The organism is Flavobacterium gelidicaeli, assembly GCF_013294005.1.
Classification (GTDB): Bacteria; Bacteroidota; Bacteroidia; order Flavobacteriales; family Flavobacteriaceae; genus Flavobacterium.
This window is the reverse complement of sequence record NZ_JABSNK010000019.1, coordinates 1-50,137: the sequence shown is the minus strand read 5'-3', so window position 1 is coordinate 50,137 and position 50,137 is coordinate 1. Positions and strand designations below refer to the sequence as shown.

General features: G+C 33.3%; 37 protein-coding genes. 16 read left to right on the top strand and 21 right to left on the bottom strand.

The genetic code is table 11. The features are described 5' to 3' along the window. Positions 1-762: 762 nt before the first annotated feature. From thrS to HNP99_RS16975, 6 genes are all read left to right on the top strand, one after another. Positions 763-2,709, top strand: coding sequence for a threonine--tRNA ligase (thrS, locus tag HNP99_RS17000; RefSeq protein WP_173854649.1), 1,947 nt, complete (start codon positions 763-765; stop codon positions 2,707-2,709). A gap of 16 nt (positions 2,710-2,725) precedes the next feature. Next, entirely contained in the window at positions 2,726-3,283 is a 558-nt protein-coding gene (gene infC, locus HNP99_RS16995; protein ID WP_370566944.1) for a translation initiation factor IF-3, read from the top strand. Between the two features lie 124 nt (positions 3,284-3,407). Beyond that, positions 3,408-3,605 carry a 50S ribosomal protein L35 gene (gene rpmI / locus HNP99_RS16990; protein ID WP_022827375.1) on the top strand — a complete coding sequence of 66 codons (198 nt, stop codon included), beginning with the start codon at positions 3,408-3,410 and terminating at the stop codon, positions 3,603-3,605. Between the two features lie 173 nt (positions 3,606-3,778). Then, the gene (gene rplT, locus HNP99_RS16985) at positions 3,779-4,123 is read left to right on the top strand and encodes a 50S ribosomal protein L20 (RefSeq protein ID WP_173854648.1); all 345 of its coding nucleotides are present in this window, start codon (positions 3,779-3,781) and stop codon (positions 4,121-4,123) included. Between the two features lie 151 nt (positions 4,124-4,274). Beyond that, on the top strand, positions 4,275-6,014 hold the full coding sequence (locus HNP99_RS16980; protein WP_173854647.1) for a tetratricopeptide repeat-containing sensor histidine kinase: 1,740 nt from the start codon (positions 4,275-4,277) through the stop codon (positions 6,012-6,014). Between the two features lie 208 nt (positions 6,015-6,222). Continuing rightward, positions 6,223-6,891: a response regulator transcription factor gene (locus HNP99_RS16975; RefSeq protein ID WP_173854646.1), complete on the top strand. Its 669-nt coding sequence runs from the start codon at positions 6,223-6,225 to the stop codon at positions 6,889-6,891. Between the two features lie 492 nt (positions 6,892-7,383). Here the strand turns inward: HNP99_RS16975 and secDF are convergent, their stop codons facing one another. The 9 genes from secDF to HNP99_RS16930 all read right to left on the bottom strand — a co-directional run bounded on the left by secDF (position 7,384) and on the right by HNP99_RS16930 (position 23,787). Beyond that, positions 7,384-10,356 carry a protein translocase subunit SecDF gene (gene secDF, locus HNP99_RS16970; RefSeq protein WP_173854645.1) on the bottom strand — a complete coding sequence of 991 codons (2,973 nt, stop codon included), beginning with the start codon at positions 10,354-10,356 and terminating at the stop codon, positions 7,384-7,386. Between the two features lie 226 nt (positions 10,357-10,582). After that, positions 10,583-11,518 (bottom strand): malate dehydrogenase, encoded by a 936-nt coding sequence (gene mdh / locus HNP99_RS16965; protein ID WP_173854644.1) that lies wholly within the window; start codon positions 11,516-11,518, stop codon positions 10,583-10,585. 85 nt (positions 11,519-11,603) lie between these two features. Next, positions 11,604-13,547 carry a DNA topoisomerase (ATP-hydrolyzing) subunit B gene (gene gyrB, locus HNP99_RS16960; RefSeq protein ID WP_173854643.1) on the bottom strand — a complete coding sequence of 648 codons (1,944 nt, stop codon included), beginning with the start codon at positions 13,545-13,547 and terminating at the stop codon, positions 11,604-11,606. Positions 13,548-14,324: 777 nt separating this feature from the next. Further along, positions 14,325-16,619, bottom strand: coding sequence for an FdhF/YdeP family oxidoreductase (locus HNP99_RS16955; RefSeq protein ID WP_173854642.1), 2,295 nt, complete (start codon positions 16,617-16,619; stop codon positions 14,325-14,327). A gap of 42 nt (positions 16,620-16,661) precedes the next feature. Then, positions 16,662-17,441, bottom strand: a complete 780-nt coding sequence (gene fdhD, locus HNP99_RS16950) for a formate dehydrogenase accessory sulfurtransferase FdhD (RefSeq protein ID WP_173854641.1) — start codon at positions 17,439-17,441, stop codon at positions 16,662-16,664. A 428-nt stretch (positions 17,442-17,869) separates the two neighbouring features. Continuing rightward, the gene (gene asnB, locus HNP99_RS16945) at positions 17,870-19,477 is read right to left on the bottom strand and encodes an asparagine synthase B (RefSeq protein WP_173854640.1); all 1,608 of its coding nucleotides are present in this window, start codon (positions 19,475-19,477) and stop codon (positions 17,870-17,872) included. Between the two features lie 192 nt (positions 19,478-19,669). Then, complete coding sequence (locus HNP99_RS16940; protein WP_173854639.1) at positions 19,670-21,295, bottom strand: amidohydrolase; 1,626 nt, start codon at positions 21,293-21,295, stop codon at positions 19,670-19,672. A gap of 162 nt (positions 21,296-21,457) precedes the next feature. Continuing rightward, positions 21,458-23,134, bottom strand: a complete 1,677-nt coding sequence (gene asnB, locus HNP99_RS16935; protein ID WP_173854638.1) for an asparagine synthase B — start codon at positions 23,132-23,134, stop codon at positions 21,458-21,460. Between the two features lie 203 nt (positions 23,135-23,337). Continuing rightward, entirely contained in the window at positions 23,338-23,787 is a 450-nt protein-coding gene (locus HNP99_RS16930; protein ID WP_173854637.1) for a hypothetical protein, read from the bottom strand. A gap of 182 nt (positions 23,788-23,969) precedes the next feature. Between HNP99_RS16930 and HNP99_RS16925 the strand changes: the two genes are divergently transcribed. Next, entirely contained in the window at positions 23,970-24,515 is a 546-nt protein-coding gene (locus tag HNP99_RS16925; protein ID WP_173854636.1) for a DUF2911 domain-containing protein, read from the top strand. Positions 24,516-24,603: 88 nt separating this feature from the next. Here HNP99_RS16925 and HNP99_RS16920 read toward each other — a convergent pair whose 3' ends face one another. The 3 genes from HNP99_RS16920 to HNP99_RS16910 form a co-directional block, all read right to left on the bottom strand. After that, complete coding sequence (locus HNP99_RS16920) at positions 24,604-26,355, bottom strand: TonB-dependent receptor (protein WP_173854635.1); 1,752 nt, start codon at positions 26,353-26,355, stop codon at positions 24,604-24,606. A gap of 105 nt (positions 26,356-26,460) precedes the next feature. Next, positions 26,461-27,327, bottom strand: coding sequence for a PhzF family phenazine biosynthesis protein (locus tag HNP99_RS16915; RefSeq protein ID WP_173854634.1), 867 nt, complete (start codon positions 27,325-27,327; stop codon positions 26,461-26,463). A 28-nt stretch (positions 27,328-27,355) separates the two neighbouring features. Then, entirely contained in the window at positions 27,356-30,370 is a 3,015-nt protein-coding gene (locus HNP99_RS16910; RefSeq protein WP_173854633.1) for a tetratricopeptide repeat protein, read from the bottom strand. Positions 30,371-30,611: 241 nt separating this feature from the next. Between HNP99_RS16910 and HNP99_RS16905 the strand changes: the two genes are divergently transcribed. After that, on the top strand, positions 30,612-31,295 hold the full coding sequence (locus tag HNP99_RS16905) for a cell division ATP-binding protein FtsE (protein ID WP_173854632.1): 684 nt from the start codon (positions 30,612-30,614) through the stop codon (positions 31,293-31,295). Positions 31,296-31,311: 16 nt separating this feature from the next. Here the strand turns inward: HNP99_RS16905 and HNP99_RS16900 are convergent, their stop codons facing one another. Further along, the gene (locus HNP99_RS16900; RefSeq protein WP_173854631.1) at positions 31,312-32,040 is read right to left on the bottom strand and encodes a class I SAM-dependent methyltransferase; all 729 of its coding nucleotides are present in this window, start codon (positions 32,038-32,040) and stop codon (positions 31,312-31,314) included. A gap of 220 nt (positions 32,041-32,260) precedes the next feature. Between HNP99_RS16900 and HNP99_RS16895 the strand changes: the two genes are divergently transcribed. Beyond that, positions 32,261-33,169 carry a glycosyltransferase family 2 protein gene (locus HNP99_RS16895; RefSeq protein ID WP_173854630.1) on the top strand — a complete coding sequence of 303 codons (909 nt, stop codon included), beginning with the start codon at positions 32,261-32,263 and terminating at the stop codon, positions 33,167-33,169. On the opposite strand, the gene HNP99_RS16890 is transcribed toward HNP99_RS16895, so the two are convergent. From HNP99_RS16890 to HNP99_RS16880, 3 genes are read right to left on the bottom strand one after another with little or no spacing between them, the layout of a single operon-like run. Continuing rightward, positions 33,152-34,249 (bottom strand): glycosyltransferase family 4 protein, encoded by a 1,098-nt coding sequence (locus HNP99_RS16890; RefSeq protein WP_173854629.1) that lies wholly within the window; start codon positions 34,247-34,249, stop codon positions 33,152-33,154. The two genes, HNP99_RS16895 and HNP99_RS16890, sit on opposite strands and share 18 nt — an antisense overlap. Next, the gene (locus HNP99_RS16885) at positions 34,246-34,650 is read right to left on the bottom strand and encodes a sugar 3,4-ketoisomerase (protein ID WP_173854628.1); all 405 of its coding nucleotides are present in this window, start codon (positions 34,648-34,650) and stop codon (positions 34,246-34,248) included. The genes HNP99_RS16890 and HNP99_RS16885 overlap by 4 nt, the downstream gene beginning before the upstream one ends. Before the next feature lie 4 nt (positions 34,651-34,654). Beyond that, the gene (locus tag HNP99_RS16880) at positions 34,655-35,758 is read right to left on the bottom strand and encodes a glycosyltransferase (protein WP_173854627.1); all 1,104 of its coding nucleotides are present in this window, start codon (positions 35,756-35,758) and stop codon (positions 34,655-34,657) included. A gap of 48 nt (positions 35,759-35,806) precedes the next feature. Between HNP99_RS16880 and HNP99_RS16875 the strand changes: the two genes are divergently transcribed. Continuing rightward, positions 35,807-36,691, top strand: a complete 885-nt coding sequence (locus tag HNP99_RS16875; protein WP_173854626.1) for a glycosyltransferase — start codon at positions 35,807-35,809, stop codon at positions 36,689-36,691. Positions 36,692-36,695: 4 nt separating this feature from the next. Here HNP99_RS16875 and HNP99_RS16870 read toward each other — a convergent pair whose 3' ends face one another. From HNP99_RS16870 to HNP99_RS16850, 5 genes are read right to left on the bottom strand one after another with little or no spacing between them, the layout of a single operon-like run. Then, entirely contained in the window at positions 36,696-37,433 is a 738-nt protein-coding gene (locus HNP99_RS16870; RefSeq protein WP_173854625.1) for an acyltransferase, read from the bottom strand. Next, complete coding sequence (locus HNP99_RS16865) at positions 37,423-38,910, bottom strand: oligosaccharide flippase family protein (RefSeq protein WP_173854624.1); 1,488 nt, start codon at positions 38,908-38,910, stop codon at positions 37,423-37,425. Before HNP99_RS16865 ends, HNP99_RS16870 begins: the two co-directional genes overlap by 11 nt. Positions 38,911-38,913: 3 nt before the next feature. After that, the gene (locus HNP99_RS16860; protein ID WP_173854623.1) at positions 38,914-40,017 is read right to left on the bottom strand and encodes a DegT/DnrJ/EryC1/StrS family aminotransferase; all 1,104 of its coding nucleotides are present in this window, start codon (positions 40,015-40,017) and stop codon (positions 38,914-38,916) included. Further along, complete coding sequence (locus HNP99_RS17870) at positions 40,014-40,964, bottom strand: GNAT family N-acetyltransferase (protein WP_371742371.1); 951 nt, start codon at positions 40,962-40,964, stop codon at positions 40,014-40,016. Before HNP99_RS17870 ends, HNP99_RS16860 begins: the two co-directional genes overlap by 4 nt. A 33-nt stretch (positions 40,965-40,997) precedes the next feature. Next, positions 40,998-41,600 carry a trimeric intracellular cation channel family protein gene (locus HNP99_RS16850; RefSeq protein WP_173854621.1) on the bottom strand — a complete coding sequence of 201 codons (603 nt, stop codon included), beginning with the start codon at positions 41,598-41,600 and terminating at the stop codon, positions 40,998-41,000. Between the two features lie 206 nt (positions 41,601-41,806). Between HNP99_RS16850 and HNP99_RS16845 the strand changes: the two genes are divergently transcribed. The 6 genes from HNP99_RS16845 (at position 41,807) to nudK (ending at position 49,146) form a co-directional block, all read left to right on the top strand. Further along, the gene (locus HNP99_RS16845) at positions 41,807-42,592 is read left to right on the top strand and encodes a TrmH family RNA methyltransferase (RefSeq protein WP_173854620.1); all 786 of its coding nucleotides are present in this window, start codon (positions 41,807-41,809) and stop codon (positions 42,590-42,592) included. Between the two features lie 15 nt (positions 42,593-42,607). After that, positions 42,608-44,158 (top strand): serine hydrolase, encoded by a 1,551-nt coding sequence (locus HNP99_RS16840; protein ID WP_173854619.1) that lies wholly within the window; start codon positions 42,608-42,610, stop codon positions 44,156-44,158. 100 nt (positions 44,159-44,258) lie between these two features. Continuing rightward, positions 44,259-46,478, top strand: a complete 2,220-nt coding sequence (locus tag HNP99_RS16835; RefSeq protein WP_173854618.1) for a RelA/SpoT family protein — start codon at positions 44,259-44,261, stop codon at positions 46,476-46,478. 158 nt (positions 46,479-46,636) lie between these two features. Next, positions 46,637-47,140, top strand: coding sequence for a Fur family transcriptional regulator (locus tag HNP99_RS16830; RefSeq protein ID WP_173854617.1), 504 nt, complete (start codon positions 46,637-46,639; stop codon positions 47,138-47,140). 93 nt (positions 47,141-47,233) lie between these two features. Further along, entirely contained in the window at positions 47,234-48,505 is a 1,272-nt protein-coding gene (locus HNP99_RS16825) for an adenylosuccinate synthase (protein WP_173854616.1), read from the top strand. Positions 48,506-48,564: 59 nt separating this feature from the next. Beyond that, on the top strand, positions 48,565-49,146 hold the full coding sequence (nudK, locus tag HNP99_RS16820) for a GDP-mannose pyrophosphatase NudK (protein ID WP_173854615.1): 582 nt from the start codon (positions 48,565-48,567) through the stop codon (positions 49,144-49,146). Positions 49,147-50,137 lie beyond the last annotated feature (991 nt).

The window sequence follows — 50,137 nt, the reverse complement described above, 5'->3', positions numbered from 1 at the left end:
TTTTTTTAACCTCGTTTTCATGTTAAACATGTTTCCCGAAGCGGGTGCAAAAGTAATAAACTCTTTTATTTCTCACAAGCTTTTTTTAAAATAATTTGAAAATAAATTCTCAACTTATTTCGTTTTGCTTGTCATAATGTAAAGAACTTATTCGCTGTTGCGGGTGCAAAAGTAACTCCTTTATACCGTTAAACAATACTTTTAAATCACTTATTTTTGACATTTGTTCAACCCTAGCTTTAACTCACTGGAAATGCAAACTTTGCGAATTACTCTTTTTTAAAGTTTTTAATAATTGTAGGAATTGTCGATATTATTAGCGCTCCATTTATTCTGTACCCGCCGTCTTCAGCGCTTTTATTAAATGTATTTGCTCGTAAAAGCTTTTTCTATAACTGCTCTTGGATTAGGAGCGCCATATAAAGTTACCCAACTCCTTAAACAATGGAATTTCTTCGATTTGTAAATGAAAAAGTATGGATCAATCCCTTACTCCTTATATATAGGTATCAAAATCACATCTCCTACTCTACTGCATTAGCCCTGATAGCAGCGGCATCCTCTAGTGGCGGGGTTCGCCACTAGAGATACAGCGGAGAGCAGGAAATAGCTCCTGAAATTTATTATTGAACTATCCTTATATATAGGTACGGATTAATTTACTCTTTATGGACTAAGCTAAATAATAATGAAACAATCCTAACATATATATTGGATGTGCTTTTGTAATGGTTTATATTTGCATTCTTAAATTAACAAACAATGATTAAGATTACTTTGCCCGATGGGTCAGTTAGAGAGTACGCACAAGACGTTACTCCGATGGATGTTGCTAAAAGTATTAGCGAAGGTTTTGCTAGAAATGTAATTTCGGCATCATTTAACGGGACGACCGTTGAAACAAGCACTCCTTTGACAACGGATGGTAGTCTTATATTATTTACATGGAATGACGAAGGTGGTAAGAAAGCTTTTTGGCATTCAACTTCGCACGTCATGGCACAAGTTCTTGAGGAAATGTACCCTGGTGTTAAATTAACTCTTGGACCTGCAATTGCTAATGGATTTTATTACGATGTAGATTTTGAAGATCATAAAATTACAGAAGCAGACTTTAAGAAAATTGAAGACCGCGTTCTTGAAATATCAAGAGGAAAGCATGAATTTAAATTACGCCCTGTAACTAAGGCAGAAGCTTTAGAATTATACAAAGACAATGTTTACAAAACTGAGATGATTACTAATCTTGAAGACGGAACGATTACGTTTTGCGATCACGATACTTTTACTGATTTATGTCGCGGTGGACATATTCCGAATACAGGGATCATTAAAGCCATGAAAGTAATGAGCGTTGCTGGTGCTTACTGGAGAGGCGATGAAAAAAACAAGCAATTGACTCGTGTTTACGGAACATCATTCCCTAAACAGAAAGACTTAACTGAATATTTACTTTTGCTGGAAGAGGCAAAACGTAGAGACCATAGAAAATTAGGTAAGGAATTAGAATTGTTTGCTTTTTCTCAAAAAGTTGGAGCAGGCTTACCATTATGGTTACCAAAAGGAGCCGCATTGAGAGAGCGCTTAGAGCAATTCTTGAAGAAAGCGCAAAAAAAAGCAGGTTACGAGCAAGTTGTTACTCCACATATAGGTCACAAGGAACTTTATGTTACTTCTGGTCATTATGCTAAGTATGGAGCTGATAGTTTCCAGCCTATATCTACTCCTAACGAAGGTGAAGAGTTTTTATTGAAACCGATGAACTGCCCTCATCACTGTGAAATTTATAATGTAAGACCCTGGTCATACAAGGATTTACCAAAGCGTTACGCTGAATTTGGTACTGTTTACCGTTACGAACAAAGTGGAGAACTACACGGCTTAACTCGTGTTCGTGGCTTTACTCAGGATGACGCTCATATTTTTTGTACTCCAGAGCAACTGGATGAAGAGTTTAAAAAAGTTATTGACCTTGTACTTTATGTATTTGGCTCCTTAGGTTTTGAAAACTTTACAGCTCAAATCTCATTGAGAGATAAGGAAGACAGAGAAAAATACATAGGAAGTGATGAAAACTGGGAGAAAGCCGAGAACGCTATTATCAATGCTGCTGCAGACAAGGGTTTAAAAACCGTAATAGAGTATGGAGAAGCTGCATTTTACGGTCCTAAATTAGATTTCATGGTTAAAGATGCCCTGGGAAGACAATGGCAACTGGGAACAATTCAGGTGGATTACAATTTACCTGAACGTTTTGATTTGACATACAAAGGATCAGACAATGAATTACACAGACCTGTAATGATCCACAGAGCACCATTTGGATCTATGGAGCGATTTATAGCTATCTTACTAGAGCATACTGCAGGAAATTTCCCGCTATGGCTAATGCCAGAACAGGCTATAATCTTGTCTTTAAGTGAGAAATATGAAATATATGCCAAAAAAGTTTTAGATTTGCTAGAAAATCACGAAATTCGCGCAATCGTAGACAACCGAAACGAAACAATTGGTAAAAAAATCAGAGATGCAGAAATGCAAAAAATTCCTTTTATGCTAATTGTAGGTGAGGAAGAAGAGAAAAACGGTACGATTTCTATACGCCGTCATGGACAAGAAGGAAAAGGAAATAGTACCATTACAATAGAAGAATTTGCTGCAATTATTGATGCAGAAATCAAAAAAACATTAAAAGTATTTACAGTTTAACTTAAATTATAAAGTCATAGCAATAAGAAGCAACAGAGGTTACCAACCTCGCGTAGAAAAAAAGGATGCCCACAGAATAAATAATCATATTCGTGGTATACAAGAGGTACGTCTTGTAGGTGAAAACATAGAGCCTGGAGTTTTTAAACTTTCAGAAGCTTTGCGTTTAGCGGATCAATTTGAACTAGATTTAGTTGAAATTTCACCCAATGCTGAGCCGCCAGTGTGTAAGATTATGGATTACAAGAAATTTGTTTACGAACAAAAGAAACGTGATAAAGTCTTAAAAGCAAAATCTACACAGGTAACTGTGAAGGAAATTCGTTTTGGTCCTCAAACAGATGAGCACGATTATGAATTTAAGAGAAAGAATGCTGAAAAGTTCTTAAAAGAAGGTGCTAAATTAAAAGCATTTGTATTCTTTAAAGGACGTTCTATTATCTATAAAGATCAAGGTCAAATCTTACTATTAAGATTAGCTACAGATCTAGAGGAGTTTGGTAAAGTGGAAGCAATGCCTGTTCTTGAAGGAAAGAGAATGATTATGTTCATTGCTCCTAAGAAGAAGAAATAATCCCCCTAACCCCCGAAGGGGGAATGAAGTGGATAGCAATATACTTTTCTACTCCCTCCTCGTCGGGAAGGATTAGAGAAGGAAAAGATAAGTAAGTAAGAATAAATTAAAACACTAGGAAAAAATGCCTAAAATGAAAACCAAATCTAGCGCCAAGAAACGTTTTAAAGTTACTGGTTCTGGAAAGATTAAAAGAAAGCATGCTTTTAAAAGTCATATCTTGACTAAAAAATCTAAAAAACGTAAATTAGCTTTGACACACTCAGCGCTAGTTCACAAAACAGATATGAAAAGTATCAAACAACAATTAAGAATTATCTAGTAGACAATTAGTTATTAGTTACTAGTCAATAGTTATAAAACTTTTGCCTAATGTCTAATTCCTTTTGCACAGATTAATCTTTCGGTTAAAACAATTTAAAATAACCTTGGAGTATGGCCAATAAGTGCTTTTGATTAAATTCAGGCCGCCTGCTACAAAAACACATAAAAATTATGCCAAGAGCGGTAAATTCAGTTGCTAAAAGAGCAAGAAGAAAAAAAATAATGAAGCAAGCCAAAGGTTTCTTTGGTAGACGTAAAAACGTTTGGACAGTTGCTAAGAATGCGGTAGAGAAAGCAATGTGCTACGCTTACCGTGACAGAAAAGTGAATAAAAGAAATTTCCGTGCTTTATGGATTCAACGTATTAACGCTGGAGCTAGATTGGAAGGAATGTCTTATTCTCAATTCATGGGTAAAGTGAAAAAGAACAATATCGAATTGAACCGTAAAGTTCTTGCAGATTTGGCTATGAACCACCCAGTAGCTTTCAAAGCAATACTTAATAAAGTAAAATAAACGTTTTATCAACTCAATTTAAGACTACTTACTTATATAGAAGCCCTAATCTTTCGATTAGGGCTTTTTTATGTTTAAAACATGTAAATAAATATAAACAAACGATAATTTATTTAGTTTAGGAGTACATTAAAAATAGTAATCTCGCTGTATGCCACAAAAGAAACTACAATACCACCCTATTAATATCTTACTACTAACTTTATTAGTTCTGCAAATTTCATGTAACCGTAATAAACCTGAAAACAAGATAGCAATTATAACGAGAGACCTAACAGCAATAAACAAATTGTTAGATAAAGGACAAGAACTTTATACAAGACAAAAATTTGATAGTTCATTCTATTATTACAACAAAGCAAAAAACGCTGCTCAAATAGCACAAGATACATCTAGAATTATTCATGCACTTGCATGGATGGCAGGAATACAAACAAATCAAGGTGACTACAATGGCAGTGAAAATAACTGTGTAGAAGCACTACCTTATCTAGGTAATAAAAAAAAATTCTTATATGGTGAATCCAATGTCTACACTAACCTTGCTAATAATTACTTAAGAATAAACGAATATAAAAATGCAATCTATTATTTTAAAAAAGCAATTAATCGCAAAACAGATTTAATAGAAAAAGCAAACATGGATAATAACATCGCATTTACATTAATACAGATGGGTAAAACTGATGAAGCAATAGCCATGTATAAAATATTATTAACAAAGAAAGAAGTATTAAATAATACAAGTAGCTATACCAGAGTACTAAGTAACATTGGGTATTGTTATGCATTAAAAAATAATATTAAAGCACTTCCGTATTTACAGAGAGCTCTTAAAATTAGACTCCATACAAAAGACAATTGGGGATTACTTTCCACATATAGTGCATTAACAGATTATTATAAAGAAAAAAATAAAGAGTTAGCAAAAAAATACGCCTTAATATCATATCAAAGTGCTAGTAAAATGAATTCAATTGATACTCGTTTAGAATCGTTAAAACAATTAATTTATCTCTCTACTGGCACTCCACTAAAAAAATACTCAAAACTATTTATAAATCTTAACGATAGTATAATTAAAGAGCGTTTTCGTTCTAAAAAAATATTTACAAAAATAAAATACGATTCAAAAAAAGAGAAAGAAGAAAATATAAAACTTAAAAAACAAGAAATTAAAAACTCATTAAAATTAGAAATACAAAAAAATAAAACACAAGTTTTATACCTCATAATACTAATAATTTTAATTACAACCGCATTTATATACTATTATTTAAAAGCAAAAAGTAACAGAGAGAAGATACAAGCATCGTATAAAACCGAAACTCAAATAGCAAAGAAACTTCACGATGAACTTGCTAACGACGTATACCAAATGATGAAATTTGCTGAAACAAAAAATCTATCTACTCCCAAAAACAAAGAAATATTACTAAAAAGTCTCGATACTGTTTATGATCGTACGCGAAATATATCGAAAGAAAACAGTAATATCCATACTGATGAACAATTTACTGCACAATTAAAAATGATGTTACTAGATTTCAATACTCCTAAAATATCCCTAATAATTAATGGTCTAGAATCAATAGAATGGTCATTAATTGAAGACACCAAAAAAATAACCTTATACCGTATCCTACAAGAGCTCTTAGTCAATATGAAAAAACATAGTCAATGCAGTATTGTTGTAATTGTATTGAAAAGAGAAAAGAAAAAACTACAACTTAGCTATACTGATAACGGAATTGGTTTCAATAATAAAAAAGACAGACACAGTAATGGCCTTAAAAATATTAAAAATAGAATAGAATCTATAAAAGGAACTATTACTTTTAATACTATTTTAGAAAAAGGAACTAAAATTAACATTCAGTTTCCTGTATAAAATGAATAACTATTATACAACGTATCAAATCAATCTAATATCTCAAAACAGCAAAGAAACCAAATAATGTACGTTTTTTTAGATCCAAAAAAAAAAAATACCCGAATGTGGAAAACCGTACTCAAGCTAGTAATAGAAGCTTTACTTTTGTTTTTAAAATCAATAAGGATTTCTAAGCAAAAATTACATTTCCAAAATAACACAACATATGTTTACAAAAGTTTTGATCGTTGACGATATAGATTTTAATGACGCCGGAGCCAAGCATGTACTAACAGAACTAGGCGTACCTGAAATTGAGTTTGCAAAATATTGTGACGAAGCTTTATTAAAAATAAAAAAAGCTGCTAATGATGGTCAACCTTATGAATTACTTATTAGTGATTTATCATTTAAAGATGATCATAGAGATGAAAAAATTAAATCAGGCGAAGAATTAATTGCCATTGTAAAACAATTATACCCAGAAATTAAGGTTATTGCTTTTTCAATTGAAGACAAGTCCTATCCAATTAAATTTTTATTTGAAAAATTCGATATAAATGGCTATGTCATTAAAGGCCGAAATACAATGTTTGAATTAAACAAAGCTATTTTACAAGTCAATAGTTCAGAAGAAAAATTTGTTTCTCCAGAGTTAACACATATATTTCAAGATAAAACCATTAACGAAATTGACAACTATGACATTCAGCTTATTAAATACCTCTCAATAGGAATTACACAAGAAAACATGGAGTTTAAGTTTAAAGAACTAGGAATCACTCCTAATAGTAAAAGTACAATTGAAAAGCGTGTGAATAAGCTTAAAATATATTTTAAAGCAAACAATCCTACACATCTAGTAGCAATTGCTAAAGACCTAGGATTGATTTAGTAAAAAAAACATCGTTTAAATAACAAAACAGCAAACCTTAATCGTTAATTAGGTCGCTGTTTTTTTTATGAAAAAAAATATTAAAAATAATTAAGCACTACTTAAAATACTTTATTGAACTATTTTAAACACTAAGCTTAAGTTTAAATATAACATCAAATAATGAAACTAATTTCAATATTACTATTACTCATAATAACAACTATGAGTAATTTAGATACTAATGTTTACATCTGTGGTCCTACGGGCGCAAAAAAGTATCATTTTACTAACTCTTGTCGCGGTCTTAGCAATTGTAAACATGAATTAAAAAAAGTATCTCTGAAACAAGCTCATGATTATGGACTTACTCTTTGCGGCTGGGAAGATTAAAAGCATAAAATTATTTCGTAAAACAGTACAAACTCTTAATTTAATTGAAAGATTCGTTTGGTTTTAAAGCAAAAAAAAGACCCAATTTTCATTGGGTCTTTTATATCAATATTTAAAATATTAGATTTCTTCATGTGATTTCTCAACGCGCTCTTTATCCGTTTTAGAAATAGTATCCACTAGTACTGGCGTTGCAATAAATAGTGAAGAGTAAGTTCCTACAACAATACCCACAAGCATCGCAAAGATAAATCCTCTAATTGACTCTCCTCCAAAAATAAACATGATTAATAAAACCACGATCATTGTTAACGAAGTATTAATTGTTCTTGACATAGTAGTATTAATCGATTGATTTACAATCTCAGTAAAATTCCCTTTAGTTTTACCTGCTAAGAACTCACGAACTCTATCAAATACAATTACAGTATCATTCATTGAATATCCAATAACAGTAAGAATCGCAGCTATAAAGTGTTGATCAATCTCCATACCAAATGGCATGAATTTGTAACATAAAGAGTATATTCCTAATACAAAAATAACATCATGCGCTACAGCAGCAATCGCTCCTAAACTATATTGCCATTTTCTAAAACTAATCATTAGGTATAAAAACACTAATAACATCGCTCCTAATACAGCCCAATAAGCATTTGTTTTAATATCTTCCGCAACAGATGGACCTACTTTAGAAGCTTGAAGTATTCCTACTTTTTTACCATCATAAGCATTTACAAATTTATCGTAAGTAATTTCAGGACCGTAATAACGTTTTAATGTTTCAAACATTAATTTATTAACTTCTTGATCGGCTTGAATACCATGCTCCTTAACTTTATATTTTGTAGTTATTTTTAATTGATTATTACTACCAAATACTTTTACTTCAGCGCTTCCGTCAAAAACTTTTGCCAATTCTGCTTTTACAACATCTGTTTCAATTGGTTTTTCAAAACGTACTTGAAAAGTTCTTCCTCCAACAAAATCTACACCTTCATCAAGTCCGTTTGTTGATAATGATATAATACTCACTACAATTACAATACTTGAGAATAAATACGTCCATTTCTTCATACCTAAGAAATCAAAATGGAAGTTATTAAATATCTTTTTAGAGAAGCTTGTAACAAAAGTTAAGTCATTTTTAGTTTTTAAATTTCTATCCAAAAATATTCTTGCAATAAAAATAGAAGTAAATAACGAAGTCGCAATACCAATTAATAATGTAGTAGCAAATCCTTTAATTGGTCCTGAACCAAAAATAAACAATACCGCTCCAGTAAGAACGTGAGTCACGTTAGCATCTGTAATAGATGACATTGCACCTCTCCAACTGTAAGACGTTTTAATTGCCTCTTCTAGTGTTTTACCAGCACGTAACTCCTCTTTTGCTCTTTCATATATAATGATATTTGCATCAACAGCAGTACCCATTGTTAATACGATACCCGCAATACCAGGCAATGTAAGTACAGCACCTAAACTAGCTAATATTCCAAAAAGGAAAAGTAAGTTAACCGCTAATGCAATGTTAGAATACCAACCTGCTTTACCGTAATAAACCATCATCCAAAGTGATACAATAAGCAAACCTACAATAGCAGAGTTTGTTCCGTTATCAATAGCTTCTTGACCTAAGGATGGCCCAACAACTTCTGACTGTACAATATCTGCAGTAGCAGGAAGTTTACCCGCTCTTAATACATTTGCTAAATCTTTAGTTTCTGTAACGTCAAAAGAACCTGAAATTTCAGATCTTCCTCCAGCAATAGGACCACTTGATACACCAGGAGCTGAATATACGATATCGTCAAGAACGATAGCAATATTACTCTTTTGAGTATAAGCCTTCCCTGTTAATTCTTCCCAAGCTTTAGCTCCTTGTCCGTTCATTTGCATTGACACAGCAGGTTTTCCTGATTGATCAAATGAATCTTTAGCATCAGTAATCACACCACCGCTCATAGCAGCAACATTATCTCTATTCCCTTTTAAAGCGTATAATTCAACTGCTTCAATATCTTTATCTTTTGCATCTTTGATAGTAGTTTCTTTACCCCAAACAAACTTAACATAACGTTGTTCTGCAGGCAATAAGATTTTAATATCTGATCTTTTCAAATAACCGTTGATTACTGCAGTATCTTTTGGAGAGAATAACCCTAAAACTGGTCCTCCACCTTGAGCAATAATTTTATCAAATAAAGGATTGTTTCCTTTTTTAGCAGCAGATGAATCTTTAGAATCTGTTAACAAAGCGCTTAAAGAGTCTTTAACAACTACTTTAGTTTCTACCTTATTAATTTCAGTTTTCTTTAATGCTTCATTAGCAGCAACTAAAAAGTTACCCATTTCATCAATCTTGTACGTTTCCCAAAACTCTAATTGGGCAGTACTTTGTAATAATTTCTTGATTCTATCAACATCTTTAGCTCCTGGAAGTTCAACAAGAATTTGTCCAGATTCTCCTAATTTTTGAATATTAGGTTGTGTTACCCCAAATTTATCAATACGTTTTCTAAGTACACCAAAAGCACTTTCAACTGACTCATTAACTTTTCTTTTAATGATTTTTTGAACTTCTGAATCGGTCATTTGATAATCAATACCACCTTCACCTTGCATACTTCTGTTTGCAAAAATATCAGGAGATGCTAATTTCACAGTTCCTTTAGAGTTTGCTTCAAAAGCTTCAAAAAACTTGTCTAAATAAGGTTTGTTACCTTCTAAATTAGCCGTAGCGTCAACAAGTGATTTGTTAAAAACAGGGTTTTTAGAATTATTAGATAATCCTTTCAAAATGTCTTTAACAGAAATTTGAAGAATTACGTTAATTCCTCCTTCTAAGTCAAGACCCTTGTTGATTTGTTTATCACTAACTTCATTGAAAGTAAAATCAGTAAATCCTAGGTTGAAAACTTTTTCTTTACCAATAGAATCTAAATACTTAGCTTCTTTGTCAGGGTTACCTCCTGCAAATGCCTTAGCATCGTCTTTTACTTTGCTTGCGACAAAAGTGAATGATAGTTGGTAAATACTTACCAATGCAAATAGAATTGCGAAAAATTTAATGAGTCCTTTATTCTGCATTATTACTAAAAATTAATTATTTTATATTTATTTATTCTTGTTTTAACCCTTTATCTATACCCTCTGCTTATATCTTTACACCCGTAAAAAAGCGCAAAATAAGCATACTATTTTTTATAAACCGAGCAAATATATAATTAAGGTTAAGATTAACCAATTTATTTATCGATTAATCTCAAAAAAAAGACTGCAAAAGTGCAGTCTTCTCTATTATATAACACTTATACTAAGCTAAAATTGATTTTAAAGCATCATTCATTTGCCTAACAGCATCTGCACTTTTAGCAAACAAAGCTTTTTCGGTATCATTTAATTCAATTTCAACAATTTCTTCTACTCCATTTTTACCAATGATACAAGGAACACCAATACAAATATCGTTTTGACCATATTCTCCTTCAACAAAAACAGAACAAGCAATCATTTTCTTTTGGTCATTTAATATACTGTCTACTAAAAAGGCTACAGAAGCTCCTGGAGCATACCAAGCCGAAGTTCCTAATAATCCAGTTAATGTAGCTCCTCCAACCATTGTACTCGCAGCTACATTTTGCAATGCTTCTTGAGACAAAAATTGAGAAACTGGTATACCATTATAAGAAGCCAAACGAGTTAACGGAATCATAGTAGTATCACCATGTCCTCCAATAACCATTGCCGAAATATCGTTAGCTGGTTTATCTAAAGCCATTGATAAATAGGTTCTAAAACGAGAACTATCTAAAGCACCACCCATACCTATAATTCTATTTTTTGGTAAACCTGTAGCTTTCAATGCTAAATAAGTCATGGTATCCATTGGGTTAGAAACAACAACGATTACCGCTTCTGGAGAAAATTTCAATACGCTCTCTGCAACACTTTTTACAATTCCTGCATTAATACCTATTAACTCTTCTCTTGTCATTCCTGGTTTTCTAGGAATCCCTGAAGTAATAACGACTACATCGCTATTAGCAGTTTTAGAATAATCATTAGTAACTCCTGAAACTTTAGTATTAAAACCTGTATTCGTAGCACACTGCATTATATCAAGAGCCTTACCTTCAGCAAAACCTTCTTTAATATCTAATAACACTACCTCACTTGCAATTCCTCTATAAGAAATAACATCCGCACAAGTGGCTCCTACATTTCCTGCTCCTACAATAGTAACTTTCATAATTTTGAGTTTATTTCGGTTATTCGTTAATTTGGTTATTTTTTATTATTTGGTGATCGTATTCATATAAATCACCGTATCTTAATTATGCATCAATATTTGCATAAACTGCATTTTTTTCAATAAATTCTCTTCTTGGAGGCACTTCGTCTCCCATTAACATAGAGAAAACTCGATCAGCTTCAGCTAAACTATCAATTGTTACTTGACGTAAAGTTCTAAAACTTGGATCCATTGTAGTTTCCCACAATTGCTCTGCATTCATCTCTCCAAGACCTTTATAACGTTGTATCGCTGCACTACCACCCATTCTTTCATTAGCTTGATCACGTTGAACATCATTCCAAGCATACTCTTTCTTTTGACCTTTTTTAACCAAATATAAAGGAGGTGCAGCAATATAAATATGTCCTTGCTCAATCAATTCTTTCATAAATCTAAAAAAGAACGTTAAGATTAAAGTTGAAATGTGGCTACCGTCGACATCGGCATCACACATAATTATTACTTTATGGTAACGTAATTTAGAAATATTCAAAGCTTTACTATCATCCTCAGTACCTACGGTAACTCCAAGTGCAGTAAATATATTTCGAATTTCTTCGTTTTCAAAAACTTTATGGTGCATTGCTTTTTCAACATTCAAAATCTTACCACGTAATGGTAAAATAGCTTGAAATGCTCTATCACGACCTTGTTTTGCCGTTCCTCCAGCCGAATCTCCCTCGACAAGGTACACTTCACATTTTGCAGGATCTTGTTCTGAACAGTCTGATAATTTTCCTGGCAATCCACCACCGCCCATTACGGTTTTACGCTGCACCATTTCACGCGCCTTTTTAGCTGCGTGACGTGCTTGAGCAGCAAGTATCACTTTTTGAACAATAATTCTAGCGTCATTTGGATTTTCTTCCAAATAATTCTCAATCATCTCACTTACCGCTTGACTTACTGGCGAAACTACTTCTCTATTTCCTAATTTTGTTTTAGTTTGCCCCTCAAATTGCGGCTCAGCTACTTTTACAGAAATAATTGCTGTTAATCCCTCACGAAAGTCATCTCCCGAAATATCAAATTTCAGTTTATCTAACATTCCTGAACTATCAGCATACTTTTTTAAGGAACGCGTAAGACCCGATCTAAATCCCTGTAAGTGTGTTCCTCCTTCATGTGTATTAATATTATTCACATAAGAAAAAATATTTTCAGTATAACTAGTGTTATAAATCAATGCAACCTCAACCGGAATTTCTCCTTTATCGTGATCCATAGAAATTACATGAGCAATAATAGGCTCACGGTTTCCATCTAAATAACGAATGTATTCTTTCAGTCCTTCATTAGAATGAAAAACCTCCGAAACAAAGTTTCCGTCTTTATCTAATTCTCTTTTGTCAGTAAAAGTAATTGTAATTCCTTTATTCAAGAATGACAATTCACGCATACGTGCTGATAAAGTATCGTAAGAATACTCAATTGTTTGCGTAAAAATTGTTGGATCAGGATAAAAAGTAACTATTGTACCTCTTTTTGTTGTTTCTCCAATTTGTTTTACTGGATAAAGCGCCTTACCTTTTTCATATTCTTGCTCGTAAACCTTACCATCACTACTGTGAACCGTAGCTCTCAAGTGATTAGAAAGTGCATTTACAACAGAAACTCCAACACCGTGTAAACCCCCAGAGACTTTATAAGAATCCTTGTCAAATTTACCACCAGCACCAATTTTAGTCATTACCACTTCCAGTGCCGAAACACCTTCTTTTTTATGAATACCAACCGGAATACCACGACCATTATCCTCTACAGAAATAGATCCATCTTCATTAATATCAACTATAATAGTATCACAGTGACCACCCATAGCTTCATCGATAGAGTTATCTACCACTTCATAAACTAAATGGTGAAGACCTCTCACACCCACATCTCCAATATACATCGATGGACGCATTCTTACGTGCTCCATTCCTTCTAATGCCTGAATACTATCCGCTGAATAATTGCTCTTATTGATTTCTTCGCTCATATGTTTTATTCTAAAATGTAATTTTGTCTAACACGCAAATATATAAAAACGTAAACTATTTGACCGTTAAAATACCACTTTAAGCGGTTAAGTTATTAACATATTGTTGATTTAACACCAAAAAAAACGCTTCTAGAAAAGAGAGTACCTTCTTTTAGTTACATTTTCTCTTTTTAAAGCACTAATTCTGTTTTTAAGCCAAAGACTATATTTAAAATTTCATCTTAAACAAAGCTACACTCGTAACTATTCAACAATTTCAAGGATCTTTAAAAAAATGTTTGAAATCGATTCATACAATCCATATATTAAAGAGCTATTCCTCCCATAAATTTTAATCTTTTTAACTTAAATCTCTTTTTCTAACTACAAGCAGAAGCTTGTGGTATTCGCTCTGCCAGCAGAAAAAAAAGTAGTTTCCGTTTGCAAAGGCTTATCATTAATAACAAGTCTTAGATCTTTGACTTAGATTGAATAATACGAAAATGCATCTTTGAAAGATAAGAATTGATAATCAATTGAGCTTATTCCGAGCACTAGTTATAACTACGTAAGTTTAAAAAAAATTGATATTAGAGTGCGATTGTAATGGCTTACAAAAAGAATCGGTTAACCCGAATTACTCGCCCCAGATAGTAGCGGTAGCCCCGACTGAAAAAACGCTATTTTTTACGGGAGTAGCAGAGCGACCAAAGGAAGCTCCTGCTGTGACCTAGTAAAAAAAGCGTTTTAAAAGAAGGCTATAGCGAATAGCTGGAATAGGCGCATCATAATCCCCTACTCCCTTTTTCGCACAGTTATCACCACCGTTTTAGAAGTGGGTTGATTACTTATTCTGGCCTTACTTTGCAAAGGCACCAAAACATTAGTTTCGGGAAAATAAGTTGCGGTGCAATTACGTGGAATGCTATACGGAATGACGATAAATTTTTCGGCTAGGCGCTCTTGTCCTTCAAAGTGGCTTATCAAATCGACCAAATCGTCTTTTTTTAACCCAGCTTCATCTATATCTTGTTGGTTCATAAAAACCACGCGGCGTTCGTTTAGAATACCGCGATAACGGTCGTTTAAACCGTAAATTGTAGTATTGTATTGATCGTGTGTACGTATAGTCATCATTAGATACTGCTCTTTTTCAAGAACAATATCTGATAGTTCGTTGATTGTAAAATTAGCTTTTCCGGTGTGGGTACTACTAAAGTCGTTTTCACGTGCATTGTTAGGCAAATAAAATCCGCCAGGAATACGCACGCGTTCATTATACTGATCAAATCCTGGAATGGTAGCTTCGACTGCGTTGCGAATCAAATCGTAATTCCCTGCCATGGCATCCCAGTCCACTTTAGAATTCTTTACGGTAGCTTTTGCCATTCCGGCGACAATAGCGGTTTCACTTTTTAGAAATTCAGACAATGGTTCTAAATTCCCTACTGATTTAGCAATTACACCCATTGAATTCTCTGTAGTTACAAACTGTTCTCCACTTGCTTGATAATCAATTTCTGTACGTCCTAAACAAGGCAAAATCAACGCTTCTTTACCGTGAACCAAATGAGACCGATTGATTTTGGTCGAAATATGCACTGTCAAATCGCAATTGCGCAATGCTTGAGCTGTAAACTCGGTATCTGGAGTGGCTGAATTAAAATTTCCACCCATTCCAAGAAAGAAGCGTGACTCTTTTTTATGCATGGCATCAATAGCTTTAACAACATCATAACCATGCTTACGAGGTGATTTAAAATCAAAATAGGCATCTAAATTATCTAAGAATTCTTCGGGCATTTTTTCCCAAATTCCCATTGTACGATCACCTTGCACGTTAGAATGTCCACGCACGGGACAAGTTCCTGCACCTGGTTTCCCAATACTTCCTTTGAGCAATAATAAATTCACCACTTCACGGATGTTATCTACCCCGTTTTTATGTTGTGTTAAGCCCATTGCCCAACAGACAATAATTTTTTTGTTATCGGCAATCATTTCAGCCGCTTCAACTACTTCTTTGTGTGTTAATCCTGTTTGCGCAATTAATTCTGGAATTTTATATTTCTCCAAGTCGGTTATAAAAGCGTCATATCCTTGAGTTTGTTTTGCTATGAATTCTTGATCGAATACAGTTCCAGGATTGGCTTTTTCTTTTTGGAGCAGCAATAACACTATCGCTTTTAGGAGGGCAACGTCTCCGTTGATTTTGACTTGTAAGAATAAATCAGATAAATCAGTACCGCTTCCCAACCATTTTAAGGGGTTTTGTGGTTCGATGAAGTTTTTCAAACCTACTTCTGGCAATGGGTTTACACTGATGATTTTTCCGCCGTTATGTTTTGTTTCACCCAAAGCCGTTAACATTCTAGGATGATTGGTCCCTGGATTTTGCCCCATGACAATAACCAAATCAGCATGTTTAAAATCATCTAAAGTCACAGAACCTTTACCTATTCCTACCGTTTCACTTAAAGCGGATCCGCTTGATTCATGACACATATTAGAACAATCAGGTAAGTTATTAGTCCCAAATTGACGGACAAACAATTGGTACAAATAAGCCGCTTCATTACTGGTGCGTCCCGAAGTATAAAAAATAGCCTCATCTGGGGAATCCAAACCGTTTAGTGTTTTCCCTATTAGCTCAAATGCATCCTCCCAACTAATCTCTTCATAATGTGTCCCGCCTTCGCGCAAATACATGGGATGCGTTAACCTCCCTTTTTTTCCTAATTCGTAATCTGATAATTGTCCTAATTCATTCACACTATGCAAAGCAAAAAACATAGGAGACACCCGATTTTTAGTCGCCTCTTCTGCCACTGCTTTAGCACCATTTTCACAATACTCAGCTAAAAAAGAACGTTTTTCATCTGGATCTGGCCATGCACAACCGGGACAATCAAAACCATCTTTCTGGTTTAACTTTGCCAACAAACCAATACCTTTTACAATTCCTACCTCATCCTTAATGTACGTCAAAGCCGATTTAATTGCTTTAAACCCTACGGCAGAATGCGGAACTTCAACTTCTTCGATTCCTGTTAGTTTTTCTGGCGGTTGTGCTATTGTTCTTTTTATCATTGTGATAGTGTTTTTTATTTTGAAAGTTGATCTGACTAGTCGTTATGGATTGGAATAAATGGTTGCTTTGTTTTCTCTAGAGAATCCAATCAAACAGATTCCGAATTCCTTAGCGTAATCTACCGCCAAAGAAGAACAGGCCGAAACAGCTACAATTGTACCTATTTTAGCAAAGAAAGCCTTTGTTATAATTTCATAAGAAACCCGACCACTTACTAGTAGAAACGTTCCTTTTTTTAATTGTTGAGATTGAATTAATGCGCCCACACATTTATCAACTGCATTGTGCCTACCAATATCTTCCTTGAGCGTTAGCATTTGATAATTAGCATCAAAAACAGTTGCTGCATGAGAACCACCCGTTAAACTAAAAGTTTTTTGGTTGGCAGTCATTAAGGCAAACATTTCTGGTAGTTTATTTAAGTTGAGCGATAGTTGTTTTGCTAGTTTGGTTTTTGGGCTATCAAAATCTTCTAGCTGCTGCTTACCGCAAATGCCGCACGATGAAACCGATAATAATGATCGTTTATTGAGGTAACCTATTCCTATTTGATCTTCTGGAATACTCACTTCAATTTTAGTGAAGCCGTTTGTTGTTTCGGAAATGATTTCCATCAAAAGTTCCCCCGTATTTCTATAAATATCTTCAACGTAGAGTAATCCTCGAATGAGGTCAAAATCATTTCCTGGCGTACGCATAACAACTGTAAACGGACTTTGATTGATGCTTATTTCTAAGGGTGCTTCAACCACTAAAAAATCAGTAATCAGCTCCCTAGATTCAGCATTTTTTTTAATCCCTTCGTATGTGACGGTTTGCATTTATAATATCTTTAATACTTGTAAATTTAGTTAAAAAAGATAGAAATCATTGGTACGCAATTACTAAATAAAGCATAAATATAGTTTTGCTTTTGAATTTTTTTAAGAAGCAAAAGCCTTAAAGGTTGTTATGACAATAAATAATTTGCATTTATAAACCAAACTCTTCCACTTGAGATTCTTAGTGGAATTAAAAATCTGGAATTGTATAACCGATTAATGTATAGGAGTATTTTTATGCCTCTTATAAAACTAAAACAACCTTTTTAGCCCTGATCATAGCGGCATCCTTTGTGTTTTTTCTTTAAAAACACAAAGATATAGCGTAGAGCAGGACGACTGTTTCTTAAAAGTATAAATCGTCCTGCTACTAAACCCATAAAAATCAAGAAGGCTTAGTGCTATAAGATATTTTTTAAAATTAAATTTTAATCCAACTTGGCCATTTGAAAGCCTGGTTTTAAATGGGCATCATTTGCTCTTCCGCTTGGATCTAGGTTTTCTTGCCATTTCGGGATCCATTTTCTTACTGTTTGAGCAGCGCTTAATTGAGGATAATGTTTTTGAAAAATAGAACGGTACAAATAGGCCTCTTTTGTAGTTGGGGAATTGTATGGAAATTCGGTTACTGCTCCTTCTAATTGCGCATCAGTAACTTGTGTTGCGCAATAATCGATCAACTGATCAATCCAGTTGTACCCCACTCCATCAGAGAACTGCTCCTTTTGTCTCCATAAAACCTCATCAGGCAAATAAGGATCGTTTGGGGTATCAAATGCTTTCCTTAAGATATACTTTTCTTTTCCTTCGTAATTTTTAGGCTGTTTTTCATGTGGCTTGATGCGTACTGCAACATTTAAAAATTCTTTATCTAAAAATGGAACTCTTGCTTCTAAACCGTGTGACATTGTGGATTTATCTGCGCGAAGTAAATCAGCAGTGAATAATTTTTGTACTCTCTCGATCGTTTCTTTTTGAAACTCTTCGGCATTAGGTGCGTTTCTAAAATACAAATAACCCCCAAAAATCTCATCGGCACCTTCTCCTGACAACACTACTTTTACTCCTGTGTCTGTTATTTTTTTTGAAAGGAAATACATTGGCACACTTGCTCGTACTGAGGTTACATCGTAGGTTTCTATTTGCCAAATTAATTGGTCTAATATTGCTACCCCTTCTTCTACAGAAAAATAAACTTCGTGATGCTCTGCTCCCAAAAAATCAGCTACTTTTTTTGCAGCCACAACATCTGGCGCATTAGCATCTAAACCAATTGAAAACGAATGTAACTTTTGACCTTTTGCTTTAAGCAAACGAGAAGCGATTGAAGAGGTTAAAGAAGAATCTAATCCTCCTGAAAGCAATACACCAATAGGTACATCAGCCATTAATCTTTTACTTGTCGCTTCAGTAAGCGTATTGCGAATCAATTCTAAATCTAAATCTTGATCTGCCTTAGCGTAATATTCATATTCTGGTTTGTAATATTTTACAAATCCAGTTTTTGCAGTATAATAATGTCCCGGAGGAAAAGTCGAAAATGTTTTGCACTGGTCCGCTATTGCTTTCATCTCTGACGAAAAATAAATCCGCCCCCTTTCATCAAGACCATAATACAACGGTTTTACTCCTAGTGGATCTCTCGCCGCCATATAATCATCTCCGTCGATCACTACAAAAGCAAAATCACCATCTATTTTATCACAGAAATCGTAACCAAATTCTTCATACAAATGCACGATAACTTCTGAATCAGATTTGGTTCTAAAAGTGTGCTCTTTTAATAGTCCATTTCTAAGTTCTTCATGGTTATATACTTCTCCATTATGAACCATATATGCTGTAGCCGTACCCTGGATAGGTTGTTTACCTGAATGTAAATCGACTATAGAAAGGCGTTCATGACTTAAGAAATGTCCTTTTTCAGTCATGTACAAATCATTTTCATCAGGTCCGCGATGTGCCATTCTTTTAGAAAGCTCCCTCACTAACTGCTCCTCTTTTCCTTTACCGATAATAGCTAATATTCCGCACATAATTATTGATTTTATTTATTCTCTTCCTTTTGTACTGCAAATATGCAATATCAGTTACATTCTTAAAACGAGAAATCCCTTTTTAATTATAAAATATTCTAAAAAGCTATTTTAAACTTTAAATATGGAACACAATATAACCTAAGCAGTTTTAATTTATTACTTTTTCAATGATACGCTTATCGTTTTCTATTATTTTACTTTAGCCCCTTTTAAATAAGTACTTGAAGGTTTCACATCTAGAATTTCGCTTTCTCTTATTTTCATAATGTCTTTATCGAAAATAACAAAGTCAGCCCACTTGCCTACTTCTAAACTTCCTTTTTCTTTTTCCTCAAAATTAGAATAAGCCGCCCAAATTGTCATGCCCCGTAATGTTTCTTCTCGCGTTAACGCATTTTCCATTTGGAAACCGCCACTAGGATATCCTTTACTATCCTTTCTAGCCACTGCAGCATGAAAAGTAAGCATTGGGTTTACTTGCTCTACCGGAAAATCAGTTCCTAGAGCAACCATACCCCCTTTTTTTAATAATTTTTTATAGGCATACGCATTTTTTAATCTTTCTTTTCCTAAACGATCACCAGCCCAATACATATCTGAGGTTGCATGTGTGGGTTGGATAGAAGGAATAATTCCCGTCTTGAAGTAATCAAAATCTTGCTCCCTTAATATTTGCGCATGTTCTATTTTCCACCTATGGTCTTTCTTCCCGGCTAAAGCTTCGGTATAAATTTTTAATAGAACGGTATTTGCAGAATCACCGATAGCGTGAGAGTTTAATTGAAATTCAGACTTTGCTATTTGTTGCGCGACTGACTTTAAATGTTCCGGAGATGATAATAAAGCGCCAAATTGTTTTGGCATATCTGAGTATTCTTTGTGTAAACAAGCTCCACGCGAACCCAAAGCTCCGTCACCATACATTTTAAAAGAACGAACATCTAAATTATCGGTTTTGTAAATGCCTTTTTTTAGATACAAATCAATATTTTTTTGACTGGCAGTAACCATTGCGTAAATATTTAATCGCAAGGCTTTTGCTTGTTGTAAACTATCCATTAAATTAATAACATCAGGATCTAATCCCGCATCATTTATAGTGGTTAACCCATAATCAAACATTACTTTCTCAGCATCTAATAAAGCGGCAATTTGTGTCTTTCTACTTGGTTTTGGAATAATCTTAAAAACTAATTCCATAGGATTATCTACTAAAATCCCTGTTGGTTCTCCGTTCTTAACTTCTATTTGACCACCAACAGCTTTAGTATCTTTTGTTATTCCAGCTAAAGCCAAAACTTTACTGTTAACAATAATCGCATGACCATCTACTCTATTTAAAACAACAGGAATGTTAGGGAAATATTTATCGAGAATCTCTTTTGAAGGGTATTCTTTTACCTTCCAGTCATTTTGATCCCAACCATTACCAACAATGAAAGCCACTTTTTTAGTCTTTTGAAACTCTTGAATACGGCTAATAATTTCGTCCATACTTTTTGTATCCCGTAAATCGACTTCTTGCAAACTTAGCCCGTAACCATAAAAATGACAATGCGCATCAATCAAACCAGGATAAATAAATTTACCGTCAGCATCTACTGTAGTGTCTGATTTATAATTATCTGTAATTTCCTTGTCAGATCCTATGGCTATAATTTTTCCGTCGCTAACCGCAATAGCAGTTGCTTGGCCAAAATCTTTATCAACTTTATAAATAGTAGCCTCTGTTATGATCAAGTCAACAGTGGCCTTATTTTTCTTAAGACAAGAAGTTAGCAACAGCAAGCTAAAAAATAATATATAACGTTTCATGGTGTCTCTTTTTTTATAGGCTAATATAAAAAAGAAGTACAATAAAAAAAAACAGCAGTCTCTATTTATGTCCATTCTTGTCTATGACGCAAAAAAACTGACAAAAGCATAAAAAAAACGCCCTCCAAAATGAAGAGCGTTAAATTTTAAAAATACTTATTTTTATGCTTTTGAATAAGCTGAATCATGCACATTTGCAACCGCTCTTCCTGATGGATCGTTCATGTTTTTGAAAGCTTCATCCCATTCAAGGGCAATTTTAGTACTACAAGCAACACTCGCTTCTTGAGGTACACATAAGGCTGCAGCATCACTAGGATAATGTTCTGCAAAAATTGAGCGGTAATAATACTCTTCTTTAGATGTTGGCGTTTGTAACGGAAACTTATACTTAGCGTTTGCTAACTGCTCATCAGTAACCTCAACAGCAACAACTTCTTTTAATTTATCAATCCATCCGTAACCTACTCCATCACTAAATTGTTCTTTTTGCCTCCAAGCAATACTCTCTGGTAACATATCTTCAAAGGCTTTACGAACTACCCATTTTTCCATTTTGCGTTCCCCAGTAATCATTTTATCTTGTGGGTTTACTCGCATCGCTACATCCATAAATTCTTTGTCTAAAAATGGCACACGCCCTTCAATTCCCCAAGCAGCTAAACTCTTGTTTGCTCTTAAACAATCGTACATGTGTAATTTACTTAATTTACGTACTGTTTCCTCGTGAAATTCTCTTGCGTTTGGTGCTTTGTGGAAATACAAATACCCTCCAAATAACTCATCAGCACCTTCGCCAGACAATACCATTTTTATTCCCATTGATTTTATCACTCGCGCCATTAACCACATAGGTGTTGATGCTCTAATGGTAGTTACATCATATGTTTCTAAGTTGTAGATTACGTCTTTAACGGCATCTAAACCTTCTTGAATTGTAAATTTAATTTCGTGGTGGATGGTTCCAATATGATCCGCTACTTTTTGTGCAGCGGCTAAATCTGGAGACCCTTCTAAACCTACAGAAAAGGAATGTAATTGTGGGTACCAAGCATCTGCTGTATCTCCTGACTCGATACGTTTTTGTGCATATTTTTTGGCTACAGCCGAAGTAATAGATGAATCTAAACCTCCAGATAGTAATACACCGTAAGGCACATCACTCATTAATTGTCTATGAACTGCAGCCTCTAACGCTACTTTGATTTCGTCAATACTGGTTACGTTATCTTTTACAGCGTCAAACTCTGTCCATTCTCTTTTATACCATTGTACAAATTCGCCATCTTTACTAGTCATGTAATGCCCTGGAGGAAATAATTGGATTTTTGTACAATGTCCTTCTAATGCTTTTAACTCAGAGGCCACATAAAAAGTTCCGTGTTGATCCCAACCTATGTATAATGGAATGATTCCCATATGATCACGAGCGATAAAATATTCGTCTTTTTCGACATCATAAATCGCGAATCCAAAGATTCCGTTCATTTCATCTACAAAATGAGGTCCTTTTTCTTTATAAAGTGCTAAAATAACTTCGCAGTCACTTTCTGTTTGAAAGTTATATTTTCCTTCAAATTGTTTGCGTAGTTCTCTGTGGTTGTAGATTTCACCATTTGCAGCCAAAACAAATCTACCGTCTTCGCTAAATAATGGTTGCTTTCCAGAAGCGGGGTCAACAATTGCTAAACGCTCATGAGACATAATAGCTTTTTCATTACTGTAGATTCCGCTCCAGTCTGGTCCACGGTGACGGATTGTTTTAGACATTTCTAATACTTGAGGTCTTAAAACTTCTGCTTTTTGTTTTAAGTCAAAGGCACATACTATTCCACACATAACGATATATTTTAAAATGTTTTTCTTTTATTTGATAAAGCAAAGATGCAATAACAGTTATAATTCAAAAACACTAACCTTATTTATAGTTACAAATTGAAACATAAAACACCTATTTAAGCTAAATATGAAATAAAACCAGCTTTCAATTAACCTAAAAGTTTAAAACCACAATAATCTTACTTTCATAATGCAACCAAAAGCTACATTATCTCTTCTATAGTGTAAGTTGTTGTATTTATTTCAAAAGTAAAACCTACTACATTACCCATTAGTTTATTTCCTAAAGGAGATTGTGGCGAAAGTGCGATTACATTAGTACCGTCAATATTAATTTTTGGCAAAGCCAAAGAAAGGTATAAAAAAATTCCGTTAGCCTTTACAAGACTCCCTACAATAATAATTTCAGTAACTTTAGTTGGATCGACTTTATCAAGAACTGCTTTTTGAGTTAACACTTCTTTAAGTTTAGTATTAAGCTTTTCTTGTTCAAGATGCATCATAGACAAAGCCGTCTCGTGTTTATCACCAGCCGAACCTTTAGCATCATTTTTAGAATCTTCGGTAAGCGCCGTTATCATGTCTCTAAACACATCTATTCTATCTTGAACTAGCTGTCTATAGTAATCATATATTTTTTGTTTAAAAGTCATTTTGTTGTAACTATTTAATAATAAAAGCCATGTAAAAAACCTTTTTACTACGCTTAAAAGCAGCCAAAGTTAGGGTATTAAATTAAGGCATAAATAGAATATTTTCTAAATTTTAACATCCTTTGTGATTATTTTCAATACACAATCAATAATTTTAGCCTCTTAATAAATTAATCATAATTATGAAAAAATCTACAATCATTGCTACAATGGCATTTAGCCTTACTGTGCTTTTTGCTTCAAACGCAACAGCGCAAAAATTTCCAGACTTAGATAAAAGTCCGATGGATGTTGCAGCTTACCCTAATGACTACAAAGATGCGGCTAAATTAGCTAAAGTTACTTACAGTAGACCTCAACTTAAAGGACGTAGTTTAGACGAACTAGCTCCTGCAGGAAAAGTATGGAGAACTGGCGCAAATGAAGCGGCAGAAATCACACTTTACAAAGACATGAAACTAGGAGAGACTAAAATTAAAGCAGGTACGTATACATTATATGCTATTCCTGAAAAAGACAATTATACTATAATTATCAGTAAAGACTTGAATGTTTGGGGTTCTTACTTCTACAAAGAAGCCAATGATGTTGCTAGATTAAAAGTTCCAGTAACAGAAGCTAAAGAATCACTAGAGTCATTTGGTATGGTTTTCACCAAAGCAGATAATGGTATCGTTCTAAACTTAGGATGGGACAAAGTAAGAGTTGCTGTTCCCTTTACAGAATAATTCTATTTCTAGAGTTAGCGTATATAAAAAATGGCTTCCTAAGTTTAGGAAGCCATTTTTTTATGCAATCGTTTTGGCTTAAGCCAAATTAAAAATCAAACTTATAATTTGCTCCTACCATCACTTGGAATCCCTGAACTTGGTAATTTAACCATTTTTCATATGACTGATTAGCGATGTTATTTAGTCTTAAAAAACCAGTTAAACGGTCACTGTATTTATATCCTACATGTGCATTTGCATCAAAATAGCTTCCTAAACTAATTGGTGCTGAATTAGTAGTTGAAAACAAAAGATTAGTTTGCATGTCCTTACGTTCCCCTACATAAAAAACGGTTGCTCCTGCATACCATTTTGGAGTAATATTTACTTCAAGATTAGAGTTTACTTTTACCTGAGGAAGGTTCCAAGCTTCTTGTTGTATGTCATTAGTGTAACTACTAAAAGTTCCGCTGATTCCAAAAGAAACATTCTCAGAGAAGGCTGCTTTTAAATCTCCAGAAAAACTCACTGTTCTCATATCATCATAAACGACACTTAAAGAGTTTCCAAAAGCGTACGGCTCATTAGTACTTGCTTCACTGTAATCATAGCTTCTATACAACGCTTTGTTTCTTTCATTTTTAAATGATCCACGAATATTATAACTTACGTTATTAGTTATCTTTCCTTTTAAACCCGCAAAAATATCATATTGTTTGTCTGTAGGTCTAATATCTAAAGTAGGAGATACAAACGGATTTTCATTAGCTAAATCACTGTAGGTATTTTGTTGTAAATCCCCTTCTGCTCCAGCGTAAAAAATCATTAAATCTCCAACCACTTTATACGATGCATTAATTTGAGGATAAACAAATAACTTGTTTTTACTATTTTCGTTATCCATACTAAAAAACACTGCTGCACCTATATTCAATGTCCAATCGTCTTTTAACATTACAAAACTTGGTGCAATTCCTAAGTTAGTATAACCATATTTAACAGCAGCTGTGTTCGTGTAATTTTTTTCGAAATTACCACCTACATAATCTACAATAATATTTGTTTTCACAAATTCATCCATAACATCAAACTGAACCGTAGGCTTCACATAGAACCTGTTTTCTACCGAACCAAAAGAATCTGCAAAGTGATTAAATTTCATGGTAGCCTGACTTAAAATCCCCTCAGAAAAAGCAATTTTACCTCCTGCATTAAATGCATTGAAAGCATGTTGTGGCTCCATAGAACGTATTAAATTAGAGCGATCATCAGCTGTAATCGTGCTTCCAAAATCAGCAGGTAGTCCATACCAATTATAAATTTGATTTTGATATCCTAAATCAACATTCCAAGACATGTCTTTATTATTGACACCATAGCTCAAGTCAATTCCAGTGTCGTAGTATTTATCATCTAATTCTACATTACTGATTCCGCCTTGAGACGAAAGATGACGAAACATCCCTGAAACATAATCGTTGTTACCCAGTTCTTGGTTTACAAAAAGTTCCCCATTTACTGTACCGTAATTCCCAAAACCAAGTGTAGCATAGTTATTATATAAATGCGGACGCTTAGTACGCTCTACTCCTTCAGCTTTACCTTTAGAAGGTGTAAATGTAGAAGCAACAGGAAAAGAAAATATTGAATATTTTACATTCTCTTTTTTAGCATTTCCTTCATCATCAAGAACAGGCGTTTCTGGAACTTTAAATGCATCCGAAATAGTTGGCGTGTAAGGCTTAACAACATTCACAACTTCTGACCCAATACCCGCTCCCGTTTTTTGAGCAAAAGAAAACTGGAAAGCGATTAAAAATAGTGTTAAGGCAACCTTATTTTGAAAATTGAAATTCATATTATTTTTATTTATTTTTTAATGTAAAAGTCGATTAGTAAGAAGTACTCTTATTTTAATCTTGCCTATTACATTCTCTTATTTACTATTGAATATTTATCTTTATTAATCTACGTGCCATTCTCCTTGAGCAACAAATTGTGTTTTACCACCTATTTTTATATCATAATGTCCCTCTTTTACTTTTCCGTCAAAATAAATCTGAGAGGGTCTGTTGATACTTGCTCCTTGATTATTCACTATTTTGATTTCATTAGTAAGGTACTTTAAAAGAAACGCTTGTAAACAAGTACTCGCGCTTCCAGTTGCTGCATCTTCTATAAGCTGGTTGTTTTCTATACACAGCATTCTGCTATTTAAAATCCCTTCTTCTAAACTAAAAAAATACAATGCCTTGTGCTGTGTTTTACATTTTTCATTAAGCCATTGCGCTGTTTTATCTACATCTAGCTTCACCGCTTGTAAAGCTTCAACACTCTTTAACGGAACAATTACAAATGCACTACCTGTTGTTACTTCCTGAACCTCAAAACGCTCATCAAAATCCGTGATACTTAAAGTACTAAAAGAAGCAAAATCCTCTTTCATAAAGACATCTAAAAATTCAGGTTGCGCTGCTTTCAACCATAAAAGTTCATTTGACTCATTAACCGGAATCACACCTATAGGAACAGTTATATTTAACGAAACCGATTTATGTTTGACTATTTTATTCATCACTATCCAAGAGGTGCCTATAATAGGATGTCCTGCAAATTGCATTTCGCTTGCTGGCGTAAAAATCCTTATAGTAGCTGTGTTATTTTCAACATCTACGGCTGTTATAAAAGTACTCTCGGCAAAATTAATCTCTCGTGTAATTTCTTGCATCTGAGTCGTTGTTAAATCCTGAGCATTTAAAAAAACAGCCAATTGATTCCCTGCATATTTCTTCTTGGTAAAAACATCAACTATATAAAAAGGAAGTGTCATTTTTAACTAATTTTAATTATACACAATACTATTTTACAACAGAGGAATTTGTTTTTGACTCTTCCGCTTTAATCATATTCAATTCTTTTTGCGCTTCAGTGACAACATCAGGATAATCCGTAAAGTTTTTAATTACATTGTCTAAAATGTAAGTTGCTTGAAAACTATCTTTTAATCCATAGAAGTTTTTTGCCATTACTACCAATCCTTTTGCTCCAAAATAGCGGTAGCTTGAATAACTCTTAGCTAATTTTTGAACTGCAGTATTAGAGTTTTCAAATTTGCCATCTTGATTTTTAAAATAAGCATCATAATACAATGCCTCTGCCGCTAACTCTCCTTTTGCAATGGTTAGCAGTTTTGCATATCCTGCCCTTGCTTTTACCTCATCACCAGTTTGAATGGCAGAACGTGCAATAATAATTTGCGCATCACTTTTTACATTATCATCTATTTTTGGACTATTCAACACCTTATCTGCGTAGGTTACTGAATTAGCGTAGTCTTTTTTATCATAATAACACTTCATTAAATTAGACTGTGCAAAAACTTTATTCTGTGCATAATCAGCTTCATTTTCTAAACGTACTAAAACCGGAATCGCTTTTGCTTTTTCGTTATTATCTAATAAAATTTGAGATAATCTCGCTAATGATTGTTCCGTAAATTCACTTCTAGGCTCATTAATTACATATTGATAATTGGCTATGGCCTTATCCTTTTGTCCCTCTGAGAAGTAGGCTTGCGCTAAATAAAAATTTGCTTTAAGCGAATGGATTCCGCGTGGAAAGCTCGAAATATAGGAAGCAAATCCAGAAATTGCTTGCTTGTAATTGTTTTGCTCAAATTGCTTCACCGCTGATTCGTAAGTATCATTATCTAAATCAGCATCACTTACAGCAACAAAATCTAATGTTCGTACCCAACTTGCATATTCATCTACTCTACCACCATCAACATAAATTAATCGTGCTGTAGAAACTGCTTCTAGTGCCTCAGGTGTTTTTGGAAATTCGGCTGCTACTTTTTTAAACTTTGTTAAAGCAGGTTCGTTTTTATCTGAATTATAATAAATTAATCCTTGACGCAAAATTGATTTTGCTGTATAAGTTCCGTTCTTATTTTCAGCAATTAACCTATCAAAAGTTTTTAAAGCTAAATCCTGTTTATCGCTCGCTACATATGTATTTGCTAATTCATACATAGCATCATCACGGTAGTTTGACTTAGGATACATTTGTAAAAATGAATTAAGTTCTACTATTTTAGTATCATTACGAGCAACAAAACCATAGCAAATCGCTTTTTGGTAATAAGCATAATCAGCATCTACTCCTTTAAACTCAATCACTTTATTATAAGCATCCATTGCTGGCCAATATTTTGAAGTAACAAAACGACAATCGGCTAAACGCAAATACGCATCACTTAATCGCTCTGAATCTAATTTACCCCCATCAATTTGTTTTTGAAAATAAGTTGCCGCTTGATCGTAATCTTTTAATTTAAAATAAGCATAAGCTATATTGTAGTTGCTGTTTTTATATTCTGGTGTGGTAGCCGCATTTGTAGCACCTATAAACTGCTTGTAGCTCAAAACTGAATTTTTGTAATCTTGAGTAACATATTCCGTTTCTCCTTTCCAGAAGATAGCTCTCGTAGCAAATGTTGCATCCATTTGTACATCTAGCGAACTCTTGAACATTTTAGCCGCCTCGGTATAATTTCTATCTGAATACAATTCTAGTCCTCTATAAAAAGTTACTTTTTGGTACGCTAATTTATTCTCAGGACTTTTATTTTTTTCTAATAATACTAAAGCCTCTTTGTAGTTTTTAGAGGAAATATAAGAATCTATCAACAATTTCTCTATCGCAGCACGATTAGCATTAGCTGGATACTTCTTGATGAATCCTAGTAATATCTCAGGGACTGTTTGGTAAGAGTTTCCAATTTCATAACTTAATTTAGCATAATTCAAACTCGCATCTTCTTGAATTGACAAATCAAATCCCATCTCTGAAGCATTCTTAAAAGCATTTAATGCTTGTTGTTTTTTATCTAAATTCAAATAACTTTCTCCTAAATGGTAATACGCATTTTGAGCTACAAAGTCATTTCCGTTAATGATTTTATTAAATTGAGAAACTGCATTTTCATAATCTTTTTGCATATAATACGCATACCCCAATTGGTAAAAATCAGTATTATTCCACCTTCCTTTTTTTCCTTTGTATTGTGCTAAATAAGGTATGGCTTTATCGTATTGCTTTAGATTAAAATAGCTTTCCCCAATAATTTTATTCAATTCTGATTTCTCAATAGCATTTGATTTTGCCATTGCTTTTCCTCCTAAATCAATTGCTTTCTGGAAGCTTCCTAATTTAAAATTCATATCAGCCTGATAATACGAGAGTTTTTCTTTGTATTTCTCTTCACCAGAAACTTCGTCAAAATAACGCGTTGCTTCTTTATAATCATCACCTTCATAGGCCATAAAACCTAAATAATATTTAGCTTGAGAACCAAATTCCTTAGAATTCAATACTTTATTGAAATAGGTTGTAGCTTCTTTTTTATTTTTAGAATTAAAGAACGCATACCCTTTTTGGAAATTAAAACTATCCCTATCCGAAGTACTCAATTGGCTTTCATCCACTTTTTCGAACCATTGCAATGATTTGGGATAATTCCCTTGTTCGAAATAAAAATGAGCAACTTCAATAAAAGCTTGATTACTTTTTGCACTTGTAGGATAGTCTTCTACAAACTTTTCCATTAATACATCAGCATTTGACTGGTTCATTCTAATGGCACAATTAGCATCGTAATAGGCACAATCAGACTTTACACCTTCATCAGTAGTGGCGTCTTTTACTTTATCAAACAGGATTTGTGCCGAAGCATATTGCTGATCTTTAAACAAATAAACTGCTTTATTAAAGTCCTTTAATTCGTAAGTATATATTGTTGATTTTTGAGCTGAAGCAGATAAAGAACCTGCTAAAAAAATCGAATAGTAGAGCCAAGAAAATTTACGCATTTTTAATATGATTTTTTTAATATTCAAATATATTATAATCTAATGGGTATAACGAAAGTCTTTTGGTTTTTATTATGAAATTAAAAGAAGAATTGTGATTTAAACAGCCTCGTTTTTGCTATTTCTTAAAAAAAATAGCGCTTCTTGAAAATGAGATTTGAAACTATTGTTTTTATTGATGAAATTTATTTTGAATACATCCGTTAACTTATTACTTTTACCACTTAAACAAATGCTAATTATGTCTCAAGCTGTACTGTCTTTAAAAAACGCATCCATTTACCAAGAGGATAGAGTGATTTTATCTAATATTAATTTGGAGGTAAACCATGGTGAATTTTTATACATCATTGGAAAAACAGGATCTGGAAAAAGTAGTTTAATGAAAACGCTTTATGCTGACATGCCACTTACTGAAGGTGAAGGACATATTGTAGAATTTGATTTAGGTTCTTTGAAAGAAAATGACATTCCGTTTTTACGTAGAAAAATCGGAATCGTATTTCAAGATTTCAAATTATTACCAGACCGTTCTATAAAAGACAACATGCTTTTTGTACTTAAAGCTACTGGATGGACTGATAAAAATGAAATGGATCGTAAAATTGATGAAGTTTTAGATAAAGTAGGCATGAAAGCTTATTCTAATAAAATGCCTCACCAAATTTCAGGAGGAGAACAACAACGCGTAGCCATTGCAAGAGCTTTGCTAAACGACCCTGAACTTATACTTGCTGATGAACCTACTGGAAACCTTGACCCACAAACCAGTGCCGAAGTTATTGAAGTTTTAAGAAACATCAATGCTAACGGAAAAACAATCATTATGGCAACACATGATTATGCTTTGTTGATGAAATACCCGTCTAAAACATTGAAATGTGAAGACACTAAAATCTTTGAAGTAGTTCAGAGAACAGTGTAATTTTACTATTAGAAAGCTAAACCTTTTTTTTACTAAATACTAAAATATCTTGAAAATCTAAAAGCGACACTATTCCTCTATTTGACCAAGTGCCGTATATTTTTTTATCTAATTCTAAATCACTTTTTTGTAACATTTCAAAAAGGCTTTCTTCTTTAAATGCAATATTTGCAGACGGAACCTTCTTGCTCATCAACCTAAAGCCATCTTTATTATAAGGAAAACAAAAGCCTTGCTTGTGTTTTGAGATTTTACATTCAATTTCATCATCATAAATAAAAAACGTCGATAAGCATTTCCCTTCTGGTTTTAGCACCCTACTAATCTCATTCAAATAATTTTGAACTTCCACGGGTTGCATGTGAGTAAATACCGAGAATAGAAACACCGTATCAAAAGAGTTATCCTCATAGGGAAATATAAAATTTTCGGCTTTTTGGTTTGTGATACTATACAAGTCATTACTTAGAGGAATGTATCTGAAATTAAAATTAGTATATTTTGTAGCTATATTCCTTTCACACCAAACAATTCCTTTTTTAACTAAATCGAAACCTTCGTACTTACTATTTTCTCCTAAATAGCTTGTGAGAGAAAGTGCTGCTCTACCAATGCCGCAACCAATATCTAGTACGGAATGATCTGGTTTTAAATTAGCATATTCAATTAAAAGTTTAACGTGATAATTCCCTTGTTTAATAAAATCACCGGAACCTATAAAAATATCTCCTTTATTTGGTATCAATTTGTTTCGTCGGCCAACAATCAATTCGAAAAAATCAATGGGGAAATAATAAATTTTCCGAACCAAAAGCCTAGATTTAGGAGAAATAAAATAGTAAAGAGTTCTCAAATTCATTTTTATATTTCTTTTCTTTTAAAAAACATTAGCAATATTACTAAACATATTGAATATTTTAATAGAATGTGTTTTATTTACAAATATATTTAAAAAACAACAATAAATGCTCTCCATTCTTATTCCAATCTATAATTATAATGCTTTCCCGCTAGTTCAGGAATTACATAAGCAGTGTGTGAAATGTAATATTGATTTTGAGATACTTTGTCAGGATGATTGTTCTAGTGAATATGTAAACGAAAATCAAACAATAAACACCTTAGAAAAATGTACTTTTTCCAGAAACAAAACTAATCTAGGAAGAGGCCACAATATAAATACACTCGCTAATCAGGCAGCTAAAGATTATTTGCTGCTTGTTGATTGCGATACTTTCCCAAAAAACAGACTTTACATTCAAAATTACGTCGACTGCATTCAAAAAGGAAATGCCACAGTTCTTTATGGCGGAATTATATATGAAAGCCAAAAACCAAGCACAGAAAAATTATTGCGTTGGGTCTACGGAAACAAAAGAGAGGCGCTTTCAATAGAACTAAGGATTAAGAATCCAAACAGGAATGCCTTAACTTCAAATTTAGTCATTAAAAAAGAGATTTTCACAAAACACCCTTTTGACAGTACAATAACAAAATACGGTTATGAAGATTTGTGTTTTCTAGTCGAGTTAGAATCGAATGGATTTGTGGTCAATCATATCGAAAACCCTACTTATCATCTAAACTTAGAAAGTTCAGAACTATTTCTAAAAAAGACAAAAACAGCATTAGAAAATTTAGCTTTTATCTTTGAAACAAAAAAACGCATTACTACCGAGAGCAAAATAATTACCGCTTATACACTGTTAAAAAAGATAGGGATTAGTAGATTAGTTGCGCGTACCTTTAAAAAAGGCGAAAATGTTCTAAAAAACAATTTGATTTCTAAAAAACCTTCCTTGTTCGTTTTTGATCTTTACAAATTGGGATATTTCTGCCAATTGCAAAATAAAAAATCAATTCTTACTCGCTAACTCCAAGAACAATTCGTTCCATTGTTTCATTATGGAATTGCTATTATACTGAGCAACACTTTTAGCCGCTTTACTCCCAAATAATTTTCTCAACTCTTCCTCTTGCATTAATTGATGAAGTTTTTCTACAAAAACATCTTCATCGCCATCGGGAATCAGGAATCCGTCCACGTCATTCTTTATAATTGCTCTTGGACCACAAGGACAATCGTAAGCAATGCAAGGCAGTCCAGAACTAATCGCTTCAATCAAAACCATCGGAAAACCTTCTTGCCGTGAAGTCATTACAAATATAGAAGCTTCTTCATATTTAGCAGCAATATTTTGCACTGGTTCATAAAAAGACACGCTTGAATCAATACCTAACTTCTCACCTACTACTTTTAAGGAAGTCACCTCTTTTCCATAAATTTCTAAAACCCAATCTGGGTATTTGATCGCCAATTTTTGCCAAATTAACAAGAGCCGGTCCAATCCTTTTTCATATGAATTTCGAGCAACTGCAATTACTTTCTTATTCTTTAATTCTGCTTGTTTTTTGGGTTGCAACCAAGAAGGGTTAGGAATTACTATCGAATTATTCAAATCCCATTCTGCCAAACTTTCGTTAGACAATGCGACAAATTTTGTGAATTTTTTAGCCCCAAAACTTTTAAAATTATATTTTAAAAACCGAAGCCCTTTAGACAAAAGCCAATACTTCTCTTTTGATTCTTCAATGTATCTTGATCCATGGCATTCAAAAACAATGGGCACTTCGCTTTTAATCAAAAACGGAATTGCAAATGCTTTTAAACCATTGTCAGAAACAATAACAACATCTGGCTTTACTAAGACTATTAGCCTTAATAATGACTTCCTATAGGTGTTTAAAAATTGAAATAGATTTCCCTTTAAAATCATATCATGAAATATAATCTTATCATCAAAATCATAAAAAGGAGTGGAATTACCATTGTTTTGGGTAAGAATATGCACTTCATAATTCCACTTCTCTATAAGCACTTTCGTTTTTATAGCTAATGTTCTGGCGACCCCACCTTCATTATTTATATTGGGTATTATATAAAGTAGTTTCATTTTTTTGAATCCATAAATTCACTAAAAAATCTGATATAATCTTCTTCTATAAATACATCAGAAGCAAAAACCAGACATATCGAGCCCGAAGAGAAATTCTCTAACTCTCTCCATATACCTGTTGGTATGTATAATCCAATATTAGGTTTATTTAAAACAAATGATTTTTTACTGTATCCGTCATTAAGAATGACCTCAAAACTTCCGCTTAAAGCAATCAATACCTCAGCCTGTTTAATATGCGAATGTCCGCCTCTAAAAGCAGAACTCGGCACATCAAAAAGATAATACACACGTTTAAATTCAAATGGCAAAACATCCTTTTGAATAAAACCTAAATTTCCGCGTACATCTTCGACGACCGGAATTTCTAATAATTGTATTTTCTCTAGTGTGCTCATTTGTTTACTCAATATTAATTTTCATCAAATCTAACCATTGCTGTCCAATTACGGCTAATAGAAACGGCTTAATACTATTTGCTGCATTCTGCTTGCAGTGTTTATATAAAGTTTCATCAATGACCATTTCGTTCATCGCTGCTGTAAGCTTATTAAAATTTTGATCCTCTACTAAAAGTCCGTTTTCTCTGTCTAGAATCATTGCCGAAGGCCCTGACGAACAATTAAAGGAAACGACAGGCGTATGACATGCTAACGATTCTAAAATAACATTAGGCATCCCTTCATTTTTACTACTTAAAGTTAAGAACTTCGCTTTTTTTAAATATTTATAAGGGTTTTCCTGATAGCCTAAAAAACGAACAAAATCTTCAACCTTATTCTCTTTTGCTACACTTTCTAATGTATTTCTATCCCCGTTTCCTAGTATTAAAAGATGTATTTTTTTTTCTGGCAAAACAGAATTCGCATAACTCACAATGAGTTTATCAAACTGCTTTATCGGGTTTTCAAACTGTCCAATAGCGATACAATAGTCAAATGGAAGTAATTCTTCTTCATTACTCTTTTCATCGATTTCTTGAGTATTAATAGGATTTGCAATCGTAACTACATTTTGTAATTGATGCGTTTTTACAATCAATCCCTGCATCTGATCTACTAAAGCCACATTAGCATAACAGTGATTGTACATTAATCTTGTTAGCCATGAATTTCTTGGCATATAATGATCAATCAAAAAACTATGTACTGTAAATATTGTTTTGGTATTATAAATTAATCGCGAAATTATAAGTTCTTGAAATACTTTAGTTCGGAAGCGAAAATCAATGATAAAATCAAAATTATTAGCCTTTAGATACTTTTGTAGCGCAATCAAACGCTTGCCTTTATTAATAATCCCATTGCTTTCATTTTTCAATAAACCTAGATTAACCAGTTTACCAGCATAAGGAAAAGAAACTTCATCAATTACAATGATGTTATGGATTTCAATGCCTTTACTTTCGAAAAAAACAGACAAATTAGCCATCACTTTATCACTTCCACCAGCGCTGAGGCGGTAACCAATTAAAGCAATTTTATGTTTTTTGTTAGGCAATATCATTATCGATTTCTTATTTTCGTATCAAATATATAACTCTTTTAAAAAGATATGCAAGATAAATCATTAGTTACTATTATTTGCTTGTGTTACAATCAAGAGCCCTATGTTATAGAGAGTTTACAATCTGTTATCAATCAAGATTACAAACTGATTGAGCTTATTATTGTGGATGATTGCAGTACTGACCACTCTAAATCAGTAATAGAAAAATGGCTTCTTGACTATCCGGAAATTCAATTTATAGCAAACGAAACTAATCTAGGAAGTACCAAATCATTTAATAAAGCCTTAAAAATAGCCAAAGGAGCATATATCATTGACTTAGCTGCCGATGATGTTTTACGAAACAATTGTGTAAGTCTGCAATGTAATGCTTTTACCAATAGTCCTTTTAAAAACTTAGGAATGGTTTATGGAAATGCAGCATTAATCAATGAGAATGGTGATTTTGACTCTTATTATTTTGCAGTTGACCACCATAAAAATGTGATTCAAAAAAGAGTGACGGGTGACATCTATTTATCCGTAATAACGGGTGGCAATAGCATTTGTTCTGTTTCATCAATGGCTAAAAAAACTGTTTTTGATGCACTTAATGGCTATGATAAAAATCTAGCTTACGAGGATTTGGATTTTTGGATTCGTTCTTCCCGCGTATATGAAGTTGATTTTATTGACAAAATTTTAATTAACAAAAGAACCGTAGCCAATTCATTAGGAACCCATTTTTTCAAGAGAAGGAACAAAATCAACAATTCGACTTTTATAATATTGAAAAAAGCGATTCAGTTGAATCGAACTAACGAAGAAAACAAAGCGATTTTAAAACGAATTCATTTTGAGATGATTTTAGCTTTTCGAACTTCAAATTTTGAGTTAGTATTAAGGTACATCGCCATGGAGAGTAAGCTTCGAATAAAAATTCTATTCTAAAAAATCATCTAATAGTTAGATAATCCTCTAATGATTCGCGTTCCGCGTTCCAGTCTCTCGAAATCATATTTCGTATCAATTTAGCCGGCATACCCGCTAGTAATATGTTTTCCTCTAGCTTAGAAAAATCTTTATTACACACGCTATTTGAAGCCACGGTACAGTAATTTGGCGTTTGAGCACCTGGCATAACAGACACTCTGTTTCCAATATAATTATAATTCCCTATAACCACAGGCTCCGTAACTTTATACCGCTCTCCTGTACTTGTATCAATCATTTGATGAAAATTAGTATCCATAATTTGGGACTCTGAACCAAAACGAGCAAAATCTCCTAAAATAACACTTTCTATAGCAATCAATTTAGCATTAGAAGCCATCGATGCCATATGTCCAAATTCACAATAAGCACCCTTTCCTATGTAGATAAAATAATCTTTCCCAAATTGCAGATGCCCTTTAAAAACTAATTTCCCTATAAGACTAATTTCTGCAATTCCTTTATGTAGGGTATTCATTTCATAAGGTTGCCCAAAGCCAATCATGCCTTTCCTAATAGGCGCAGCTATTTCAACCTCACCAGAAATATCTGTGAATTTTACTTTCCCGTAAAAAAACACAGGCAGTTTCTTAGCGATGCGATAAGGAAACTTCTTAAAATTAAAATATAGCGTTTTAGGCCAGTTCACACCAGAATAAAACTTCAACTTATGAAAGCCTATTTTAAGATTATTGATCATTTTTTTTCTTTGTTATAGTATTGAAAAATGATTTTAACTCCATTTTTTTGTTTAAGTGATATAACAGATACAGTATTGACAACATAGCCATCAGCAACATTGAGCTATATTTTACAAATGTATTTGGCACATATCTTAGTGCAAAAGTAGTAATACACATTGTAATGCAGACGAGATAAAGAATATAAAAATCACTCTCGAAATAAAAATCATATCTCTTTTTAGTAATTACTTTTAAACCAACAAAATGAATGATATAATAGATTAAAAAACTAATTCCAAGTCCTTCCAGTCCATAAAAATAATACCCCAAAACATTAATCACTAAGGAAAGTATATTAAAAACTACAGCTGTTAGTATAAACATTTTAGAATCTCCTTTGGCAATCAGAATAAACCCCATTGACCAAGATACGGCTCTAAACAACATGGCTAAGATACCGAAACAAACCATCGGTATAATGGAAATGAATTTAGCAGTATATATGACTTTAACAATCATCGGAATAAATGTCAAAAACAGAATTACTATTGGCGTTATAATCAAAATTGAAATGAACGATTGCTGAATAACACTCGCTCTCACTTTTACATTATCATCACTAATAGAAGATAATCTCGGAAAATAATCGGTACTCATTACCGTAAAAATGATTCCAACATAAGAATTCAACAGTGTAAAACCTGCAGTATAAAAACCTACTTCTTCTAAACCGCCTATTTTCCCAACATAAATCTGAATCAAATAACTAGACAACAAAGTTAACAATCCGCTTATTGTTAATAAAACACCCAGCTTAACCATGCCCTTTCCTTCCATTAACAACTCCTTGGTTGTGAGATTATTTTTTGGAATTTCTATTTTTTTCGAAAAATAAAATGCAAACAAAAATGAGCTTAATGAAATAATAATAATTGTTGGTATTATCGCATCTATTCTGTAATAATAATATACTGGAATTGAAACAAGCAAGCCCATTAAATTTCCATAGAAATTGGCTTTCGCTAAAAGTCTCATTTTTCTCAAGCTTTGCAAGACCACTAATTGACCAGAAGACAATTGTTTTAGCAAAACCGTAATTGAGATCAGGACAAAGGCCAAAGTATAATCTGTATTTCCAAAAGTAATCGTGCTCAACCACGAGGAAAAAAATATGGCCAGTAGCGCACCAAAAATACCGGTAACCAAGACTAACTTTTTAACAGTGGAAACCATCGTAGAAACACTACTTAAATCATTTTCTTTGTACTTGCCTGAAATATGCTTGACAGCACTAGTTTCGATTCCTAAACCGGAAACACCACTAATAATATTTATAGCCGAATTCAATAACGAAATTATTCCCATTCCTGCTGAACCAATAAACACGGCAATCAGCTTTGTACGAACTATTGAAATGATGATATTCAAAAATTGCACCCATCCGAAAAGTGAAGTGGTTTTTACAATTTGTTCGTAGGATGCTTTGTCACTCACTATTTAGTACTTATTTAAAATTGTTATAATAAAAGTTACTTCATCCGCAGTCAAAACAGGGCTTATGGGAAGACTCAAAACTTCATCATGAATTTTTTCCGTAATTGGGAAAGACAGATCATTCCATTCAGATAACGCTTTTTGCTTATGTGGAGGAATGGGATAATGTATTACCGTTTGTATGCCATTTTCATATAAATACTTTTGTAATTCTTCTCTATTTTTTGTTCGAATAACAAACAGATGAAAAACATGATTATTGCTTAAATCCCAAAACGGAAGGATTATTTTATCATTCTTGATTTCAGATAAATATTTCCTTGCAACAACTCTTCGTTTTTCATTATCAGCATTTAAATTAGGTAATTTGACACTTAAAAAAGCAGCTTGTAACTCATCTAACCTTGAATTTACACCTTGATAATCATTGTAATACTTAGTTTCCGAACCATAATTACGAAGTGAAAACACGATTTTGGCTAATGCCGAATCATTTGTAACTATCGCGCCACCATCACCTAGTGCGCCTAAATTTTTACCGGGATAAAAACTAAAAGCAGCTGCATCGCTTAGGTTCCCCGCTTTCTGAGGTTTATAATTTGAGATAGCACCATGAGACTGCGCGGCATCTTCTATTATCAATAAATTATTATTTTGTGCAATTGCATGTATAGAATCCATCGCAGCCAACTGTCCATACAAATGAACGGCTAAAATTGCTTTGGTTTTTGAGGTGATTTTTTCTTGTATTAAATCGGGATCAATGTTATAGGTTGCTAACTTTGGCTCGACCAAAACCGGAATTAAACCGGCTTCTAAAATTGCCAAAATACTAGCAATATAGGTATTTGCGGGAACAATGACTTCATCACCTTCATGCAATTTTCCAAGCTGCATATAACCTTTAAAAATTAAGACCAGCGCATCAAAACCATTTCCAACTCCTATGCAGTGTTTTGACTTACAATACCTAGCAAAATTAGATTCAAATTCTTTAACTTCATTCCCTAAAATATACCAGCCGTTTACTAAAACTGCTTTCAACTTATCTTGAAAAGCACCTTCATACGGTTTGTTTAATTTTTTTAAATCTAAAAATGGAATCATATGAGATTCATTTTATAAAAATCCTGACTGTAAACAGCGCAACCTAATTCTTCTTTTTGTTTCAAAAGACCAACATGATATCCTTTTTCATTATCGTCATTCACAATCCCCATATCAAAAAACTGTTTCCCTTCTCGCTTGTATTTATGTATTAAATTAATGAATAGAAAATCTAATGCACGCAACTCCTCACCTTTCTTAGTCGTAGCACCATATTGTGATTTTACCACTGTATCTGTTTCAAAAAGTGTAATTCCGGCAATTATATCATCGTTGTAATACACAGAAAACTGCTTGATATTATCCGGAAAATTACTCTTTAATTTTGTTATTTCTTGTAGCGTGTGAACTGGTTTAGCATCGTATTTCTCCAGTAATCTGGGTTCTAAAACCAATTCCCAAAAAGATTGTAATTGCTGTTCTTCAACTATTTCTAAATCGAGATCTTCAATTTTTCTAAAATGCTTTAATTTACTTTTTGAAATCGTTAATGGCAGTGCTAAATTGATCGCCAAATTCATTTCTTTTTTATCTAGAAACGCTCCGTTTTTAATTAGAAAAAAATCTATTTCATGATTTCCCCCAGAAGAATAAAAAGAAGGAATAGGTTTAAAATAAAAAAACTGCATTCCTTTCTCTTTCAAAAAAAACAAAAGAGATTCTATAATATCTCCTACGATTTCTCCATTTATTTTAGAGGAATACATCAGTCCGCCATAAGTCAAACCTTGATGAGAATAAACGGTCTCTTCAACGCGGTTTGCAGGCAATACTGCAATAAGCTTTTCTTCATCATAAACAAGTAATGAAAAATCTTCAAATCGATCTTTATGGTATTCCATAAAATTACGATGAAATAGGAAAGTTGCATTTTTGGCTTGACCTATAAAGGCATTCCAAACTGCATAATCACTTTCTTGATATTGCTTTACAACGTATTTTTTCACGGTCAATTTTTTGGTTTTATCAAAATAATCCTACTAGTTATGCTCTAATGTAGGTAGGTACCACTTCCATTTTACCGCCATTAAACGAGTGGAAATAATTACTAATGAGGTAATCAAATATAAAATATCGTTTTCTAAATTAAACTTTTTTAATATAAAAAATACCGCTCCTCCTAGAATACATATCGTAGCATAAATTTCTTTTCTAAAGATTACAGGAATTTCATTACATAAAATATCTCTCGTAACACCACCAAAACAAGCCGTCATAGTTCCTAAAGCAATACAAATAATAGGATGCAAGCCTACACTAATCCCTTTTTCCAGTCCTAATAGTGTAAAAACACCCAAACCAATTGTATCAAATAGAAAAAGTGACGTTCGCAAACGATCAAATTTCTTTCTAAAAAATATAGCCAAAATAAAAGCAACTGTAATGGTATACACATAGTCTAAATTAAGCATCCATCCCACCGGGGTTGTACCTATCAAAACATCACGCAAAGTCCCACCACCTACTGCAGTTACAAAGGCAATTATATAAATTCCAAAGGCATCCATCCTTTTACTCATAGCCGTTAACGCGCCTGACATAGCAAACGCCAAGGTACCAATGATATCTAATAAATGAAACATGATTATATTGTATAATGAAAAAATAGCCACTAGTGTGTGTCGCAATTGTGGCAAAACTATAAAAAATACTTCTTTCAACAGACTATTGTTATCATTATTAGTCAAAGTCTTTACTCAAAAGCTAAATATTGTACGCCAAATTTATAAAACTGAATTTTCTCTATGTATCTTTGTTATTTATTTTAATAATTAAATTTTAAAATCAATTGAAACAAATCTCATCCGTTCAAAATCCCTTTATAAAATCCCTAATCCTTTTGCAAGAAAAAGCAAAAAACCGTAAGCAAAGCGGCAGCTTTTTGATGGAAGGGCAACGAGAAATTTCGTTAGCACTAAAAGGAGGTTACGAATTAGAAACGGTATTATTCTTTCCAGAAATTTGTAGTGAAATTGAAGCCAAAAAAATAGCTCCTAATACAGAATTAATAGAAATCAATAAAGACGTATTTCAAAAACTAGCTTATCGCGATACTACCGAAGGTGTTTTGGCTGTAGCCAAAACAAAATCGATGCAACTGAAGGATTTGAAACTTTCAGAAAATCCTTTAATTTTAATTGCCGAAGCTCCTGAAAAACCAGGAAACATAGGTGCATTACTGCGTACTGCCGATGCAGCTAAACTAGACGCCGTAATTATTGCTAACCCTAAAAGTGATTTATACAACCCAAATGTGGTTCGCTCTAGTGTAGGTTGTTTATTTACCAACCAAATTGCAACGGGAACTACGGCTGAAATTATTGCTTTTTTGAAAGAGAGAAACATAAACTTTTATTGCGCTACTTTACAAAATTCTACTTCTTACCATACGCAAGATTATACGACTCCAACTGCCTTAGTTGTAGGAACTGAAGCTACTGGACTTACACAAGAATGGCGTGATACTGCTACACAAAATATTATTATCCCAATGCAAGGAGAAATTGATAGTATGAATGTTTCTGTAGCTGCAGCTATTTTGATATTTGAAGCTAAAAGACAACGCGGATTTTAATTTAAAAAACACAACATGAAAAAATATTTTATTTTAGCATTACTGTTTCCATTTAGCATAAGTTCATTTGCTCAAATTACAGAACTTCAAGTAGACGAATTAGTAAACAAAACGTTAACTGCTTTTAATGTTCCTGGAATAGCAGTTGCCATCATCAAAGATGGAAAAGTAGTTTTATCTAAAGGATATGGGGTAAAATCTATTGACACCAAGGAAAAAGTAGATGCCAATACCCTATTCGGGATTGCATCAAATAGCAAAGCATTTACAAGTGCAGCTCTAGCTATACTTGTTGATGAAGGAAAAATAAACTGGGATGACAAAGTGGTAAAATACCTTCCTGATTTTAAGATGTACAATGACTACGTAACGCAAGAATTTACCATTCGAGATTTATTAACACATAGAAGCGGATTAGGTCTTGGTGCAGGAGATTTAATGATTTGGCCTGATGGAAGCGATTTTACCGCTCAAGATATTATTGTAAATCTACAGTACTTAAAACCAGTTTCGGGATTTAGAACGAAGTATGACTACGACAACTTGTTATACATCGTTGCTGGCGAAGTCATTCATGTGGTAAGCGGCAAAAACTGGGCTGATTTTATCGAAGACCGTATCATGAAACCATTAGAAATGAACCATAGCGCTGCCTCTTTTGTACGATTAAAAGACACAGCTAATATTATTGCTCCCCACGTTCCTATTGATGGAAAATTAAAAGTGATTAAAAGATATGAAAACCAACTTTTTGATGCTGCAGCCGGAATCTACTCTAGCGTAAATGATTTGAGTAAATGGGCAATCATGCAAATGAATAACGGAAAATATGGACCCGAAAACAAACAATTATTCTCCCAGAAAGAACATGATGAAATGTGGCAGCTACAAACAATCATTCCTACTAAAACTAGAGCGCCCTACAACACCCACTTTAATGGCTATGGTTTAGGTTGGTTTTTAAGTGATGTAAAAGGATACAAACAAGTAACGCATACTGGGGGGTTAGAAGGAATCGTTACACAAACAACTTATATTCCAGAATTACAATTGGGAATTATTGTATTAACTAATCAACAATCCGGAGCGGCATTTAATGCCATTACAAACACTATTAAAGACAGTTACCTTGCAATCCCATCTGAAGATTACGTTAATCTTTACAGTAACCGCATGAAAGCGAATGAAGCTTCGGCAGATAAAGTTACTGAAGAAGTTTGGACGGCTGTAGCCAAAAATAAAAAAGACAAAATCAAGATTGACTACGACCCCATTTTAGGAACTTATAGAGACAATTGGTTTGGTGAAGTCGTTATTTCAGAAAAAAAAGGACGTATTTATTTTGAATCAAAACGTTCTTCTCAATTAAAAGGCGAAGTGTTTTTCTATAAAAAAGGAAATTATGTCGTAAAATGGGATAACGCTTATTTTCATGCTGATGCTCACTTATTTTTCGAATTAAATGAATCAGAAACAGTTAGCGGTTTAAAAATGAAACCAATATCTGATTTAACCGACTTTAGTTACGATTTTCAGGATTTAGACTTTAAAAAAATGACTCCTTAATGTTCTAAAAAACGGACATTAATTTTTACTTAGAGTCCTAAATTTAGTGCTTGCATATATGCAAACTTATCGTTATTTTTAGAAAATGAACCATGCCGCTATGACAGAAATAGATATAGAAAAAGAAAATAAAGCAATTGCACAAGAATATAAAGAGTTGCTACGTATTAGTTACCAAACGCTAACGCCAGAGGACAAAAAACTAATCAGGAAAGCTTTTGATGTGGCTGTAGAAGCGCACAAGAATCAACGTAGAAAATCTGGGGAAGCCTATATTTTTCATCCCATTGCTGTGGCAAAAATTGTTGCCTCAGAGATTGGTTTGGGAGCTACCTCCATTGCCGCTGCCTTGATGCATGATGTTGTAGAAGACACCCCTACTACTGTTAAAGATATTGAACGCATGTTTAATCCTAAAGTAGCACAACTTGTTGAGGGATTAACTAAGATTTCATTGGTGCAAAAAGACATGAACATCTCTATGCAAGCAGAGAATTTTCGTAAAATGTTGCTTACGCTAAATGATGATGTTCGCGTTATCTTAATTAAAATAGCCGATAGACTCCATAACATGCAAACGATGGAATCTATGGCCGACTATAAACAAGTTAAAATTGCCTCAGAAACTTTATACATTTACGCGCCTTTAGCACACCGTTTGGGTTTGTATAACATTAAAACAAAACTCGAAGACTTAGGTTTAAAATATACTGAACCCGCAGTTTACAATGATATTGTAAGCAAAATTAAAGAAACTAAAGAACAGCAAGATGCTTATATAAAAGACATTTCTGATATTATAAAAACATCCCTAGATGCTGAAAACATAGAATACATCATTAAAGGACGTCCTAAATCTATCTATTCTATTCGTAGAAAAATGAAAGCTCAAAATGTGAGTTTTGATGAGGTTTATGACAAATTTGCCTTGCGTATTGTTTATAAATCACCTCCCAATGAAGAGAAATTCCTAGCTTGGAAAATTTATTCAATTGTTACAGACCATTATAGACCCAGCCCTAGCCGATTAAGAGACTGGATTTCATCACCTAAATCTACAGGTTATGAAGCCTTACACATTACCGTAATGGGACCTAAAGGACGCTGGGTAGAGATTCAAGTGCGCAGTGAGCGTATGGATGAAATTGCCGAAAAAGGATATGCTGCACATTATAAATATAAAAATGGAGCTACTGAGGAAAGTGGTTTAGACACTTGGTTGAACCTACTAAAAGAAGCACTTGAAAACTCTGAGACGAGTGCAGTAGATTTTGTCGAAGATTTCAAAATGAATTTATATTCTAAAGAAATCTACATATTTACACCTAAAGGAGATATCAAGTCCTTACCTAAAGGAGCAACCTCTCTGGATTTTGCTTTTAGTATTCACTCAGAAATCGGAATTAAAACACGTGGTACTCGTGTCAACGGAAAATTAGTTCCATTAAACTATGAGTTAAAAAGTGGCGATCAAGTCGAAATTATCACTTCGCCAAATCAAAAACCAACTATAAACTGGTTGGATTATGTAACTACTTCCCGTGCCAAAAATAAAATTAGAAACGTATTAAACGAGAATACTAAAAAAATTGGCGAAGAAGGAAAAGAAATTCTTACTCGTAAATTAAAACACCTTAAGATTACCGTAAATGAGTCGGTTATTAATGAATTAGTGAATTTCTTCCAATTAAAAACAAGTTTAGATTTGTTTTACCGCGTGGGAGTTGGATCTATAGAAAACCAACAGTTGAAGGATTATGCTGCGCAAAAAAGCAATACGCTAATTAATTTCTTCAAAAACAAAATGAAACGTAGCGGGCCAACTGCTGACGCTGATATTCACAAACAAGTATTAAGTAATGATTTTGACATGCTTGTTTTTGGGAAAGATGAAGACAAGCTAGATTACAAACTTTCTGCTTGTTGCAATCCCATACCAGGCGATCAAGTGTTTGGTTTTGTCACCATTAATGAAGGAATAAAAGTCCATAAAAAAGATTGCCCTAACGCTATTGCCATGCAATCAAATTATGCTTACCGCATTATGCAGGCAAAATGGATCGATTCATCACAACAAGAATTCAAAGCCATCCTTAATATTACTGGGATGGATACTTTAGGACTAACGAATCAGTTGACCAAAGTTATTTCTAACAACATGCACGTTAACATTCAAAGTATTTCGTTAAGTGGTGATGCAGGACTTTTTAAAGGACAACTAATTGTTGTTGTGCAAAACATTACCATTTTGAAAAAATTAATGGAAAACATCAAGAAAATAGACGGAATAGACAAAGTAACAAGAGTCTATAAAAAATAACCCAAAATTTAATAGCTGTTTTAGTTTGTACAAAAGCGCGACAAGAGTAGCGTTACAAAGTAAATTAAGTTTGTTTTTGTTTAAAAACTCACAAATTTATCTTGTTATACCTATTTAAACTTGAAAACTATTAAAATAAAAATTTATCTTTGCCAGATATGACACTCATTTCCATAGATAACAACAAAAACCAAGAAATTGTAAAAAATGTTTTTACAATGTATCTTGAAAAAAAAGGCCATAGAAAGACTCCTGAGCGCTATTCTATCCTGCAGGAAATTTACGAAAGTGAAGAACATTTTGATATAGAAAACCTTTATATCAAAATGAAAAACAAGAACTATCGTGTAAGTAGGGCTACGCTGTATAACACTATAGAATTATTATTAGACTGTGCCTTAGTTCGAAAACATCAATTTGGACAAAATCAAGCACACTATGAAAAATCCTATTTTGATAAACAGCACGATCACATTATAATGACAGATACCGGCGAGGTAATTGAATTTTGTGACCCCAGAATACAAACAATAAAAAAAACTATAGAAGAGGTTTTTGATATAGAAATTACGAACCACTCCTTGTATTTTTATGGCGTAAAAAAAGGCGTAAAACCTGAAATTGTTCCAGAAATACCAACGGAGAAAAGTATCGAAGAATAAAACTTGCAGTCCATATAAATTGCAAATTATATAAAAGACAAAATTAAAACTATTTGACAGACTAAGCTGTCGCAACAACAAATAATAATAAGAATGGCTGTAGATTTATTACTAGGATTACAATGGGGAGATGAGGGAAAAGGAAAAATAGTTGATGTACTTACATCAAACTATGACATTATCGCTCGTTTTCAAGGAGGACCAAATGCAGGACATACGTTAGAATTTGACGGAATCAAACATGTTCTTAGAACAATTCCTTCAGGTATTTTTCATAAAACTGCTGTAAATGTAATTGGTAACGGAGTCGTAATTGATCCTGTAGTTTTTCAAAAAGAGATTGAAGGTCTTGAAAAATTCAATTTAGACATCAAAAGTAAATTAATCATTTCAAGAAAAGCACACCTTATCTTGCCTACTCATCGTCTATTAGACGCAGCTTCTGAAGCTTCAAAAGGAAAAGCTAAGATTGGTTCTACTCTTAAAGGTATTGGTCCAACTTACATGGACAAAACGGGAAGAAACGGAATACGTGTTGGAGACATTGAATTAGAAGATTTTAAAGAAAGATATAGAGCGCTTGCTGATAAGCATGAAGCAATGATAGAATTTCACAATGTAAACATTCAATATAACTTAGCTGAACTTGAAAGAGAATTTTTTGAATCTATCGAAGAACTTAAAAAATTAGATTTCATTGACAGTGAGGAATACATGCACCAAGCTCAAAAAGCTGGTAAATCTATTCTATGTGAAGGAGCTCAAGGATCATTATTAGATGTAGATTTTGGAACATATCCATTTGTAACGTCTTCTAACACTACTGCTGCTGGAGCTTGTACTGGTTTAGGTATTGCACCAAACAAAATCAAAGAAGTATACGGAATTTTCAAAGCTTATGTAACACGTGTAGGTAGCGGACCGTTCCCAACTGAACTTTTTGACGAAGACGGAACAACAATGGCACGCGTAGGTAACGAATTTGGATCTGTAACAGGAAGACAAAGACGTTGTGGTTGGTTAGATCTTGTTGCTCTTAAATACGCTGTTCAAGTGAATGGTGTAACACAATTAATGATGATGAAAGGTGATGTTCTTTCAGGATTTGAAACTTTAAAAGTATGTACTGAGTATACTTACAAAGGAAAAAATATTGCTCACTTCCCTTACAATATCGAACCAGAAAACGTAACTCCTGTTTACCAAGAGTTTAAAGGTTGGAAAGCTGATCTTACAGGTATGACTACTTACGAGGAACTACCAACTGAATTAAAAGAGTACATTGAATTCATTGAAAAAGAAGTTGAAGTGCCTATCAAGATTGTCTCTGTAGGACCTGATAGAAAACAAACTATCCTTAAATAATATTTACAAACGCTCTGAAATTTCAGAGCGTTTTTTATTTCCTATCAAAAATAGCACTAATGTACAATCCAGAAATAAAAATCCATAAAACAGAACTTCTTTCTGACAATTGGTATATCCTAAACAAAGTAACCTTTGATTTTAAAAAAAATGACAATAGCTGGATAACTCAAAAAAGAGAAGTCTACGATCGTGGTAACGGTGCCGCCATTTTACTTTATAACAGCACAAATAAAACAGTAATTCTTACCCGTCAATTTAGACTACCCACTTACCTCAATGGCAATAAAAGCGGAATGATGATTGAAGTTTGCGCGGGACTTTTGGACCAAGACAATCCAGAGCAGTGCATCATTAGAGAAACTGAGGAGGAAGCGGGTTACCGCTTAACAACTGTACATAAAGTAATGGAAACTTATATGTCACCCGGTGCTGTAACAGAGATTTTATACTTGTTTCTTGGCGAATACGATGCTTCTTTAAAAGTAAGCGAAGGCGGTGGATTAGAACAGGAGCAAGAAAACATCGAGGTTCTTGAAATTACCTTTAACGAAGCTTACGCCATGATCGAATCAGGTGAAATTCAAGATGCCAAAACAATTATATTATTACAACACGCTAAAATAAAAGGACTGATTTAATAGTAATAAAAACCCTATTTTTAGTCTGCCAATTCAGGCTATACATTACAAGTCCGCACGCACCACCTATAAAACATAATCCCCAAAACGAGCTTCCTACGGTCGCTGTTTGGGGATTTGTTTTTAAAGGGGCTTTGTTTACGGGCTTTTCATTACTATCCTGGGCAGCGATTGGTGTTTATTAGAAAACAAGGACATTAATAATGTTTAAAAATTCATCTTGTATAAAAACAGCTGATCACGATTATTTTATTAACTGACCCAACCACTTAAAGTTTTAATTCTTTTCCATTTTCCATTAACTTTTCTATAAAGATAAGTCCCACTTTCTCCGCCTAACATACAGTTACAATCTTGGGTAATTTTAATAATCACTGTTTGTTTATCTGGTGAAACAATTGGTACTGAAATTTTATAGAGCATTTCATACTTTATATCACAATTTGGAATAATTTTACAAAATTCAGTCTTGTTTAATTTACGATTAAAATATTTTCAAAGATTTCAATTTTATCTGATTTAGAACAAATTTTAAATAGCGTTAATTCATTATCCTTGATAATTTCATTTAGTATTTCATATTTTATATTTTCGCTTGTAAAAGAATACAAATAGTAACAACCAAAAAGAATTATTAAAATTAGTAAGCTTTTCTTCTTCATATTATAGGTGTTGTTTTTTAAGTTTTGTTTCTTTAAAATCATCGCTAACAGTATCCTATAGACCAAGATCATTTTAATCACATAAAGCTCAGTCGAGGTGCAATAATTGTACTCGACTCCGCTCGAACTGACAATTGGACTTTTTAATAAATAGTATTGGTATTACACAATTAGATTTAAATATCTTCTAGATAATTATACTTTTTCAATAGTAATCAAATTGCATGAGGGATGGTAGCCAATGTCATTAAGTTAAGGATTAGATCACTCTTTTATAGTTATTTACGGATTTATATTTTCCTGATTGTCTTATTTTCGATTTTCTACGT

Coding starts and splice junctions, on each gene's coding strand:
- HNP99_RS16825 (WP_173854616.1), top strand. CDS start 47,234: ATGGCTGTAGATTTATTACTAGGATTACAATGGGGAGATGAGGGAAAA.
- HNP99_RS16940 (WP_173854639.1), bottom strand. CDS start 21,295: ATGAAACGTTATATATTATTTTTTAGCTTGCTGTTGCTAACTTCTTGT.
- HNP99_RS16840 (WP_173854619.1), top strand. CDS start 42,608: ATGAAAAAATATTTTATTTTAGCATTACTGTTTCCATTTAGCATAAGT.
- HNP99_RS16955 (WP_173854642.1), bottom strand. CDS start 16,619: ATGATAAAAAGAACAATAGCACAACCGCCAGAAAAACTAACAGGAATC.
- HNP99_RS16905 (WP_173854632.1), top strand. CDS start 30,612: ATGTCTCAAGCTGTACTGTCTTTAAAAAACGCATCCATTTACCAAGAG.
- mdh (WP_173854644.1), bottom strand. CDS start 11,518: ATGAAAGTTACTATTGTAGGAGCAGGAAATGTAGGAGCCACTTGTGCG.
- HNP99_RS16915 (WP_173854634.1), bottom strand. CDS start 27,327: ATGACACTTCCTTTTTATATAGTTGATGTTTTTACCAAGAAGAAATAT.
- asnB (WP_173854640.1), bottom strand. CDS start 19,477: ATGTGCGGAATATTAGCTATTATCGGTAAAGGAAAAGAGGAGCAGTTA.
- secDF (WP_173854645.1), bottom strand. CDS start 10,356: ATGCAGAATAAAGGACTCATTAAATTTTTCGCAATTCTATTTGCATTG.
- thrS (WP_173854649.1), top strand. CDS start 763: ATGATTAAGATTACTTTGCCCGATGGGTCAGTTAGAGAGTACGCACAA.
- fdhD (WP_173854641.1), bottom strand. CDS start 17,441: ATGCAAACCGTCACATACGAAGGGATTAAAAAAAATGCTGAATCTAGG.
- gyrB (WP_173854643.1), bottom strand. CDS start 13,547: ATGAGCGAAGAAATCAATAAGAGCAATTATTCAGCGGATAGTATTCAG.
- HNP99_RS16870 (WP_173854625.1), bottom strand. CDS start 37,433: ATGATCAATAATCTTAAAATAGGCTTTCATAAGTTGAAGTTTTATTCT.
- HNP99_RS16875 (WP_173854626.1), top strand. CDS start 35,807: ATGCAAGATAAATCATTAGTTACTATTATTTGCTTGTGTTACAATCAA.
- asnB (WP_173854638.1), bottom strand. CDS start 23,134: ATGTGTGGAATAGTATGTGCCTTTGACTTAAAACAAAAAGCAGAAGTT.
- HNP99_RS16860 (WP_173854623.1), bottom strand. CDS start 40,017: ATGATTCCATTTTTAGATTTAAAAAAATTAAACAAACCGTATGAAGGT.
- nudK (WP_173854615.1), top strand. CDS start 48,565: ATGTACAATCCAGAAATAAAAATCCATAAAACAGAACTTCTTTCTGAC.
- rpmI (WP_022827375.1), top strand. CDS start 3,408: ATGCCTAAAATGAAAACCAAATCTAGCGCCAAGAAACGTTTTAAAGTT.
- rplT (WP_173854648.1), top strand. CDS start 3,779: ATGCCAAGAGCGGTAAATTCAGTTGCTAAAAGAGCAAGAAGAAAAAAA.
- HNP99_RS16850 (WP_173854621.1), bottom strand. CDS start 41,600: ATGTTTCATTTATTAGATATCATTGGTACCTTGGCGTTTGCTATGTCA.
- HNP99_RS16980 (WP_173854647.1), top strand. CDS start 4,275: ATGCCACAAAAGAAACTACAATACCACCCTATTAATATCTTACTACTA.
- HNP99_RS16895 (WP_173854630.1), top strand. CDS start 32,261: ATGCTCTCCATTCTTATTCCAATCTATAATTATAATGCTTTCCCGCTA.
- HNP99_RS16925 (WP_173854636.1), top strand. CDS start 23,970: ATGAAAAAATCTACAATCATTGCTACAATGGCATTTAGCCTTACTGTG.
- HNP99_RS16910 (WP_173854633.1), bottom strand. CDS start 30,370: ATGCGTAAATTTTCTTGGCTCTACTATTCGATTTTTTTAGCAGGTTCT.
- HNP99_RS16920 (WP_173854635.1), bottom strand. CDS start 26,355: ATGAATTTCAATTTTCAAAATAAGGTTGCCTTAACACTATTTTTAATC.
- HNP99_RS16835 (WP_173854618.1), top strand. CDS start 44,259: ATGACAGAAATAGATATAGAAAAAGAAAATAAAGCAATTGCACAAGAA.
- HNP99_RS16885 (WP_173854628.1), bottom strand. CDS start 34,650: ATGAGCACACTAGAGAAAATACAATTATTAGAAATTCCGGTCGTCGAA.
- HNP99_RS16975 (WP_173854646.1), top strand. CDS start 6,223: ATGTTTACAAAAGTTTTGATCGTTGACGATATAGATTTTAATGACGCC.
- HNP99_RS16830 (WP_173854617.1), top strand. CDS start 46,637: ATGACACTCATTTCCATAGATAACAACAAAAACCAAGAAATTGTAAAA.
- HNP99_RS16890 (WP_173854629.1), bottom strand. CDS start 34,249: ATGAAACTACTTTATATAATACCCAATATAAATAATGAAGGTGGGGTC.
- HNP99_RS16930 (WP_173854637.1), bottom strand. CDS start 23,787: ATGACTTTTAAACAAAAAATATATGATTACTATAGACAGCTAGTTCAA.
- HNP99_RS16880 (WP_173854627.1), bottom strand. CDS start 35,758: ATGATATTGCCTAACAAAAAACATAAAATTGCTTTAATTGGTTACCGC.